General features: G+C 62.7%; 48 protein-coding genes and 5 pseudogenes (2 of these 53 only partly in view). 39 read left to right on the top strand and 14 right to left on the bottom strand.

Features of this window, described 5'->3' with window-relative positions; all coding sequences use genetic code 11:
• The 10 genes from KRR38_RS34600 to KRR38_RS34555 all read left to right on the top strand — a co-directional run.
• Positions 1 to 407 carry the 3' portion of an efflux RND transporter periplasmic adaptor subunit gene (locus tag KRR38_RS34600; RefSeq protein ID WP_217408277.1) on the top strand. Its footprint begins 616 nt before the window's first position, so 407 of the gene's 1,023 nt are visible here — the last part of the coding sequence; its start codon lies beyond the left edge, outside the window; its stop codon occupies positions 405 to 407.
• Positions 407 to 3,475, top strand: a complete 3,069-nt coding sequence (locus KRR38_RS34595) for an efflux RND transporter permease subunit (RefSeq protein WP_217408276.1) — start codon at positions 407 to 409, stop codon at positions 3,473 to 3,475. Before KRR38_RS34600 ends, KRR38_RS34595 begins: the two co-directional genes overlap by 1 nt.
• A 26-nt stretch (positions 3,476 to 3,501) precedes the next feature.
• The gene (locus KRR38_RS34590) at positions 3,502 to 4,026 is read left to right on the top strand and encodes a sigma-70 family RNA polymerase sigma factor (protein ID WP_309141259.1); all 525 of its coding nucleotides are present in this window, start codon (positions 3,502 to 3,504) and stop codon (positions 4,024 to 4,026) included.
• Between the two features lie 43 nt (positions 4,027 to 4,069).
• On the top strand, positions 4,070 to 5,041 hold the full coding sequence (locus KRR38_RS34585; RefSeq protein WP_217408274.1) for a FecR domain-containing protein: 972 nt from the start codon (positions 4,070 to 4,072) through the stop codon (positions 5,039 to 5,041).
• Positions 5,042 to 5,363: 322 nt separating this feature from the next.
• The gene (locus tag KRR38_RS34580) at positions 5,364 to 7,355 is read left to right on the top strand and encodes a TonB-dependent receptor domain-containing protein (RefSeq protein WP_217408273.1); all 1,992 of its coding nucleotides are present in this window, start codon (positions 5,364 to 5,366) and stop codon (positions 7,353 to 7,355) included.
• A gap of 122 nt (positions 7,356 to 7,477) precedes the next feature.
• A complete protein-coding gene (locus tag KRR38_RS34575; protein WP_254515916.1) occupies positions 7,478 to 8,287 on the top strand; it encodes a polysaccharide deacetylase family protein in 810 nt (269 codons plus the stop codon).
• A complete protein-coding gene (locus KRR38_RS34570) occupies positions 8,275 to 9,456 on the top strand; it encodes a glycosyltransferase (protein WP_217408272.1) in 1,182 nt (393 codons plus the stop codon). The genes KRR38_RS34575 and KRR38_RS34570 overlap by 13 nt, the downstream gene beginning before the upstream one ends.
• The gene (locus tag KRR38_RS34565) at positions 9,453 to 10,376 is read left to right on the top strand and encodes a hypothetical protein (RefSeq protein WP_217408271.1); all 924 of its coding nucleotides are present in this window, start codon (positions 9,453 to 9,455) and stop codon (positions 10,374 to 10,376) included. Before KRR38_RS34570 ends, KRR38_RS34565 begins: the two co-directional genes overlap by 4 nt.
• Entirely contained in the window at positions 10,373 to 10,882 is a 510-nt protein-coding gene (locus KRR38_RS34560) for a DUF2141 domain-containing protein (RefSeq protein WP_217408270.1), read from the top strand. The genes KRR38_RS34565 and KRR38_RS34560 overlap by 4 nt, the downstream gene beginning before the upstream one ends.
• Positions 10,883 to 10,886: 4 nt before the next feature.
• Entirely contained in the window at positions 10,887 to 12,062 is a 1,176-nt protein-coding gene (locus KRR38_RS34555; RefSeq protein ID WP_217408269.1) for a glycosyltransferase, read from the top strand.
• Between the two features lie 6 nt (positions 12,063 to 12,068).
• Here the strand turns inward: KRR38_RS34555 and KRR38_RS34550 are convergent, their stop codons facing one another.
• Complete coding sequence (locus KRR38_RS34550) at positions 12,069 to 12,977, bottom strand: hypothetical protein (RefSeq protein ID WP_217408268.1); 909 nt, start codon at positions 12,975 to 12,977, stop codon at positions 12,069 to 12,071.
• Between the two features lie 195 nt (positions 12,978 to 13,172).
• Between KRR38_RS34550 and KRR38_RS34545 the strand changes: the two genes are divergently transcribed.
• From KRR38_RS34545 to KRR38_RS34505, 9 genes and pseudogenes are all read left to right on the top strand, one after another.
• Positions 13,173 to 14,000, top strand: coding sequence for a VacJ family lipoprotein (locus KRR38_RS34545; RefSeq protein WP_254515915.1), 828 nt, complete (start codon positions 13,173 to 13,175; stop codon positions 13,998 to 14,000).
• 924 nt (positions 14,001 to 14,924) lie between these two features.
• On the top strand, positions 14,925 to 15,317 hold the full coding sequence (locus tag KRR38_RS34540) for a transposase (RefSeq protein WP_309141266.1): 393 nt from the start codon (positions 14,925 to 14,927) through the stop codon (positions 15,315 to 15,317).
• Positions 15,314 to 15,661, top strand: coding sequence for an IS66 family insertion sequence element accessory protein TnpB (gene tnpB, locus KRR38_RS34535; RefSeq protein ID WP_217408267.1), 348 nt, complete (start codon positions 15,314 to 15,316; stop codon positions 15,659 to 15,661). The genes KRR38_RS34540 and tnpB (KRR38_RS34535) overlap by 4 nt, the downstream gene beginning before the upstream one ends.
• A gap of 51 nt (positions 15,662 to 15,712) precedes the next feature.
• Positions 15,713 to 17,161 (top strand): IS66 family transposase, encoded by a 1,449-nt coding sequence (locus KRR38_RS34530; protein ID WP_309141265.1) that lies wholly within the window; start codon positions 15,713 to 15,715, stop codon positions 17,159 to 17,161.
• 38 nt (positions 17,162 to 17,199) lie between these two features.
• On the top strand, positions 17,200 to 17,592 hold the full coding sequence (locus KRR38_RS34525) for a transposase (protein ID WP_217408266.1): 393 nt from the start codon (positions 17,200 to 17,202) through the stop codon (positions 17,590 to 17,592).
• Entirely contained in the window at positions 17,589 to 17,948 is a 360-nt protein-coding gene (gene tnpB, locus KRR38_RS34520) for an IS66 family insertion sequence element accessory protein TnpB (protein WP_375293506.1), read from the top strand. Before KRR38_RS34525 ends, tnpB (KRR38_RS34520) begins: the two co-directional genes overlap by 4 nt.
• Before the next feature lie 131 nt (positions 17,949 to 18,079).
• On the top strand, positions 18,080 to 19,606 hold the full coding sequence (locus KRR38_RS34515; RefSeq protein ID WP_217408265.1) for an IS66 family transposase: 1,527 nt from the start codon (positions 18,080 to 18,082) through the stop codon (positions 19,604 to 19,606).
• On the top strand, positions 19,603 to 20,196 hold the full coding sequence (locus tag KRR38_RS34510; protein ID WP_254515913.1) for a plasmid pRiA4b ORF-3 family protein: 594 nt from the start codon (positions 19,603 to 19,605) through the stop codon (positions 20,194 to 20,196). The genes KRR38_RS34515 and KRR38_RS34510 overlap by 4 nt, the downstream gene beginning before the upstream one ends.
• Positions 20,197 to 20,226: 30 nt before the next feature.
• Positions 20,227 to 20,391 (top strand): annotated as a pseudogene (locus KRR38_RS34505) (transposase domain-containing protein); the annotation flags it as partial.
• Positions 20,392 to 20,547: 156 nt separating this feature from the next.
• On the opposite strand, the gene KRR38_RS34500 reads toward KRR38_RS34505, so the two are convergent.
• The 3 genes from KRR38_RS34500 to KRR38_RS34490 form a co-directional block, all read right to left on the bottom strand.
• Entirely contained in the window at positions 20,548 to 21,381 is an 834-nt protein-coding gene (locus KRR38_RS34500; protein ID WP_217408264.1) for a protein-L-isoaspartate(D-aspartate) O-methyltransferase, read from the bottom strand.
• Positions 21,382 to 22,288: 907 nt separating this feature from the next.
• The gene (locus tag KRR38_RS34495; protein ID WP_217408263.1) at positions 22,289 to 22,561 is read right to left on the bottom strand and encodes a hypothetical protein; all 273 of its coding nucleotides are present in this window, start codon (positions 22,559 to 22,561) and stop codon (positions 22,289 to 22,291) included.
• 323 nt (positions 22,562 to 22,884) lie between these two features.
• A complete protein-coding gene (locus KRR38_RS34490) occupies positions 22,885 to 23,751 on the bottom strand; it encodes an MBL fold metallo-hydrolase (protein WP_254515912.1) in 867 nt (288 codons plus the stop codon).
• Positions 23,752 to 23,815: 64 nt separating this feature from the next.
• On the opposite strand from KRR38_RS34490, the gene KRR38_RS34485 reads away from it, so the two are divergent.
• The 10 genes from KRR38_RS34485 to KRR38_RS34445 all read left to right on the top strand — a co-directional run bounded on the left by KRR38_RS34485 (position 23,816) and on the right by KRR38_RS34445 (position 34,769).
• Positions 23,816 to 24,148, top strand: a complete 333-nt coding sequence (locus KRR38_RS34485; RefSeq protein WP_217408261.1) for a helix-turn-helix transcriptional regulator — start codon at positions 23,816 to 23,818, stop codon at positions 24,146 to 24,148.
• Positions 24,145 to 24,678 (top strand): rhodanese family protein, encoded by a 534-nt coding sequence (locus KRR38_RS34480; RefSeq protein ID WP_217408260.1) that lies wholly within the window; start codon positions 24,145 to 24,147, stop codon positions 24,676 to 24,678. Before KRR38_RS34485 ends, KRR38_RS34480 begins: the two co-directional genes overlap by 4 nt.
• A 32-nt stretch (positions 24,679 to 24,710) precedes the next feature.
• A complete protein-coding gene (locus KRR38_RS34475; protein WP_254515911.1) occupies positions 24,711 to 25,448 on the top strand; it encodes a sulfite exporter TauE/SafE family protein in 738 nt (245 codons plus the stop codon).
• A gap of 128 nt (positions 25,449 to 25,576) precedes the next feature.
• Entirely contained in the window at positions 25,577 to 26,257 is a 681-nt protein-coding gene (locus KRR38_RS34470; protein WP_217408259.1) for a response regulator transcription factor, read from the top strand.
• A complete protein-coding gene (locus tag KRR38_RS36860; RefSeq protein WP_254515910.1) occupies positions 26,247 to 26,879 on the top strand; it encodes a hypothetical protein in 633 nt (210 codons plus the stop codon). Before KRR38_RS34470 ends, KRR38_RS36860 begins: the two co-directional genes overlap by 11 nt.
• On the top strand, positions 26,815 to 27,603 hold the full coding sequence (locus KRR38_RS36855; protein ID WP_309141258.1) for a HAMP domain-containing sensor histidine kinase: 789 nt from the start codon (positions 26,815 to 26,817) through the stop codon (positions 27,601 to 27,603). Before KRR38_RS36860 ends, KRR38_RS36855 begins: the two co-directional genes overlap by 65 nt.
• 132 nt (positions 27,604 to 27,735) lie before the next feature.
• Complete coding sequence (locus KRR38_RS34460; RefSeq protein WP_217408258.1) at positions 27,736 to 30,963, top strand: efflux RND transporter permease subunit; 3,228 nt, start codon at positions 27,736 to 27,738, stop codon at positions 30,961 to 30,963.
• Positions 30,953 to 32,122, top strand: coding sequence for an efflux RND transporter periplasmic adaptor subunit (locus KRR38_RS34455; RefSeq protein WP_217408257.1), 1,170 nt, complete (start codon positions 30,953 to 30,955; stop codon positions 32,120 to 32,122). The genes KRR38_RS34460 and KRR38_RS34455 overlap by 11 nt, the downstream gene beginning before the upstream one ends.
• Positions 32,115 to 33,572 carry an efflux transporter outer membrane subunit gene (locus KRR38_RS34450; RefSeq protein ID WP_217408256.1) on the top strand — a complete coding sequence of 486 codons (1,458 nt, stop codon included), beginning with the start codon at positions 32,115 to 32,117 and terminating at the stop codon, positions 33,570 to 33,572. Before KRR38_RS34455 ends, KRR38_RS34450 begins: the two co-directional genes overlap by 8 nt.
• Before the next feature lie 48 nt (positions 33,573 to 33,620).
• Positions 33,621 to 34,769 (top strand): aspartyl protease family protein, encoded by a 1,149-nt coding sequence (locus KRR38_RS34445; RefSeq protein WP_217408255.1) that lies wholly within the window; start codon positions 33,621 to 33,623, stop codon positions 34,767 to 34,769.
• Positions 34,770 to 35,116: 347 nt separating this feature from the next.
• On the opposite strand, the gene KRR38_RS34440 is transcribed toward KRR38_RS34445, so the two are convergent.
• Genes KRR38_RS34440 through KRR38_RS34430 form a run of 3 tightly spaced genes read right to left on the bottom strand, consistent with a single transcriptional unit; the run spans position 35,117 to position 37,480 of the window.
• Positions 35,117 to 35,746: a response regulator transcription factor gene (locus KRR38_RS34440; RefSeq protein ID WP_217408254.1), complete on the bottom strand. Its 630-nt coding sequence runs from the start codon at positions 35,744 to 35,746 to the stop codon at positions 35,117 to 35,119.
• Positions 35,743 to 36,411, bottom strand: coding sequence for a histidine kinase (locus tag KRR38_RS34435; RefSeq protein ID WP_217408253.1), 669 nt, complete (start codon positions 36,409 to 36,411; stop codon positions 35,743 to 35,745). Before KRR38_RS34435 ends, KRR38_RS34440 begins: the two co-directional genes overlap by 4 nt.
• A gap of 22 nt (positions 36,412 to 36,433) precedes the next feature.
• The gene (locus KRR38_RS34430; RefSeq protein WP_217408252.1) at positions 36,434 to 37,480 is read right to left on the bottom strand and encodes a hypothetical protein; all 1,047 of its coding nucleotides are present in this window, start codon (positions 37,478 to 37,480) and stop codon (positions 36,434 to 36,436) included.
• Positions 37,481 to 37,583: 103 nt separating this feature from the next.
• Between KRR38_RS34430 and KRR38_RS34425 the strand changes: the two genes are divergently transcribed.
• A complete protein-coding gene (locus tag KRR38_RS34425) occupies positions 37,584 to 39,980 on the top strand; it encodes a TonB-dependent receptor (protein ID WP_217408251.1) in 2,397 nt (798 codons plus the stop codon).
• Between the two features lie 441 nt (positions 39,981 to 40,421).
• Here the strand turns inward: KRR38_RS34425 and KRR38_RS34420 are convergent, their stop codons facing one another.
• Together KRR38_RS34420 and KRR38_RS38165 are read right to left on the bottom strand one after the other, a co-directional pair.
• Complete coding sequence (locus tag KRR38_RS34420; RefSeq protein WP_217408250.1) at positions 40,422 to 41,081, bottom strand: LysR substrate-binding domain-containing protein; 660 nt, start codon at positions 41,079 to 41,081, stop codon at positions 40,422 to 40,424.
• Positions 41,082 to 41,094: 13 nt separating this feature from the next.
• Positions 41,095 to 41,196: pseudogene (locus KRR38_RS38165) on the bottom strand (LysR family transcriptional regulator); the annotation flags it as partial.
• Positions 41,197 to 41,329: 133 nt separating this feature from the next.
• Between KRR38_RS38165 and KRR38_RS34410 the strand changes: the two are divergent.
• The 3 genes from KRR38_RS34410 to KRR38_RS34400 all read left to right on the top strand — a co-directional run bounded on the left by KRR38_RS34410 (position 41,330) and on the right by KRR38_RS34400 (position 43,928).
• Positions 41,330 to 41,869, top strand: coding sequence for a hypothetical protein (locus KRR38_RS34410; RefSeq protein WP_217408249.1), 540 nt, complete (start codon positions 41,330 to 41,332; stop codon positions 41,867 to 41,869).
• Entirely contained in the window at positions 41,866 to 42,543 is a 678-nt protein-coding gene (locus tag KRR38_RS34405) for an MFS transporter (protein ID WP_217408248.1), read from the top strand. The genes KRR38_RS34410 and KRR38_RS34405 overlap by 4 nt, the downstream gene beginning before the upstream one ends.
• A 1,058-nt stretch (positions 42,544 to 43,601) precedes the next feature.
• The gene (locus tag KRR38_RS34400) at positions 43,602 to 43,928 is read left to right on the top strand and encodes a hypothetical protein (RefSeq protein WP_217408247.1); all 327 of its coding nucleotides are present in this window, start codon (positions 43,602 to 43,604) and stop codon (positions 43,926 to 43,928) included.
• A 101-nt stretch (positions 43,929 to 44,029) separates the two neighbouring features.
• Here KRR38_RS34400 and KRR38_RS34395 read toward each other — a convergent pair whose 3' ends face one another.
• Positions 44,030 to 45,781: a chloride channel protein gene (locus KRR38_RS34395; RefSeq protein WP_217408246.1), complete on the bottom strand. Its 1,752-nt coding sequence runs from the start codon at positions 45,779 to 45,781 to the stop codon at positions 44,030 to 44,032.
• Between the two features lie 126 nt (positions 45,782 to 45,907).
• Here KRR38_RS34395 and lgt point away from each other — a divergent pair, with 126 nt between their 5' ends.
• The gene (gene lgt / locus KRR38_RS34390) at positions 45,908 to 46,759 is read left to right on the top strand and encodes a prolipoprotein diacylglyceryl transferase (RefSeq protein WP_217408245.1); all 852 of its coding nucleotides are present in this window, start codon (positions 45,908 to 45,910) and stop codon (positions 46,757 to 46,759) included.
• 82 nt (positions 46,760 to 46,841) lie between these two features.
• A pseudogene (locus KRR38_RS34385) lies at positions 46,842 to 48,564 on the top strand (peptidoglycan D,D-transpeptidase FtsI family protein).
• Positions 48,565 to 49,671: 1,107 nt separating this feature from the next.
• On the opposite strand, the gene KRR38_RS34380 reads toward KRR38_RS34385, so the two are convergent.
• The 4 genes and pseudogenes from KRR38_RS34380 to KRR38_RS34365 all read right to left on the bottom strand — a co-directional run bounded on the left by KRR38_RS34380 (position 49,672) and on the right by KRR38_RS34365 (position 52,754).
• Positions 49,672 to 50,328: a hypothetical protein gene (locus KRR38_RS34380; protein WP_217408244.1), complete on the bottom strand. Its 657-nt coding sequence runs from the start codon at positions 50,326 to 50,328 to the stop codon at positions 49,672 to 49,674.
• A gap of 191 nt (positions 50,329 to 50,519) precedes the next feature.
• A pseudogene (locus KRR38_RS34375) lies at positions 50,520 to 50,768 on the bottom strand (IS3 family transposase); the annotation flags it as partial.
• Positions 50,769 to 51,021: 253 nt separating this feature from the next.
• The gene (locus KRR38_RS34370) at positions 51,022 to 52,020 is read right to left on the bottom strand and encodes a sensor histidine kinase KdpD (RefSeq protein ID WP_217408243.1); all 999 of its coding nucleotides are present in this window, start codon (positions 52,018 to 52,020) and stop codon (positions 51,022 to 51,024) included.
• Between the two features lie 50 nt (positions 52,021 to 52,070).
• Complete coding sequence (locus tag KRR38_RS34365) at positions 52,071 to 52,754, bottom strand: response regulator transcription factor (RefSeq protein WP_217408242.1); 684 nt, start codon at positions 52,752 to 52,754, stop codon at positions 52,071 to 52,073.
• A 365-nt stretch (positions 52,755 to 53,119) separates the two neighbouring features.
• On the opposite strand from KRR38_RS34365, the gene KRR38_RS34360 reads away from it, so the two are divergent.
• The 4 genes and pseudogenes from KRR38_RS34360 to KRR38_RS36850 all read left to right on the top strand — a co-directional run.
• Complete coding sequence (locus KRR38_RS34360) at positions 53,120 to 54,334, top strand: TolC family protein (RefSeq protein ID WP_217408241.1); 1,215 nt, start codon at positions 53,120 to 53,122, stop codon at positions 54,332 to 54,334.
• Positions 54,331 to 55,374, top strand: a complete 1,044-nt coding sequence (locus KRR38_RS34355; protein WP_217408240.1) for a hypothetical protein — start codon at positions 54,331 to 54,333, stop codon at positions 55,372 to 55,374. The genes KRR38_RS34360 and KRR38_RS34355 overlap by 4 nt, the downstream gene beginning before the upstream one ends.
• Before the next feature lie 2 nt (positions 55,375 to 55,376).
• A pseudogene (locus KRR38_RS34350) lies at positions 55,377 to 56,903 on the top strand (efflux RND transporter permease subunit); the annotation flags it as partial.
• On the top strand, positions 56,893 to 57,671 hold the start of the coding sequence (locus tag KRR38_RS36850) for an efflux RND transporter permease subunit (RefSeq protein WP_309141264.1). Its footprint extends 829 nt past the window's final position; 779 of the gene's 1,608 nt are visible here — the first part of the coding sequence; the start codon lies at positions 56,893 to 56,895; its stop codon lies off the right edge, out of view. The pseudogene KRR38_RS34350 and the gene KRR38_RS36850, both read left to right, overlap by 11 nt.

Here is a 57,671-nt window from a genome sequence, read left to right as displayed (position 1 = left end):
GAGTCGTAGCGGGTCAGGCGGCCACCCTAAAACGGCTTTCAGGTGGAACCAAGCTGACCGGCAGGGTCATCCGCGTCGGCGGTGCGCTCAATGCCCAGACACGATTGGTGGACGTGGATATCGGTTTTCCCACCGGGGCGCTGCTTCCGGGCGAGGCAATGCAGGTGACGATCGAGACCCGGCAGGTCGCGGGATGGGTAGTCCCGCATAAGGCCGTCGTAACCGCCGGCGGACCCGCGAGGGTGTTTCAGATCCTGGCCGGCAAAGCCAAAGCCGTGCCGGTTCACATCGCTCTATCCTCCGACCAGGGGGATGTCGTCGAGGGCAATCTCGATCCGGCAAGGCCGCTGATCGTTGCCGGTGCCTACCAAGTGAACGACGGCGACGCCGTTCGCCGGGGTAACTGATGTTAGAGCGCCTGCTCCATACGCAATCGCGGGCTTTCGTGCTCGTCGCGCTGGCACTCGCGCTGGCCGGTATCGTTGCCGCCACCTCGCTGCCGATCGGCCTTTTCCCGCAGGTCTCCTTCCCGCGCGTAGTTGTCGATCTGGACTCCGGCAGCCGACCAGCCGACCAGACTGCGCTCACGGTAACGCGCCCCGTCGAAGAAGCGATCCGCGCCATTCCCGGCGTGCAGAACGTGCGCTCGGAAACCAGCCGGGGCTCGGCGCAGATCTCGATCGACTTCGGTTGGGGCCGCGACATGATCGCCAGCACGCTGCTGGTCGATACGGCGGTCGCGCGGATCGTCCCGTCGCTTCCCGCGGGCACCCAGTACAATGTCCGTCGCATGGACCCCACGGTCTTCCCGATCATCTCCTATGCGCTGGTTTCGGATGGCGATCCAATCGCATTGCAGGATTTCGCGCGCTACCAGATCACGCCGCTGCTTTCGTCGATTAGCGGGCTCGCGCGGGTGGGTGTTCAGGGCGGCGACAAGGCCGAAGTACAAGTGCTCGCCGATCCGCATCGCCTCGCCGACCGCGGGCTGTCGATGACCGACCTTGCAACAGCGATCCGGGCCGGCAATGTCCTGAGTGCCGTCGGCCAGGTCCAGGATCGCGGCCGCCTTTCGCTGGTCATTGCCGACCGCAGCGTGGTCAACGCGGCGCAGGTCGGCGATATCGTGGTCAAGGCCATGCCGGCCGGGGTCGTGCGCATCCGCGACGTCGCGACCGTTCAGGACGGCGCGCTGCCGGTCTGGCAACGGATCGTCGAGGACGGCAAGCCGGCAGTCCTGTTCAACATCTACGAGCAGCCCGACGGCAACGCGGTCCAGATCGCCCAGGAAGTCCAGCAGAAGCTGGCCACGCTGAAGCTTCCGCCGGGGGTCAAGCTGGTCAACTGGTACGACCAGAGCGAACTGGTGACGCAATCGGTCGCCAGCGTGCGCGATGCGGTGCTGATCGGCCTAATACTCGCCGCGCTAGTCCTCCTGTGGTTCCTGCGCAGCTGGCGCGTGACCTTGGTGGCAGTGATCATCGTGCCCGCGACCCTCGCCGCCACCGTCCTCGTACTCAGCATGTTGGGCATGAGCTTCAATATCATGACCCTGGGCGGCATCGCCGCTGCCGTTGGCCTCCTGATCGATGATGTCATCGTCATGGTCGAGCATATCGCCCGCCGCGCCGGGGCGATCGGCGAGGACGGCCAGCCCGCCGGCGGCGCGGCAGTAATTCCTGCGGCGCGGGAGTTCATGATACCCCTAACCGGATCGAGCCTGGCGACGCTGATTGTGTTCATTCCGCTCTCGTTCCTTACCGGCGTCACCGGTGCCTTCTCAAAGGCCCTGTCGGTGACGATGGCCGCGGCGCTTGCCATATCCTGGGCGATGACCGCTTTCGTCGTGCCCGTGCTCGTCCGCCGGCTGGTCGATTTCAGCAAGTGGCACGATCCCGGGGCGGCTGGCGAAGGACACATCGGCAGGCTTCACGATAGCGCTCTGGATCGCCTTTCCGCCCGCCCCTGGCTGCTCGCGGCAATCGCGGTGCCATTGCTCGTGATCGGCTATATCGGCTATTCGAACGTGCCCACCGGCTTCATGCCGAAGGTCGACGAAGGCGGCTTCGTCATGGACTATTATACCGCGCCGGGAACCTCGCTGGACGAATCCGGGCGCCAGGTCGGCCAGATCGATGCAATGCTGCGGGCCAATCCCGAAGTGCTCACGTTCTCGCGGCGCCTCGGTACCGGGCTCGGCGGCGATCTCGGGCAAAGCTATCACGGCGACTACTTCGTCCGCCTGAAACCGAGCCACAGCAAACCGACCGAACAAATCGCCGCGGACGTGGCCGACCAGGTCGCCCTCAAGGTCCCCGGCGTTCAGATCGAGGTCGCACAGTTAATCGAAGACCTGATCGGCGACCTCACCGCGGTCCCACAACCAATCGAGGTGAAGCTTTTCGCCGCCGATCCCTCGGTGCTCGAAAACGAGGCAAAGAAGGTTGCAGGCATCGTCGAGAGGGTGCCTGGAGTGGTCGAGGTCAAGGACGGCGTCCAGCTCGCAGGCGATGCGCTCAATATCCATGTCGACCCGGTCCGTGCCGGGATCGAGGGTGTTGCTCCGGCCGACGTCGAGATGCAGGTCTCGACCGCGCTCACCGGCTCTGTCGCGACCACGCTGGCGCAGCCCGACAAGGCCGTGGACGTTCGCGTACGCCTGCCCGATGCGACGACGCTCAGCGAAACGGGTCTCGCCCAGCTACCGATCCGCGCCACCGATGGGCATGTCTTTCCTCTTTCGCGCGTGGCGACGATCGAGACCGTAACCGGCCAGCCGCAGATCGGCCGCGAGAATCTCGAGCCGATGGTCGCGGTAACGGGCCGTATTCAGGGCCGCGGCATCGGCGCAGCGGTCAACGACGTTTCGACGGCGCTGAACAAGCCCGGCGCTCTAAGCCCCGGCGTTCGCTACGAGCTGGGCGGTCTCTACCAGCAGCAGCAGATCGCCTTCTCCGGTCTGATCAAGGTCTTCGGTATGGCGCTCATCGCCGAATTGGTCCTGCTGCTGGTGCTCTATCGTCGGTTCTGGCTGCCGGTCATCATCATCGCCTGCTCACTGCTCTCCACGACGGCCGTGTTCACGGCGCTGTGGCTGGCCGGCGTCGATCTCAACATCACCGCGTTGATGGGAATGACCATGATCATCGGCATCGGCACCGAGATGGCGATCTTCTACGTTTCGGAGTTCGAGGAGCTTTCGCACCAGATGCCGCCGGTCGAGGCGGCGCGTGAGGCCAGTCGCAATCGCCTGCGCCCGATCACCATGACGACGCTTGCCGCAATTCTGACGTTGCTGCCGCTCGCGCTGGCAATCGGCCAAGGATCGGGCATCCAGCAGCCGCTTGCAATCGCGATCATCGCGGGCTTGCTTCTGCAATATCCGCTGGTTCTGCTCGCCATGCCGGTGCTTGTGCGCATTACCCTGCCATCGGCCTCCCGCGATGGACCCGGCGATAAACAGGTTGTCGCATGATCGCGTGGAGCGCTATGGGACCGCCTGTGCAAGCAGACAGTTCACGCGGGCTCGAAGCGGTCTACCGCTTGTATCACGGCGAATTGCTTCGCTTCCTCACTGCGCGACTCGGCGATGTCGTCGAAGCGGAGGATATTCTTCAGGAACTCTGGATACGGTTGCAGAATGCGCCTGGCTCACCGGTAGCCAATGGCCGGGCCTATCTTTATCGCATGGCGCAGAATCTGATCGTCGACCGTATCCGCGAGAAGCAGCGGCGAATGCGGCGAGAGCGTCTCTGGCTGGAAGCGCGCGGGGAGGCGACGATATCCAGCGAACCCGCGGATCAAGCCCGGAATGCCGAGGAGGTACTGCTCGAACGCGAGGAAACAGCACGTCTCGCTGCAACGGTCGCAGAGTTGCCGGAAGGAGCGCGCAGGGTATTCGAACTGCACAAGCAACAGGGCCTCAGCCATGCCCAGGTCGCGATGCGACTGGGCATCTCGAAAAGCGGCGTCGAAAAGCATATGGCCGTCGCCATGAAATATTTTCGCCGTGCTTTGCTGGACTGAGGCGGACCGGCATGTTTGACGTCTTACGCGCAGCCATGACACTATGCGGACTTTCATCGACGTGACGGCAAGACCGGAAATCGACGAGCGATTGCTCGACGAAGCCGAGGCGTGGCACAGCGCGCTCGAGCTCGGCGATGCCGACTGGGATGGCTACACCGCGTGGCTGGAGGCGGATTCGCTCCACCGGGAAGCCTTCGACGCGGTCGTCCTCACGCACCGGATCGTCGACGAACGCGTTGGCAATCTCGGGATGCCCGCGCCAATCGAACAACCAGCCGCAATTGCGCCACCGGTTTCGCACAGGCGATGGGTCTATGGCGCGGTTGCAGCGACGGTGGCCTTGGGCGTCGGCATCTCGACCCTCTGGCTGCGCCCCGCCGATACGGTCTATTCCTCTTCGCAGCAGGAATACCGCCAGCTTGCCCTGGGATCCGGGATCGCCGTCGATCTCGCCCCCGCGAGCCGGCTTGTCGTGATCGGCGGCAATGCGACCACGCTCGAACTGGCGCAGGGCGAAGCGGTCTTCACCGTGGCCCACGATCCCGGTCGCGGGCTTGCGATCAAGGCTGGCGAATATGTCGTCGGCGATATCGGGACCACGTTCAGCGTGAATCTATCGGCCCATTCCGTGAAAGTCGGGGTTGCCGAGGGGCGACTTACGGTAGCTGCCGACGGCGGAGACGCGACGGCTGTATCGGCCGGCCAGCAGGTCATTGCGCCGCGATCTGGCGGTTCGGTGCATCTGAGCCAGATTGCCCCGCCTGATATCGGGAGCTGGCGTCAGGGCAGACTTGTCTATAGCGACACGCCGCTGGCGGTGGTCGCAGCCGATATTTCGCGATACTCGGGCAAGGCTATCGAAGTGGACCCTGCAATCGGCAGTCAATCGTTCTCGGGAGTGCTGACGATTGGTGACGGTTCGAAGCTATTGGCTAGTCTGGCGGATATTGCCGGCCTTACCTATGAAGAGACGGGCAATCATGCTCGCCTCGGCGCTGGTCCCGCTCGCTGAGATATTAGCCCTGCCGTCACCTGCGGCCGCTAGGGATGTGCAATATCGCTTCGATATACCGGCCGGCATCATGGCGGGGTCGCTGACCGCATTATCGCGGACTGCGAACGTCTCTATCGGCTGGCCCCAAGATCTACCCCAAACCCGCGTACCCGCGCTTCACGGCACGATGAGTACATCGCAAGCGCTCGATCGCCTTCTTACCGGGACCGGTTGGCGGGCTAGGCTGGTCAATCCCACCGCCTATCGGATTGAACGCGCACTCCAGAACATTCGTCCCCCGCGGCCCGCCCCCCTTCCGGCTCCACGACCAAAGATTTCTGTGCAGCCCCCCTTGCCGGCGCAGGACATAATCGTCACGGGGCAGAAGCGGCACCAGCGGCTCAGGGACCTTCCGCTGTCGATCAGCGTTGTGTCGCTGGACGGGATTGGACCGGTCGGACTCGCGTCGGGCAGCCGCGAATTGGCTTTGTCGGTCGACGGCCTGGCGCTGACCAATCTCGGTTCGGGGCGCAATCGGCAATTCATCCGCGGCGTTGCCGACAGCGCCTTCAACGGGCCCAGCCAGTCGACGGTCTCCGCCCAGCTCGACGAAGCACGCGTCACGTTCGACGCGCCCGATCCCGATCTACGCCTCGTCGATATGGAACGCGTGGAAGTGCTGAAGGGCCCGCAAGGGCCGCTCTACGGTTCGGGCGCGCTGGGCGGGATATATCACGTCGTCACGCGCAAACCGGACCTGACCGAGGCGAGCGGCAGCGCCCGCGTGATCGGCGAAGCGATCGAACATGGCGGCGTCGGCGCCGGCGGCGAGGCCACGGTCAATCTGCCGCTGACGACCGACAAGCTCGCCTTGCGCGGTGTTGGCTACGTTCTGCGCGAGGGCGGCTGGATCGACAACGCCGGCCGCAATCGCAACGCCAACCGCACCGTAACCGATGGCGGACGGTTGGCGCTGCGCTGGCAGCCGGATCGCGATTGGACCGTCGACCTCGCGGGCGTTCTGCAAGACATCGGCGTACGTGACAGCCAGTACGTGACGGTGTCGGACAAGACGCGGCTGCGTGAGGCGCGAATCCCCGAGCCCACCGACAACGATTTCAGGATGATTGCCGCTACCATACAAGGCAGGCTTGGCGGCCTGAAGCTTCTCGCCACCAGCAGCTACGTCGATCACAATGTCAGCTATACGCTCGATTCCACCGATGCGTCACCCCTGTTTGCCTTGTCCGGCCCGTCGCGGTTCGACAGTGATAGTCATTATACGATCGTCAATCACGAAGTGCGGCTTTCTCCAGTCGGATCGTCGCGGTGGATCGCCGGGATTTCCTACCTTCGTGCGCGTAGCCATACGATCGCTACGGTCAGCACGGTCCAGGACAGCCGCGGGGTCGAGGCGCTCGATCGCTACGTCACGGAACTGGCGATGTTCGGCGAAGCCAGTATCCCGCTGCTTGAGCAGTTGACGGTAACTGCCGGCGCGCGGGTATCTCGCTCCGTCGCTGAAGACGAGGCGCAGGAGCGTTCGGCGGGGTCGTCCGACCGGATAACCAAGACGATTCTCTCGCCCAGCCTTTCGCTGGCTTGGACGCCCAGCCAGCGCACGCTCGTCTATCTGCGGTATGCCCGCGCGGTTCGTCCCGGTGGACTGGCTCCTGCCGACATGCCTGGCGCCGGCCGCTTCGATTCCGACGATCTCGGCACGTTGGATCTCGGCATGCGTTATGCCTCGCCGGGAAACCGGTTCGCGGCGAGCGCGAGCATCTACTATACCGATTGGCGTCATATTCAGTCGGACTATCTGCTGGCCAACGGCCTGGTCGCTACCCGCAATGCCGGCCACGGTCGTATATTCGGCCTCGAGGCGAGCGTCGATTGGCTGCCCGCGGCCGGGCTGCGCCTGTCTGTCGGTGGAAGTTTCATAGACGCCGTATTGGTCAGCAGCGAGAACGGCCTGGCGCTGGACGATCGCCGCCTGCCGGTTGTGCCCGACTTTACCGGGCGGCTGACCCTCGAGTACGGTTTCGACCTTGGCGAATGGAAGGCAAGTCTGACAGGCCAGGCCAACTATGTCGGCAAAGCGCGCCTTGCGTTCGACCCCGCCCTCGACCGGCAAATGGGCGGGTACCTGCCCCTCGCCGCCACTGCAACTTTTGCACGGGACCGTGTGGTACTAAGCGCGCGGATCGACAATCTGATGGATATCAAGGGCGACAGCTTTGCCTTCGGCAACCAGTTTTCGATCCTGAACGCGCCGCAATACACGCCCTTGCGGCCGCGCACGTTCACTCTTTCCATCTCCCGATCCTGGTAACCGCGCAAAGCCAGCGCACCGAAAGGGCGGGCGGGCCGTACAGACACAATTTTTATTCCGCGTCGACTGCGGCTGGGCATTGCGGTGCCGTCTTGCGGGTGGTCGCAAGGCGGAGGTAGAGTTTGCGGAATACCAGCTCGCTGTCTCGTGGCGCGCAGTCTTCGAAAGAACCTACGCGCCGCCTCCTGCTTTCGATCCACGATGTCGGTCCTCGTTCGGAAGGCGCAGTCGACCGGCTTCGCGACCATCTCGGGCAGCACACGTCGCTCGACAGGGTGGCGCTGCTGGTCGTACCCAATCATGGGGGCGAAGCGCCGATCCAGCCCGGATCGCCTTTCGCCACGCGGCTGCGCGAATGGTCGGACCGAGGTGCCGAAGTCTTCGTCCATGGCTGGTTCCACCGGGACTCGACGCGGCACAGGACGCCCACTGCGCGCTTCAAAGCCCAGTACATGACTGCCGGCGAAGGCGAATTCCTGGGGCTCGACCGGGCCTGTGCCCGTGCTCTCATGCGTGACGGCAAGAAACTGATCGAAGACGTTACCGGCCGGGCCGTTGCCGGGTTCATTGCCCCCGCTTGGCTTTACGGCCCCGGCGCGCTCGATGCCTTGGCCGATTGCGGATTCATGATGGCAGAGGATCACTGGAAGGTCTGGTCTCCGGCCACCGGGCAGATCCTGGCCGAGAGCCCGGTGCTGACCTGGGCGAGCCGCAGCCGGGCACGGATCGCGTCCTCGCTGTTGGCCGCGCGCCTGCTGCCGACCCTGCTGCAGGCAATGCATGTCGCGCGTGTCGGCGTTCACCCCGGTGACACGACGGTCCCGGCGATCATGTCGAGTATCGATCATGCGGTCGCGCGGTTGAGCCGATCGCACCGCATCTCCCGCTACGCCGAACTTCCGGCGTCAGAGGCATTCGCATGCGCGTCCTGACTTTCGTGCACAGTTTCGATCTTGGCGGGGTGGAGCGCGTTGCCCTGCGCCTCGTTCGTCGCTGGCGTGAGCTTGGAACCGACGCTCCGCTGTTCGTCGGCCGGGTCGCCGGGGACATGCGCGCCGATGTCGGCGGCGACCTCGATTTCATCACGCCGTCTTCGCCCGGCATCGGCACTGGCAGCTGGGAAACGCTGTGGATGATCGTCACGCTTCCCCGCGTGGTACGCCGGCTCCGTCCCGACATCCTGTTCTGCGCCGGCAACAGCTACACGGTCGTCGCCGTCGCCCTGAAGCTGATCTTGGGCCGTGATTGTCCGCCGATCGTAGCGAAGATCAGCAACAGCCTCGATCGCCGCGATATACCGGGCTGGTGGCGCTGGGCCTATCGGCGCTGGCTGCGGATCCAGGGCCGCTTTCTCGACCACGTGGTCGGCATGGACGATGCGATGTCGGGCGAGATCCGAGACGCTTTGGGCCTGTCGGCCGACCAGCTCGCCATCATTCCCGATCCGGCCTTGTCCGAAGCGATGATCGCCCGGCTGAGAGCGCAGCCCCAAGCGGTCCGCTTGCCCCAGGCCGGAATCCGCTTCGTCGCCGTCGGGCGCCTCGCATCGCAGAAGAACTTCGCGTTGATGCTGCGCGCATTTCGGACCGGAGCGCGCGAACACGACCGTCTCGTAATCATCGGCAACGGACCCGCGCGCGACCGGCTGGTGGCCCTGGCCGCCGAACTCGGGCTGAGCGAACGGGTGGAGTTTCGGGGCTATGTTCCTGAGCCTTCCGCCCTGCTGTCGCAGTTCGACATATGCCTGCTCTCTTCCGACTACGAAGGCGTGCCCGCCGCTGTACTCGAGGCGCTTGCCGCCCGGTTGCCGGTCATCGCCACGGATTGCTCCTGCAGCATGGCCGGACTTCTGGCACACGGCGCGCTTGGCCGCCTGGTCGCAGTTGGTGACGAACAGGCACTCGTCGCTGCGATCGCAGGCGCGGAGACGCTTCACCCGAACGACGACCTGAGCCTGGCGCAAGCCCGGCGCTTTACCATCGAACTGGCGGGCGAGGCCTATCTCCGGGCCATGCGGCAGGTCCTGGCGCACGAGCGGTCTGACGAAACCGATGCGTTGCTACCTGCCCCACCGCATTCCATCGGAAAGATCTGCGCATGACCGCTCACGCAGCCTTCGAGGTTCCTGGGAACCGGATCATCGATCCTGAACCGCTGGTGCGAACCGGCCGAAGTTGGACCAAGTGGATAGGCCCGGTCATTTCGGTGCTGATCCTTGCCTCGGTGGTCTATCAGCTTCGCCAGATGGACGTTCGGCGATTGGCGGCGCTCATGCCGTCCAGTCCGGTCTTCTGGACCGTGATCGTTGCTTACTACTTTGCCGGCCCGATATCCGAGTGGATCATCTTTCGCCGGATATGGTCGTTGCCGGTCGGCGGATTTCCTGCCCTCCTGCGCAAGCTGGTCAGCAACGAAATCCTGCTCGGATATCTGGGCGAAGTCTATTTCTATGCCTGGGCGCGTCGCCACGCCCAGATCAGTGCGGCGCCGTTCGGAGCGATCAAGGACGTCACGATCCTCAGCGCGCTGACCGGCAATCTGTTCACGCTGCTGATGGTGGCGGTCGCAGCCCCGCTGTTCGGCGAACTTCACCTTGGCATGAACAGCCGCGCCTTCGTCGGCTCCACCGTTTTCGTGCTGCTGCTCTCGGCGGCCATGCTGCTGTTGCGCAAACGGCTGTTCACCCTGCCCAAGCGCGAACTCTGGTTCGTCACTTTCGTCCATTCGGCGCGGATCGTCGTGATGATGCTGTTGGCCGCCACCGCATGGCATTTGCTGCTGCCAAGCGTGGCATTGACCTGGTGGCTGCTGCTCGGAACTCTGCGCCAGCTTCTCTCGCGCCTGCCGTTTCTGCCCAACAAGGACGTCGTCTTCGCCGGACTCGCGACTTTCCTCGTGGGATCGGAACACGAGATCGCGTCGGCCATCGCGTTGTTCTCAACGTTGATCCTGGGCGGGCACCTCTTGGTGGGCGCCTGTGTCGGCCTTTCTGAACTGGCCAGGGAGGGTCATCAGGAATGATCGGCGCAATCATGTCGATTCTGCTCGCCGCCTCGCTTCGTTCCACCGCGGACCTCGGCACGACGGAGGGACAATGTCGCCGCGGCGAGGCAGGCCCTGCGCTACTCGTGGATGTCATAGGCCTCAAGGATCGGCGCGGACTGCTTAAGCTGGAACTCTACCCTGCCAACGATGCCGACTTCCTTCAGGACGACAATGTCCTGGTCTCCGCGGGCAAGGTCTTCCGGCGCGTCGAAATCGCCGTGCCGCAGGCCGGCATGGTTGAAATGTGCATTCGTGCTCCGGCTTCGGGGACTTATGCGCTGAGCCTACTCCACGACCGTGACGGCAATCATCGCTTCGGCCTGTCGATCGACGGCATAGCCTTCGGCGGCAATCCAAAGCTCGGCTGGTCGAAGCCTAAAGCTGCGGCGGCCAGCGTTCGCGTCGGGTCCACCCCCTCTCGCATACGCATCGTATTGAATTACCGCCGGGGGCTGATGTCCTTCGGCCCGACCGAGGACTGACCGCTTGCGTATCGTCGATATTTGCGCGTTCTATACGCCTCACGGCGGGGGCGTGAAAACCTATGTGGAGCGTAAGCTGCAGGCCGCTCGGCCAGGCCACGAACAGGTGATCGTGGTTGCGCCGGGGACCCGCGACACCATGGTCGACTATGCACCCGCGGGCCGCCTCATCACAGTATCGGGGCCCCAACTTCCGGTCGATCGCCGTTATCATTACTTCAAGGACGAGGCGGCGTTGCATGACCTGCTCGATCGTCTCGATCCCGATGTCGTCGAAGTGTCCTCTCCCTGGGCGAGCCCGGCCATGGTCGCGCGCTGGCGCGGCCGGGCATTACGCTCGTTGGTCATGCATGCCGACCCGCTTTCCGCCTATCCCTATCGCTGGTTCGGAAAGCTTGCCTCGCGCGACAACATCGATCGCGGCTTCGAATTCTTCTGGCGGCACCTGCGCCGGCTGGACCAGCAGTTCGACGTCGTCGTCAGCGCCGGAGCCAGCCTGACCGCGCGGCTCACCGATGGCGGGATGCGCAAGGTGCAGACCATTCCGATGGGCGTGACGCCGGGCCTGTTCGCCCCAGCGTTGCGCGACGAAGGACTACGCGCGCGCCTGCTTGCCCGCTGCGGCCTCGACTCCGATGCGACGCTGCTGATCGGCCTGGGGCGCCTCGCTCCGGAGAAGCGTTGGCCGATGGTGATCGAGGCCGTTACCGCCGCCGGCTATGACCATCCCATCGGGCTGGTGCTGTTCGGCAACGGGCGCGAACGCACGCGCGTCATTCGCGCCGCCGCGAACAACCCCCATGTCCAGTTGATTGCGCCGATTGCCGATAGGCGCGAGCTGGCAACGGTGTTGGCAAGCGCCGACGCTTTGGTTCATGGTTGCGAAGCGGAGACCTTCTGCATGGTCGCCGCCGAAGCGAAAGCCAGCGGCCTGCCGCTGATCGTTCCCGATGCGGGCGGGGCCAGCGACCAGTTCGTCAGCGGACAGGGCGAATTGTACGAGGCCTGCTCGTCCGCGCGCCTGGCAGACGCGGTTCGCCGCTTCATGACCTCGGCTCCGCTTATGCAACGCGGGCGTGCAACGGCAGCGGCACCGTTCGTCCAAAGCATGGACGAACATTTTCTGCGGCTGTTCGAAAGCTATGCGCAGCGAATGGACAAGCGGGTCAACGCCGCCTGACGGTAGCTACCCACGCCCTTCTGCCATCTCGGGACGATCTTCGAAGGCCGCCATCCAGGTCGACCTAGCCAAGTCTTCGACCACTCGAACTGGAAGGCCCAGTGTCCGGCTACGCTCGATCAGCGCGCGCGGTGCCGGCCCGCCGCTCACGATCACCCTCGCCAGCATCGGCAACCGGCGCCCACGCGCTTCAAGCACCCCCGTCAGCCCGGCGAGAAGCGTCGGTTCCAGAACGAGCGACGTGATCCGCATCTCGGCGATACTATCCACCATCCGCTCGAAATCGGGGCGATTGGGATTGGCCAGACCGATGCGTTTTGCGGGAGGCATCACATAGGTTCCGCCGGCCAGGATCGTCGCGTAGAATCCTGCAATCGCTTCCGAAAGCATCCAGGTCGGCTGAAGCGCTAGATGCCGATCAAAATGTCCCGGTTCCGATAAATCGACAAGTGAAGCGGCAATTTCGAATAGATACCGCAGAGGAACGCAGACCTGTTTATCTTTGCGAGAGCGAATGGAGCGAAAGGTGACCCGGCCAGTGCCAGCCGGCATGGGCGTCATGGGAATAGCATGGCGCAGGCGGACCATGTCGGTCGCGTTCAGATAGACTGCCTGAGCCCCGCTCCAAGCCATGGCGGTCGCGGCATCGCTAGCCGAGCATGCGCTCGATATGGTGAGCTGAGGAATTCCGGCGGCGATCAACGAAAGGTCGAGCAAGGCAAGCGCCAGGCCATGATCAAGCTGCACTGCCACGGGCCTTGCAGGATTGTATAAGCCGGCTAGGTCGCTAGCCAGAACCTTGACCAGTTCCGAGAGCAGACGATAGTCGATCGGGAAATCCACGATGGGGTCGATCGCCATTCGGTGAGCCGACTGTATGCCATGTCTGTGCAGGGTTTCGATCAGGCAATGCATGACGCTTTCATTCCTTCTGACGGTGCCGTCATGACGACACCGGAAGGGATTCCCGCAGTTCGAGCAGGCAAGATTACGACCTGACAGTCCTTCCGCACTGCAACTGCGGTACCTCGGCTGGCTGACGTCTCAGCCTTGGCTCCCGTGTATCAAGCCCGGAGGTCGGAGCAGATCATCGTCGAAAAGGACAATGCATTGAGTGCGATTTCTCTCGCGGCATTGGCGCTCATGGTCGGGGCGCCTGAAATTCCGAATGCCTCAGCACCGAAGCTGCCCGAAGCGCCGGCAATTGGTCGGCAGGTTGCCATGCTAGGCTCGCCAGCAGTGCCCGATACTGATGGGGGCCAGGACGCGATCGTAGTAGAGGCGGAGCGCCAAACCCCGGCCGGCGATCCCCTAGAACATGTCAACGAAACGTCCTTCGCCGCCACCCAGGCAGTGGACCAGGCGTTGGTCGGCCCGGTCGCGATTGGCTATAAACACATAATACCCGAGCCTGTCAGGAACGGCCTGCGCAACATCCTCAACAATCTGCACGAACCGGTCGTTATGCTGAATTTCCTCGTCCAAATGAAGCCGGGCAAGGCTTCCGAAACACTGGGCCGCTTCGCGATCAACTCGACTATTGGCGCCGCCGGGGTCTTCGATATGGCGAAGAGACGGACCTTTAACCTGCCGCGCCGGCCCAACGGCTTTGCCGACAGCCTCGGCTACTATGGCGTGAAACCAGGCCCGTACCTCTTTCTCCCTTTGGTCGGCCCGACAACATTGCGCGATCTCTTGGGTGGCGCAGCGGACCGCCTCGTGCTGCCGCTCGCTGTCGGAAAGCCCTTTTCCCAACCGGCCTATACGGTTCCCAGTGGGATCGTCGGCGCGCTCAATCGCCGTGTCGAAATTGACGAGAATCTGCACCAACTGCGCGAGCAGACTTCAGATCCCTATGCCGTCCTGCGCAAAACATACTTGCAGAATCGACAGGCTGAAATCGATCATCTGCATTCCCACGCGCGCGGCGAGAATTGACGGACTGTGTTCACAACGGTTTTGCAACTCTTCGGTAAGGTGTTCCGAATGTTAACGGTTATCGATGAGCACCGGCAGCAGTCCTGGCAATCCGCGTGCCACGTTTGCTCAGGAGCGATGATGTGCTAGCGGCGCTTACCGATCTGTTCAGCAGGCACGAGCCGTCGGCGAATATAAGATAGGACAATGGCGCGAATTTTACGGCACAATATTGTGCGAGACTGGCTAAACCGGTCGACGGAATGATTCTTCACATCGAGCCGATCTCGCCTTGGAAGGCCGGTTACAAAGAAAGCTTCAACTACAAGCTCAGTGACGAGCGGCTCAACGCGTGAGATCTTCCACACTATACGCGAAGCGGCGTCCCCCAATCGTTCGTTAGCGAGCCCCCTCAACACGTTCCGAGCACACTGCTCAGTGGGCTAGCGACCACCCAGCCCCCGAAGCCACTTGCTACGCCCTGCTGGCCACCCTACGCTGCGCTCCGGTCAGTCCGCCGGGGGACCATCCCTGCCGGAAACTAGCTTGGCCGGTGGGCCCCGTCAGTGGGGCAAGTCACCAATGGCGATAGGCTAGCGTTCCATCAGGTTGCGTACACAGGCGCCCTCCAGCGACGCATCAAAGTCGATGAAGTGTTGAAGTGTCTCCGAGACGCTCCCGCCCCATACGCGGCCTTTCGGCAATATTACTTGGAGGGTCAGGCGGAAATCGCAGCAAAGTGCGGGCGGCCGAAGACGCGATGATGTCGGCAGACAGGCGTTGCAGAATTACGCACAGAGTACGTTCGTCACAACCCCTAAGTAAGCGGGGCCTGAGGGCCGCCTTGCGCGGTGCCCATTCGCCGGGATGATTGCCGCTCTTTGAGCGAGGTGGCGGGTGTCGGACGAGATCGAGGATTCAGCAAGCGAACGGGCGAGTAGTCATATGAGTAATCGTATGAGTAGTCGGATCGAGGTCGTTAGCCGGGTGTCGGGCCGTCGGCGCTGGACGGTGGAACAGAAGCTGGCCGTATTGCGGGATGCATTTGGCCCAGATGGCTGCATTCGCACGGCCGTTGAGCGCCACGATGTTGGCAGCGGTTCGATCTACACATGGCGACGGCAGGCGATGTCTGGAGAGCTTGCCGGGGTTCGCAAGCTGGCCGAGCCAGCCTTTGTCGAGGTCCAGATCGGCGAGCCGCCCGCGTTGCCTGCTCCCATTGCACCGCTCGTCCCCGGCTTGATCGGGATCGAACTGCCTTCGGGCATCAGGGTGAGCGTGGATGCCACGGTCGATGCCGATGTCCTGTCGCGGGTGATCGGCGCGCTGACACGATGATCCCGCTGCCGCCATCGACGCGGATCTTCCTGGCCTGCGGTGCGACCGACATGCGTAAGGGCTTCGACGGTCTGGCGGTAATGACGCAGCAGGTTCTGGAGCAGAGCCCACATTCGGGTGCGCTGTTCGCTTTCCGGGGCAAGCGTGGCGATCTGGTGAAGCTGCTCTGGTATGACGGCCAAGGCATGTGCCTGTTTTCCAAGCGGATGGACCGGGGGCGCTTCGTATGGCCGTCCACCAAGACCGGGTCAGTGGTGATGACGGCGGCGCAGCTTTCGATGCTATTGGAAGGCATCGACTGGCGTCGGCCAGAGCGCATTTTTACCCCGTCACGGGCAGGGTAAAACGCCCATTTTCCGGCGCTTTCATTGGCATTGGGATCACCGTTCTGCTATATAATCGCGGTGTCAGACGCGGGCATTTCCTCCCCTGATAAAGATGCTCGGATCGCCGAGCTCGAAGCCGCATTGGCGGCTGCCCGCGCCGATATTTCCGCACGTGACATCCTCATCGACACGCTGCGCGTGCAGATCGCGCGCCTCAAGCGGATGCAGTTCGGCAAGTCGTCCGAGAAGCTCGATACCCAGATCGCCCAGCTTGAGCTGGCGCTCGAAGAACTGGAGGGCGAGGCCATTGTCGCCGCCGCCCGCCGGACCGATCCCATAGCCGTTGATCGGCCATCACCGGTTCGGGCGCTGCCCGCCCATCTGCCGCGCGAGGAACAGCGGATCGAGCCTGAGCAGGGCAACTGCACCTGTCCCGACTGCGGCGGTGCGCTGCGGCCCCTGGGACAGGACTGCGATGAGATGCTCGATGCCGTGCCGGTGCAGTGGCGCGTCGTTCGGACCATCCGTCCCAAGTATAGCTGCCGGACCTGCGAGAAGATCGTGCAGGCACCTGCGCCGGCAAAGGCGATAGCGAGGGGCAAGGCGACCTTCGGCACATTGGCCCATGTCGTCGTCTCCAAGTTCGACCATCATCTGCCGCTGTACCGTCAGGCCGAGATCATGGCTGCGCAGGGCATTGAGATCGACCGCTCGACGCTGGCAGGCTGGGTTGGGCAAGCATCTGTGCTGCTCGACCCGATCATCAGTCGCATCCGCGAGGTCGGGCTGACCGCCTCGAAGATCCATACCGACGATACGCCGGTCCCCATGCTTGATCCTGGACGTGGCAAGACGGCAACCGGCAGGCTCTGGGCCTATGCGGTCGATGATCGGGGATCCGGCGCCACGACCCCGCCGCTGGTCTGGTATGAGTTCACCACGGATAGAACTGGCGCACATCCCCAGCGGCAGCTGGCCAGCTTCACCGGCTATCTCCAGGCCGATGGCTATGCCGGTTACGACAAGCTCTACGATACCAACCGCGTCACCGAGGTCGCCTGCTGGGCGCATTTCCGGCGCAAGATCTTCGACATCCATGCGACCAAGCCGACACCGCTTACCACTGATCTGCTGGAGCGTATCGGTCAGCTCTATGAGATCGAAGCAGAGGTTCGCGGCCATCAGCCCGATATCCGGCGACGAAGCCGGCAGGACCGCACCAAACCATTGATCGACGATCTCCGCCAGGCGCTCGACGATGCAACGCGCCGTCTCTCGCCCAAGTCCGAGATGGCCAAAGCGATCGCCTATGGCCGCAAGCGCTGGATCGCGCTGACGCGCTTCCTCGACGATGGCCGCCTGGAGATAGATAACAACATAGCCGAGCGCGCCATGCGCTGCGTGGCCTTGGGTCGCAAAAACTGGTTGTTTGCAGGATCAAAGGCGGGCGGTGATCGGGCCGCCGCCATCTACTCCATCGTAAGCGCCGACGGAACTCGGCCTTGTGCGGTGTGGTGATGGCGTGAAATTTCGCGGGGCAGATGGAGGCCTTGCGAGTGGATATCGAGCAGTCAAACGAGCCTCGTATGGGCGCTTGCCGGGACGGCGGAGCGGTCGTTCGAGTGGAGCGTCGCCGTCGGTGGAGTGACGACGAGAAGCTGGCTATCCTTAAGGAAACGACACGGCCCGGCGCCATCATGGCGGTCGTCGCGCGCAAGCATGGGATCGGGACGGGCCAGCTCTACACCTGGCGCAGGCAATTGCTGCAGAGCGCGATGGCCGGGTTCGTGCCGGTGGAACTTACGAGTTCTGCTCCGCCGGCGAAGTCGGCCGAGAGCGGCCGGATTGAGATCAAAGGCCAAGGCGGCTTCACGGTGTCCGTCGACCGGCTGGTCGACCGGGCGGCGCTGAAGCTGGTTCTTGAGGTGGTCGGGGGGATGGATCGTTGAGCCTGACGCTGCCGCCGTCGGCGAAGATCTATCTGTCGCTGGCTCCCTGCGACATGCGCAAGGGTTTTGACGGACTGAGCGCGCAGGTCCGCAACATCCTTCGGCTCGATCCTTTCTCAGGCGCCGTATTTCTGTTCCGCGGAAAACGCGGTGACAGATTGAAGGCCCTGGTCTGGGATGGCTCGGGGCTTTGCCTTTATGCAAAACGTCTCGAACGCGGGAAGTTTGTCTGGCCCCGCACGCAGGATGGAGCCGCGGCACGGCTCTCGGCCGCACAGTTGGCGATGCTGATCGAGGGGCTGGATTGGAGGCAGGCGATCGTCCATGAGGAGGTGGTCACGCCGACCCTCGCATGAGCGATAAAGTGGCGGGAAACTGCGGTTTTCTATAGGCTTGCGTCGCCGCCGCCGCTATAGTTCTGGGCATGCGGTTCGACCTTGATCGCCTTCCCACAGACCCTGTTCTCCTGCAGAAAATTCTGCGGGAAATGGCTGAGGCCATGGAGCTGGAGCGGGCCGAACTGCAGGCGGCGAATGCGACCGTCAAAGCCCAGAACCTGAAGATCGAAAAGCTCGAGCATCGCCTGGCCCGGCTGCTGCGCGTCCAGTTCGGCCGCAGTTCCGAAAAGATGGATATCGCGCAGCTGCGCCTGATGTTCGACGAGGTCGATGCCCCTGAACCGGCCAACGATGACGCGCCGGCAGCGGCAGAGCCGCAGTCGGTGCGCAGGGCCGGCGTTCGTGCACCGATCCCCGCGCACATCCCGCGCTTGACGACACAGCATCGCCCGGAGCCGTGCGGCTGCGGTGGTGCCGAAACCGTCATCTGCGAAGACGTCACCGAAGTACTGGATTATGTGCCGGCCCGCTTCCGCGTCCTGCGCCATGTTCGCCCCCGTATCGCCTGCCGGTCCTGCGAGACGATCCGACAGGCTCCGGCGATCGACCTGCCGTTGCCCAAGGTGATGGCGAGCAGCGCGCTGCTCGCGCATCTCGTCGTCAGCCGCTTCGTCGATCATCAGCCCTGGCATCGCCAGTCGGTGATCCTGCGTCGCCAGGGCGTGGACATCGATCGCGACGTGATGGGGCGCTGGTCCCGCAAGCTTGCCTGGCTGATGGCGCCACTTGGCGAGCGCCTGCTCTCCTACGTGCTTGAGGCCCCGAAGATACATGGCGACGAGACACCGGTCACACTGCTGATGGGCGAGAACGGCAGTCACACCGCCTACTTCTGGGTCTATCTGCGCGACGGCCGTTCGAGCGGCGACATGAGCCCGCCCGCCGTTGCGTTCCGCTTCACGACCGGTCGTGGCGGCGAGCATCCCGCAGCCCATCTCGCCGGGTATGAGGGATACCTCCAGGCGGATGGCTATGCCGGCTATAACACGCTGTACCGCGACCCGAAGACGAAGGCCTCACGAGGCGTGACCGAGGTCGGCTGCTGGGCACACGCGCGACGCAAATTTACCGACATTCTGGAAAAGAACTCATCGCCGGTGGCGGCTGAAGCCGTGGTGAGGATCGGCGAGCTGTTCGCGATCGAGCGCGACATCAAGGGCGCACCACCCGATGTACGACGACGGGTCCGCCAGCAGTTGGCTACCCGGAAACTGGCTGCTCTACGGCCATGGCTCGAAGCACAGATGCGTGGGCTGTCCTCGGACAGCGTCTTGGCGAAGGCATGCCGCTATCCGCTCAATCGCTGGGCGGCGATGGTCCGCTATTGCGACGATGGCTTGCTCGAGATCAGCAACAACCTGGTCGAGAATGCCCTGCGCGGCGTTGCTCTAGGCCGGCGCAACTGGATGTTCGTTGGTTCGACCAAGGGCGGAGATGCCTCGGCTCTTTTTTACTCGCTCGTAGAGACATGCCGCCTGAACGGCGTGGAGCCCGAGGCCTGGTTTACCGACGTCGTCGCCCGTATCGGCAACAACCCAATCAACCGGATCGACGAACTGCTGCCGTGGAACTGGCGGGCGGCAAGAGAGGTCCAGAACCTGGAGCAAGCTGCTTGAGCAACGCCTTCGTCGCGCGGATGACGATCACGCTGGATGACGTGACACCGGCGGTGAGCCGCATGATCGAAGTGCCGCTGGGAATCCGGCTCGATCGCTTGCACACTGTCTTCCAGGCGGCGCTGGCGTGGACGGACAGCCACCTGTGGGAACTGACCTTCGGGCGCACGGGCTTTGGCATCCTCGACCCCTCATACGGCTTCGATGGCCCCCTTGATGCCAGCAAGGCGACCTTGGCCGAGGCTCTGGAGGGAATGCGGGGCAAGACCTTCCGGTACCTGTACGACTTCGGCGACGCCTGGGAGCACAGCGTCAGGATCCAGGGCATCGCTCCGGCCGACCCTCAAGGTAGCTATCCTCGACTGCTTGAAGCCACCGGCATGCGTCCGCCCGAGGACTCAGGCGGCCCTTGGGGCTATGCCGAGAAGCTCGAGGCACTCGCTGATCCGACGCATGAATACCATGAGGATGCACTGGACGCCTTGGGTGACGATCATGACCCCCACGCTCAGCCCGACATCGATCTGATCCGCACCCGCTTCGCGGCCCTGGCAAAGAAATGGGCACCGCGCCCGCGCAAGGCTAAATAGCCCCACGTCAACGCCGCCTTCCGTCGGCGCTTACACTCCATCATCGAGACTGCCAAGCTCAATGGCCTCGAACCGCAGGCCTACATCGCCGATGTCATCGCCAAGATCGCTGGCAACTGGCCTGCTGCCCGCTGGGATAAACTCATGCCGTGGAAATGGCAGCCAGATCAGCAACCGATCGCAGAAGCCGCCTGAGCCGCGGCCTCCAGACCCCGCTTACACCCCTAATGCGTTCCCGAAGAATTGGGGGCCTCGCGTAGGTCACCTGCTTTCCAAGCTCTTGGCCCGTCGCCGCCAATCGCCGGAATTTTCGTGTGAGGCACAGACCCGTCGTCATGCGCTCGACGCCAACTAATGTTTCGGTGGTGGCGACACCGTCCTAAAGAGCGGCGCAATCAAGCTTCTAGCGTAGCATGACGGCAACTTGGTATCGAAAGTACCAGCGGCGTTCGGCGCTCGCTCACCCCGCCCGGTCAGAGGCACGAACATGGTCCATCCGAGTGAACAACGCTTCAGCGCACCGTTCGGCTGCTTTTCAACTACGAGAAGCTGTTCTTGCGCCCATGTGGGGCCAATCGGCATGATCAGTCGACCCCTAGGCTTGAGCTGGTCTATCAGCGGCTGCGGCATCGTGGCGGCGCCGGCGGCGACGATGATCGCGTCGAACGGCGCTCGTTCGGGCCAACCGGCGAACCCGTCACCGCTCCTTACCGTGACGTTGCGGTAGCCGAGCTCGCGAAGGCGCGCCGTAGCTTGATCCGCCAACGGCTTTATGATTTCGATCGAGGAAACCTGCCGGCTCAGCGGCGACAGTACCGCCGCCTGATATCCAGACCCGGTGCCTACATCGAGAACGTTGGCATTCGGCGGCAGGTGCGCTGCTCCTGTCATAATCGCAACGACAGCAGAGTCGGAGATTGTTTGATCGTAACCAATCGGGAGTGACGTCGGGTCGTAGGCCTGCTGCCTAAGTGCGGCGGGTACGAAGCGCTCCCGATCAACGATGGCCACCGCAGACAACGCGATTTCGAAATAGGCATCGTCTGCTTCCGGCGCGTCACTCCGTAGCGTTTCGCGAATGCGAGTAACCATAATCGCGCGCGCCGCGGCAAAATCGGCGGCGGAGGTGCCCGCAATGAGCTGCGCCGACGCGGAGGAGGCACAAAAGAGTGCGAGCGCAGTCATCCAACGACGGAACGAGCGGTACCCAACCGACCCACCGCCCGACGAGGAGAAAACCGCAGGATAAAAACAAAAAGCGGGGCGCATGGCAACTTTCGGAGATGGAAAGCGAATTGGCTGTGTGCGGACCTAAGGAATTAGACCTCTTGCTCGTATTGACGTCGCCGCCTGCAACTCACCTCAGCGCGCAACACAAACTGCCCTAACCGCGATCGACGTGACGCCCACCCGTGGTCGGGGCGTTAGACGTTCGCCCGGGAATGCAGAGCGACAAGTACCACGCTCAGCTCTCCGATCGGCGCGACGACGTGCCCACTCGCACACTTCCCAAAATCCCAAATTACGACAGAAAGGTAATTCAGATGCAGATGGCAGTTGGTCTCGCAGAAACCAGCATCGCGGTTCGATGCTGGCAGCGCATACATGTTTGGTGGCAGCTCTGACACCGCGGATTGCGCTTCCAATACGTTTAGGGTTTCTGTAGAATTGAGAACCTGGCCCACTTGTGTCGAAGCGCAGCTGTTGCCCTGAGTTTGGTAACTCTGGGACTTTGCCAAGGGCGTTCGAGTCGTCCAGCGTATCGCATCCCCATTAAACTCACTTCTAATTCTGATATTCAAATCGTCCGAGCCGCAGCTTGCCCCGTGCTAGATGGCATTATTGTGGGTGGTGACGTGCGAAGACCAAAATGGCTACGCGGGGGTGGTACCCGGGCAACTTTTGGTAGTTGGTCGAGATATTTCCGGCAATGTCCTATCCACCACGGATGCAACTTGGGAAATTTCATGAACCGGCGATTCCGTCTCGCTTACTTTAAGGCCTGTTTGTGATGCAAACTGAAAGCGCCTCTAAATGGCAATGAATGGGTTTACCACCAGAAAAAGCCAAAGGCTCCCGAATAAACCAAGCCTCATTTTGAAGCGTTATCCGAAGCTATGACCCATAGAATTGGGATTTCAACGACCGATATCGCTATAGCCATACCGGCAAACTGACCTCCACCCAAGCCTGCAAAGATAGTCCCAATTATCAGTGCTAGAAGCAGCGCAGGTGCCCAATATGGATGGTGAAATAAATTCGCCATCTTCCATGCCATGACTGCCGCAAGCACTGCCGCCCCTATGCTTCCTATAACGAAAGCCAATACGTGTTCGAAGATCGTCAAGATGGACAGTGTGGTCATATTTGACCTTTCTGCAAAGCAGGCCTTTTAACGCGTTCCCCCAGTGCCTTAACGAGGACATTGTACACCGCTCGGGCAGATCAGTAAACTGCAAGACCGGGCGACGCGGTGACCTCGATCGCACTGCTCGCCAGAAATTGCTCTCTTGAAAATAGTGGATAGCGATCTGCTTCTCACATTTGCAAGTCGTTCGCGAAGCCGTTCAGGAGTACTGGTCGCGACCGAGGCCCATTCGCAAGATGAGACGCGCGATCGCATCGGCGGGCGCTGCGCTCGGCCCAGTATCGGTACCGGTGGATTGGTTCGCGGGCGTAACAGCTCAATTAGATCGCGTTGATCGGCAGCTTCAGGTAAATGTGACCACCTTTCGAGGCGGGTGGCATGGCTCCAGCACGGATATTCACCTGCAAGGACGGCAGGATGAGCAGCGGCGCTTCCAGCTTGGCGTCGCGTGCCTGTCGCAGGAAGACGAAGTCACCCTCGCTGACACCTTCCTGGATGTGAACGTTGCCGGCGTTCTGCTGCGCAACGCTGGTCTCCCAGCGATAATCTTGACGCCCCTCGGGAAGATAGTCGTGGCCTACGAACATGCGCGTTTCGTCCGGTAGGGCAAGGATCTTGCGGATCGAGCGGTATAGGTGTTCGGCGCTGCCCCCGGGAAAGTCGCTGCGCGCCGTGCCGTAATCTGGCATGAACAGCGTGTCGCCGACGAAGACGGCGTCGCCGATGACATAGCTGACACAGGCCGGTGTGTGGCCCGGAGTGTGCAGGACTAGGATATCGAGTTGCCCGAGCGAGAGGACGTTGCCTTCGTCGACGAGGCGATCGAACTGGCTGCCGTCGCGTGCGACATCGTCGGTCTCAAACAGCGCGGCGAACACCTCCTGCACTTTGACGATGCCGGCACCGATGACGATCGGCGCCCCCGTCTTCTCGCGCAGATAGTGCGACGCGGAAAGGTGATCGGCATGGGCGTGGGTCTCGAGGATCCAGGCAAGTTTGAGGCCCTTAGCCGCGACATAGTTCAGCAGCGTGTCGGCCGACCTCGTCGACGTGCGCGCATTGCGGGGACTGAAGTCGAGCACCGGATCGATGACCGCGGCACTGAGCGTGGCGGGATCGTGAACCACATAGCTGACGGTGAAGGTGGCTGCGTCGAAGAAGGCTTCGACGTGGGGCTGGTCCGACATGGGCATCTCCTTAGCCTTATATATCATATCTTGCTAATTTAGCATCAATGCATATAATGGGGACATGTTCGATTTAAACCGCTTCGACCTTGCTCTGTTCGAGGAGAGCGCCGGACGCGCCGCCGCACTCTTGCGCCTGCTCGGCAACGAGAAACGACTGATGGTCTTGTGTCAGCTTGCCAATGACGAGCTATCGGTGGGTGCCCTTCAGGCGCGTATCGGCCTGTCGCAGTCGGCGCTGTCGCAGCACCTCGCACTGCTCCGCGAACAAGGAATCGTCGCCACCCGCCGGGAAAGTCAGACCATCCATTACCGCATTGCCGATCCCGCAGCCTTGCGGGTGATCCAGACGTTGGCGGAGCTGTTTTGCCCGCCAGAAATGGGGAAACAACCATGACTACCGTGCTTCACAAGCTTTCGCCGCGGGAGGTGCAGGCACGCCTCGCAGCTGGCGGCGGCGTGCTCGTAGACATCCGCGAAGCGGACGAATTCGCTCGCGCCCATGTCCCAGGAGCGCAGTCGCGGCCGCTCTCCGCTCTGGAGCAGGCGCACCTCGCCGTGGATCCCGGCACCGACGTGATCTTCTCATGCCGCACGGGCATGCGCACCGCCGCGTCATGCGACCGACTCGCGGCGCTGGTCGTGGGCGATGCCTATGTGCTCGACGGCGGTCTCGATGCCTGGTCCAAGGCGGGCCTACCGGTCGAGGAGGACCGCAGGGCGCCGCTGGAGATCAACCGGCAGGTGCAGATCGCCGCTGGTCTTCTGATCCTTGCCGGCGTCATTCTCGGCTTCCTGGTCGCGCCGGGCTGGTTCGGTCTCTCCGCGTTAGTCGGAGCCGGCCTCACCTTCGCCGGCATCACTGGCACTTGCGCCATGGCGCGGCTCCTGATGCTTGCACCGTGGAACCGCATGGTGGCAGCCTGACCTTGGGTTGGGAAACTCTTCTGCTCGCGGCGTTGGGCGGCGCCATCGTCGGCCTCCTGCTGACCCTGTTTGGCGGCGGCGGGTCCGTCCTCGCGACGCCTTGGCTGGTCTATGTCGTCGGACTGACCGATACCCATGTCGCCATCGGTACCTCGGCTGCCGCCGTTGCGGTCAACGCCGCCACTGGGCTCGCGGCGCAGGCGCGCGCGGGCCAGGTCAAATGGCCCTGTGCCACCGTTTTCGCGCTGTCGGGCCTGACGGGCGCGCTTGTCGGTGCGCATATCGCGAAACAGGTCGATGGCCGCTCGCTGCTCTCGTGGTTTGCCGTCGCCATGATCGCGATCGCTTTATCGATGCTGCTTCCCCGGCGCACCGAGGGTGATCCTGGTGTTCACTTTAGGCCGAGGATGGTACTAAAGCTCGCGCCCGTCGGACTCGTTACCGGTCTTGCGGCGGGGTTCTTCGGGATTGGCGGCGGCTTCCTCATCGCACCGGGTCTAATGGCTTCGACCGGCATGACGCTCGCGAATGCCGGAGCGTCCTCGCTCGTATCGGTGGCCTTGTTTGGTTCCGCGACGAGCGCCTCCTATGCCGCATCCGGGCTGGTGTCCTGGCCGCTATTCGGTGCCCTGGTGCTCGGCGGCGCGAGCGGCACGCTATCGGCCATACCGCTCTCCCGACAGCTTGCGGAAAAGCCGCGTATGGCCCGTTCCATATTTGCCTTCATTGTCATCAGCGTCGCGGCGTACATATTATTTAACCCATCCTGACAACTGCCATACGTTCATGTGCTGGAAATCGGTCGTCGGCCTAGGCATGTCTGAGCAAGTCTCGATGGTGCTCACGCAGCAGGCGTGAAGCTGTACCATCGCACAGCGTTGAGGCATCTGCAGGCGGCATGGCCAGAATTCTGATCGTTGAGGATGACGCGGCGACAGCCGGGGAGATCGCGACCGAGCTCGCCAGTCACGGTCACAGCGTGCGAATCGCCGAAGATGGGCGCCTCGGGTTGCAGCTTGCGACCCAGGAGCGCTTCGACATCGTCACGCTGGACCGTATGTTGCCAGGATTAGACGGGCTGGCAGTGGTCGAGCGATTGCGATCGGCTGGCATCGAGATTCCGGTGCTGATGATCAGCGCGCTCGGCGACGTGGACGAGCGTATCGCCGGACTTCGCGCTGGCGGCGATGACTACCTCATAAAGCCTTTCGCATCCGATGAGATGGCAATGCGGGTGGAAGTACTGCTGAGGCGCAGCAGTCTGCATTCGACCGAGCCGGCCTTTCTCAGGCTCGGCGCGCTCGAGATCGATCTTATCCAGCGCCGGGTCCTGCTGGAGAACGTGCCGATACGCCTCCTGCACATGGAATTTCGTCTGCTGGAATTTCTGGCAAGAAATGCCGGCGAGGTCGTCAGCCGCCGCATCATCTTTGAGCAGGTCTGGGGTTACTACTTCGACCCGGGGGCCAACCTGATCAACGTCCACGTTGCGCGTCTACGCAAGAAGCTCGATCGCCCCGGCAAGGCGTCGATCATCACGACCGTAAAAGGTGAGGGGTATCGGTTCGATGCCTTCTGAGGCCTTGCGATGGCACGACGTGCGCAAGACGAGCGGTTTTCGCCTGACCCTGCTGCTCGGTTCGATCGCGACGGCTGGGCTGCTGCTGCTCCTGCTGCTCATCTTCATCCTCATCGCGCGAGATCTGACCCATCGAAGCGATCGCGTCCTGCGGTCCGAAGCAGCGCGACTGGAGGCGGTGTCACCCGACCAGCTTTCCGCGGAAGTCACGCGCTATATCCTGAGCAGCGCGAGCGGGCTCAACTATGTAGGACTCGTGCGACCCGACGGTCGCGCGGTGTCGGGCAACCTCCGCCTAGCCGGGTCCTATCCTCTGGAGACACCGTTCGAAGTCGATTCCCTGAAGGGGATCTCGCATCCCCTGCGCGTGCTGGCCCACCGGACTGCGACGGGCCGGCTCCTCCTGATCGGAAGGGACATCGCGCCCCTTGCCGACCTTCGAAGGCAGATCGGACGTATCCTGATCCTGAGCGCACTGCTGGTCTTGCCCCTGCTCCTGGCGGCCGGCGTGATAGTGAGCATCGGCCCCCCTGCGACGCGTCAACGCTCTCCAGCGCGTGGCGCGGACGATCGCCGCGGGGGAACTCGATGCCCGCATGCCGATCAAGGGCAGGGGCGATGAACTCGACCTTTTCGCCACCACCGTCAATCAGATGGTCGAAGCGGTTGAACAGACACTTGGACAGGTCAAGTCGGTAACCGACGCCGTCGCACATGACCTCAGAACGCCTCTGACCCACGTGCGCAACCAGCTCTACCGGCTCACGCGCAATCAAACATTGCCCATCGAACATCTGGGCAAAGTCCGCCAGTCGATCGAGGACATCGATTTCGTCGTCGATCGTTTCGCTGCTCTGATGAGAATATCCGAGCTGGAATCGGCGCGGCGGACTTCGGGCTTCTCGACCTGCAGATTGCGCCCACTGGCCGAGACCGTCATCGAACTCTACGAGCCGCTCGCCGAGGACAAAGGCATTTGCCTGAGTCTCGATGCGCCGGCCGATCTGAGCCTCCGAGGCGATGAGAAGCTGCTGTTCGAGGCCATCAGCAATCTGGTCGACAATGCCATCAAGTTCACGCCGCCGGCCGGCCGGGTGACGATCCTGGCCTATGCCCGGCAGGCGGAGGTGGTCCTGGAGGTGCAAGACAACGGGCAGGGCGTGCCGGAAGCGCTGCACGAGGCCATCTTGCTACGCTTCGATCGCGGCGCTGCGTCGCCGCATCTGCCGGGCGCGGGTCTCGGCCTCAGCATCGTCGCCGCAATCGTCCACATGCACCGGTTCTCGCTCGAGATCGCGTCAGCCAATCCCGGATTTGTCGCCCGCATCGTTGCGCCCGAGGCATAGCTCCGCGCTGATTCAAGGTGAAATTCATTTCACTTTTCGCCTCTTCGCATGGGGCCCATTGGAGCGGCCACCGATGCTGCACCGCAAAACCGACGGTGCCGGCGCAGACGGACTTCAGAGCCGGACATTGCAATGCTTCAACTCGTCAAGCTTGCGCTCAGCAAGCCCTATACCTTTGTCGTCCTCGCCATCCTGATCCTCTTGTCGGGATCCATCGCCTGGCTGCGGACACCGACGGACATCTTCCCCGACATCCGCATTCCCGTAATAGCGGCCGTATGGACCTATCGCGGGCTGCCGCCCCAGGACATGTCAGGGCGTGTCGTCTACTACTACGAACGCCAGCTCTCGACCACGGTCAACGATATCGATCACATTGAGAGCCAGTCCTTGAACGGGATCGGCATCGTCAAGGTCTTTTTCCGGCCGGGCGTAGACATCCGAACGGCGACTGCGCAAGTAACCTCCGTATCGCAGACTGTCCTCAAGCAGATGCCGCCGGGGATCACGCCGCCTCTGATCCTGAACTACAACGCATCGACCGTTCCCATCCTGCAGATGGCGCTCTCGGCCAGGACATTGTCCGAGCAGAAAATATTCGATCTCGGCCAGAACTTCATCCGGCCCGCGCTCGCCTCCGTTCAAGGCGCTGCCATTCCTTCGCCCTACGGGGGACGGGAGCGGCAGATCCAGATCGATCTCGATCCTGCTGCTCTTCAGGCCCACACGCTGTCGGCGACGGACGTTGGTCTTGCGCTGGCCGCCGAGAACCAGATCGTGCCCGCGGGTACGACAAAAATCGGGCAATTCGAGTACAACGTCCGGCTCAACAACAGCCCCGAGGCGATCGAGCAGCTCAATAGCTTGCCGATCCGCACGATCGGCGGCGCCACCGTCCTGATGCGCGACGTGGCATTTGTACACGACGGCTCGCCGCCCCAGCGCAACGAGGTGCGGGTCGATGGCCGCCGGGCGGTGCTGATGACGGTCCTGAAGTCCGGTTCGGCCTCGACGATCGCGATCGTCGACCAGGTCAAGGCACTGTTGCCGAAGCTGCAGGCGACGCTTCCTTCAGGCCTCGGCGTGCAATTGCTCTCGGACCAGTCCCTGTTCGTCAAGGCGGCCGTGTCCGGCGTCGTGCGAGAAGGGGTGCTGGCGGCTGTGCTCACCTCGCTGATGATCCTTCTGTTCCTGGGCTCGTGGCGCTCGACCGTCATAATCGCCGCCTCGATCCCGCTGGCGATCCTCGCCGCCGTGGCCGCGCTCTCCGCCGCGGGCGAGACACTCAACATCATGACCCTGGGCGGGCTGGCCCTCGCGGTGGGCATCCTGGTCGACGATGCGACCGTGACGATCGAGAACATCAACTGGCATCTCGAGCAGGGAAAATCGGTGCGCCAGGCGATCATGGATGGCGCCGAGCAGATTGTTGGCCCTGCCTTCGTTTCGCTTCTGTGCATCTGCATCGCTTTCGTGCCGATGTTCTTCCTGCCGGGCATCGCCGGCTTCCTTTTTGCCCCGATGGCCGAGGCGGTGGTTTTCGCGATGATCGCGAGCTTCGTGCTCTCGCGGACGCTCGTTCCGACGTTGAGCAACTATCTCCTGCGTGACCACGCGACACAGCACACGCCGCACATCATGGTCAGTCACGACGCAATGGCCGGACGACCCGCCGGGCGGCATCCGTTCCGGCGTCTGCAGCAGGGTTTCGAGCGGCGCTTCGAGGCAGCGCGTGACTATTACGTGTCCGTACTGGCCTATGCGCTCGCGAGACGGCGCGTTTTCGTCCCAGCCTTCCTTGGCTTCATGCTCCTGTCGCTCGCTCTGGTGCCCTTCCTGGGCCGCAACTTCTTTCCGACGCTCGACGGCGGGCAGATCAGCCTGCACGTCCGCGCTCCGGTGGGCACCAGGCTGGAGGAGACGGCCGCGCTCTTTGATGCTGTCGAGGCGCGCATCCGCGAGACCATCCCCGCCGGCGAACTCGTCTCCATCGTCGACAACATCGGCTTGCCCGTGTCAGGCATAAATCGCGCCTATTCGAACACGGGCGGGATCGGACCGCAGGACGGCGACATCCTCATCACGCTGGCGAAGGACCATCATCCGACCGAGGGCACCATTCGCCAACTGCGCGAACGTCTGCCTGTCTCGTTCCCCGGTTCGACTTTCTCGTTCCTCCCGGCGGACATCATCAGCCAGATCCTGAACTTCGGTTCGCCGGCTCCCCTGGACGTGATGGTGACCGGAACCGACGTGCGGGCGAACGAGGCTTATGCCCGCGATCTTGCACGGCGAATGCGCCATGTGGCCGGCATCGCGGACGTGAGGCTGCAGCAGGCCAGCGACTACCCGGAACTGCGCTTCGATGTTGATCGCGCGGCAGCGGACCGGGTCGGCATAACGGAAAACGACGTAACCAGAAGCCTGTCGGTCAGCTTGGCCGGCAGCTTCCAGGTCGCACCTGCGTTCTGGCTCAATCCACGAAACGGGGTCTCTTACCCCATCGTCATCCAGACGCCGCAATATCGCACCGACAGCATCGCCGATCTCGACAACTTGCCGGTATCCGGCGCCAAGCCCCAGAACTACCAGTTGCTCGGTGCCTTGGGGACGATGCATCGCGAGCCTTCGGCGGCCGTCATCTCGCACTACGCGGTACAGCCCGCCTTCGATGTCTATGCGACGCCGCAAGGCCGTGACCTTGGTGCCGTAGCGGCAGACGTACAGAAGATCATCGATGCCACCCGTTCGCAGCTCCCGGCCGGCGCCAGTGTCGTGCTGCGGGGACAAGTCGAGACGATGAACACCGCCTTTACCGGGCTGATCCTGGGGCTGATAGGTGCCATCGCGCTCATCTATCTGCTCATCGTGGTGAACTTCCAGAGCTGGACGGACCCCACGGTCATCATTTCCGCCCTGCCTGCTGCGCTCGCCGGCATCAACTGGATGCTGTTCGCGACCCATACGCCGCTTTCCGTCCCGGCCTTGACCGGTGCGATCATGTGCATGGGCGTGGCGACGGCGAACTCGGTCCTCGTCATCAGCTTTGCGCGAGACCGCCTGGCAGTCCTGGGCGATGCGGCCCGTGCGGCGGCGGAGGCGGGGGCGACCCGGTTCCGCCCGGTCCTGATGACTGCCCTGGCCATGATCATCGGCATGGCACCGATGGCGCTCGGTCTCGGCGAAGGCGGCGAGCAGAACGCGCCGCTCGGGCGCGCGGTGATCGGCGGGCTCATCTTCGCGACGGTCGCCACTCTCGTCTTCGTCCCGGTGGTCTTCTCCATCGCCCATCGCCGGCATCGCCCGGCGCCCGGTGCGCGGCCTCATGCTCCCGAAGGAAATCCCGTTCATGCACAATGACACGTCCGATCCGGTCCCACCTCCAACTGTGCCGAAAGGGCTAAAGCGGGCAGGGCTGGTCGCCGGCATCGCTGCCACGATCGTCGTCATCGCCGGGCTGACCCTGCGCTCTAGCGAAACCGTCCGGGCCAGCGAATGGTCACAGGCGCGGGCAGTGCCGAACGTGTCGCTGGTCTCCGTGCGGTCGTCGGATGGCAGTCAATCCCTGACCTTGCCCGGCACCATGGCCGCATGGAATGCCGCGCGCCTCTTCGCCCGGGTGAACGGCTATGTGCGCTCCTGGTCGAAGGACATCGGCGCCCTGGTGTCGGCCGGAACGCCCCTCGGGCTCATCGACACGCCCGAGCTCGACCAGCAGATCGAGCAGGCGCAGGCGGCCCTGACCCGTGCCCGGGCAAGCGCTTCGCTCGCCCGAAGCACGGCCCGCCGCTGGAACGACCTGCTGGGCGACCATTCGGTCTCGCAGCAGGAGGCCGACGAGAAGAACGGCGATCTTGCCGTCAAGCTCGCGGCGGTGAAAGGGGCCGAGGCGGATCTGCGCCGTCTGCTCGCGATGAAAGGATATGCGACGATCCGCGCGCCATTTGCGGGCGTCGTGACGGCGCGCAACGCGGACATCGGCGATCTCGTGGGACCGGGGGCGAGCGGTCAGCAGCCGCTGTTCTCCCTGGCCGACGCCAGCCGCATCCGTCTCTATGTCTCGGTGCCGCAAGCCTATGGGGCGGCGATGACGCCGGGATTGACGGCCAAGGTCGGGGTTCCCGACTACCCGCAACAGCAGTTCGATGCGCGGGTGGTCGGCACTTCGGACGCAATCAATCCGCAGACGGGCACGCTCGAGGTCCAGCTGGTGGCCGACAATCCCGGCGCCTTGCTCAAGCCCGGCGGCTATGCGCAGGTCAACTTCGCGATACCCCGCCAGCGCGGCGCGCTCACTGTCCCGTCGAGCGCGCTCATCTTCCGCGCGGCAGGCATGCAGGTGGCGACGGTCGGCCCGGACTCGCGGATCCATCTGCACAAGGTGACGATCGGGCGCGACAGCGGCGGAACGGTCGAAATCGTCGCCGGCCTTTCGCCGGGCACGAGCCTAGTCGACAACCCAACGGACTCGATCGCCGAAGGCGAGCAGGTCCGGGTGAGCGGGAGGCAGCATGCCTAGCCGGGCCCCCCTGTCCGTTGTCCTGTGCCTGACTGCGCTCGGCGGCTGTTCCATGGCGCCCGCCTACCAGCCACCGAAGATCGCGATGCCCGCCGCCTACAAGGAAAGCGGTACGTGGCTTGTGGTCCCCGCGGGCGAAGCGATGCCCGCTTCGGGAGAGTGGTGGACCGCGTTCCGGGATGCTCAACTCGATGATCTCGAAGCGAGAGTGCAGAAGGACAGCCCGACGCTAGAAGCCGCCCTTGGTCGCTACGATCAAGCCCAGGCCGATCTGTTGCAGGCGCGGTCCGGCCTCTTTCCGCAGTTGGGGGCAGGCGTCGACTTCACGCGCAACCGCCAATCCGACAATCGTCCGCTGCGCGGAGCCAACCAGCCTGATCTCTACGGTGCGGCCGATGTCGGGGGTGAAGTATCCTACGACATCGACCTGTGGGGACGCATTCGCAACACCGTCGTCGCCAGCCGCGCGATGGCCCGGGCGAGCGGTGATGATCTCGCGGCGATCCGCCTCAGCCTCGAAGCCCGGCTCGCGGCTAGCTACATTGCCTTGCGCGGATACGACAACGAGATCGACCTCCTGAACTCGGCCGTGCTCGCCTATGCCGAAGCCGATCGCATGACCCGGCACAGGTTCGTCGGCGGAATCGCCAATGCGATGGAAACGGGGCAGTCGGGCACGCAGCTGGCCGAGGCCGAGGCGCAACTGGCCGATCTGCAGAATGCCCGTGCGCTTACCGAGCACGCCATCGCTAGCCTTGTCGGCGCTTCCGCCTCGACATTCGCGATCACGCCGCGATCCGGGCTCATTGCCTTGCCGGCGGTGCCGGCGGATATTCCCTCCACGCTCCTGCAACGAAGGCCCGACATCGCGGCGGCGCAGCAGCGCATGATCGCTGCGAACGCCCGGATCGGAGCCGCGAAAGCCGCATTCTTTCCGGCGCTTTCACTCGGCGGCAGCGGCGGCTTCCAGAGTACGGCGATTGCCGGTCTCCTGACCGCGCCGAACCTGTTCTGGTCGATCGGCCCCGGTGCGCTCGTCTCGTTGTTCGACGGCGGCCGAAACCGGGCGCGGCTCGGCGTTGCCAAGGCGCAGTGGACGCAGGCGACGGCCGATTATCGTGGCGGGGTGCTTGCCGACATCGAGCAGGTGGAAGACGGCCTTTCCGCTACGCATCACCTCGCAGACGAGAGCGAAGCCGAATCTAGAGCCGAACGCCAGGCAGCCCAGGTCGAACGGCTGGCGCTCGACAGGTACCAGAAGGGCGCAGTCAGCTACCTGGACGTCATTGCGGCGCAGACGACCGCGCTGCGAACGCGCCGCCAGTCTATCCAGCTCGCGACGCGGCGCCTCCTGGCTAGCGTGGCGCTCTTCAAAGCCCTGGGCGGTGGCTGGAGCGGGCAGGCCGAAGCCGATGCGCTGAGCGCAAAGTCTCATCACACCGCAGGCTAAATTGAAACAACGGAGAGCCTCATGCCACTCATCTCTCGGCGACAGACAATGCTGACCATCGCGCTTGCCTTGCCCGTGCTGGGAATTTCCGGCTCTCTCGGCGCATCGGCGCCGACACCGGAGCCCGGGTGGTATCCGCTGGACCTCGACCGCGATCGCTATCTTACCGTTCCTGTCTCCATAAACGGACGCACCCTGCGAGCGGTCGTCGATAGCGGCAGTCTGCGCAGTATCCTCCGGCACGACCTGGCTCTCGAAATGGGTTTGCCATACCTCGGGCAGACACTCGTGCAGACATTCACCGAACAGCTTCCCGGCGAACTCTACAAGTTGGACTCGTTCGAAATGTTCGGCGTCTCGGTGAAGCATCTGGCAATAGGCGGTTTCGATCTCGCGCAGATGGAGGCAGTCAACCGGCTAGATCTGCCATTCGTGGTCGGTCAGGACGTTCTGACGTCGATCGACCTTCAAGTTGATTTTGTCGGCAAACGGATGCGGGCGTTCAAGCCAGGACATACGCCCATTGGTCCTGATCACAAGCAGGTGAACCTCTACGGCGCAAACGAGGGATTTCCTGCGATCGCGCTCACAATCGAAGGGCACCATCACGGCGATGCCATCGTCGACCTGGGCAGCAACGTCACCATGATGATGTCGGCCGATTTCGTGCGCGAGACCGGTCTGCTGAACGGGCGCCGGACATCTACTGCTGTGACTGCCGGAATCGAAGGAACCTCACTCGGCGAGATCTTTTGCATCAATGACGTGAAGATGGGACCATTTCATTTGAAATCTCTGCCTGTCCATATCCTTGAAGACTGGGAAATGGCGCAGCCCATTTATGTCGGTTGGCCTTTCTTCCGCGCTTTCGACGTGTTCATGAGGCTGCGCAATGAGACATTTCATCTCATGGCAGATGCCGCCTTGCTCGCCGCGGACTTTCCGAAGGATCGTTCGGGTCTTGGCGGCCAGCGCGCACCGGACGGCATTCGTGTGGTTCATGTGGCGCGAAACAGTCCCGGCTGGAATGCGGGTTTGAGGGAGGGGGACGTAATCAAGTCGATCGATGGCAGGCAAATTACGACGACCTATCCCGCGCGGGGACAGCGTTTCGGATATGGTCCTGCCGGCAAGGCCATCCAGCTCGGACTGTTGGACGGAAGGGTGGTAAGCCTCACACTTTCTGACTATTTCTGAAAGTAGTGGAGACGATTTTTCGATCGCGTCCAGTCTCAGTGCAAATGGCTTGAAATTTCCTGGCCGACCGACCGCGCGACTCTCAGATTTTATCGGATCAACCACATTCGGATATAGACGAATAATCCGGCGTTAATGACCGTGAAATTTTTCGCGACCGTCGCATAATTAGACTCTGCGATCTATATTTACGATGCACTTCAAAGGTTTCCTGAAGCCTATTATGATTTGCAGATAAAATTTCCTAGATATGACTAAAGAGTGTTGCGATCCGAATTCTCGACTGAGCGCAATGGTGTTTGGCTGAGCTGTCCGGCGGCTTCTAGATAGAATTTTGAAGCGGGCATCTATTTCGACATCGTGACGCGAAGTACGAGTTGGGCGAGTTCGGTTCGGTTGCTCACGCCGAGCCGGTCGTACACCCGGTGCAAGAAGATCTTCACCGCACCTTCCGAAATGCCGAGTTCTTCCGCGATCTGTTTGTTGCGAAGGCCCGCTGCTGCCCGCTCGACTATGATGCGGTCGCGTGGCGACAGCGCGTCCAAAGCCCTCCGGACAGGGGGCTGGGATACCAGCTCGAAGGCGCGATCCATCAGGGCGATGTCGATGAAGCGCTTGCCGGCTACCACCGCTTCGATCGCCTGCTGCAGTGTTCCGGCGCTCTCGCCTTTCAGGACGATGCCGTCGACCTTGGCGTCGATGGCCGCCACCAGGCTACGATCGTCGACTTCGGCCGCCAGCAGAAGGATGGGACGGCGGTCGCCCTTTGCCCTCAGGCTCTGGAGCACTTCCACGCCGGTCCGACCTGGCATCCGGATGTCGAGGATGACGATCTCGGGATCGCTCTTCTCGATTGCGGTGAGAGCCGTATCGCCGTCCGGGACAGAGGCGGCCACGATGTGCCCCAGGCTGCCCAGCACGGCTTCCAGGCCGGCGCGCAGGAACTCGTGATCGTCGGCGATGAGGATGCGGCTCATGCCGCCCTCGCTATCGGGATGACGATGGTGATTCCAGTGTTTCCGGGCGAAGAAGCCAGGTGCATCGTGCCGCCGAGCAGCGATACCCGATCCGAAATCGACCGGGGCATGGCCTTGCCGTCAACGGGGAAGCCTCTCCCATCGTCGATGATCGTCAGGATCAACGTGCCTCGCTCCGATGTGGCAAAGCTGGCGTGAACTGTCCTGGCTCGGCCGTGGCGCACTGCATTGGCGACAGCCTCGCGGAGGATCTGCTGGATTTCGAACGTCAGGGCCGAGGACAGGATTATCGGCTCAGCCGGCTCTTCCGCACTGATCTCGATTTTCCATTGTGCGCCCAGCGGCTCGGTCAATGCCGCGATTTCCTGATAGAGGTTCCGTTCGCCGGGCAGAACCACGCCGCGCCGCAGCTTGTCGATCATCGTGCGGACATGGGTCTGCTCGGCCGCGATCGCGGCGTTGATCGTCGTTATCTCGGACCGCGCCGCGCCGGCTGCGGGATTTTCCTTCAGTGCTTCGAGCCGGAAACTCGCTCCGGCGAGGGTCTGAACGACGCTATCGTGAAGATCGGCAGCGATCTGCGATCGCAGGCGCGACATCGCCACTTCGCGTATGAGCGCTTCGGTCTCTTCGTCATCAATCGCGGAGGCGATCTCGCGCCCCACGGCTCGGGCCGGAAGTAGATCGTCAGAACATAGGCCATCGATGTGTGCGAGAATGAGCTGCCCCCCGGCCCGTGCGGCTGAAGATCGGAATGGAGAGACCCTCGTCGACCCCGATCGCATCCGCCATGTTGTCGGGCCGCACGGCGCGATCCCCTGACAGCCGGTCCTGGCTGTCCAAGGCCAGGCGCCGTCCGCGCTTCATGTCGAAGAGCAGAGGATTGTCGATGCTATCCAGATGGTCCAGCCTGCGAGGCGGTTCCTCCATATCGACTGCACCCGTGTGCACCAGCCGCGGATGCCGCTCGCCTTCGCCAAGCCAGGCGAGCGCTCCGCCGCCTGCGCCATAGGTCTGCACGGCGTAGGCAAGGCCTTTGCCCAGCGGATCGTCACAGTCCGTTGCAGATTTCCAGACAAAGCGCGGAGCCTGAGCTCGGGTTCGCGTGGCTGCAAACCAGATCAGCATTATCGATAGCATGACCAAATAGCCGAAGCGCCGCGCGAACTTCGGCAGGTCGATCTGAAGCCCGCGCCAATCGACCAGCATTCCGGCGAGGAGGAAACAGAGCGCGAGCAGACCAGCGACCGCTAGCGCCCGGTGCCTGTTCCACCGCACCGCAGAGCTGAGCGTCAGAAACACGAAAAAGGTCATGAAGGCGCTGAAAAAATCCAGCGCTACTGCTTCGGTGATGGCGAGGCCGGTAACGAAGGTGGCGACGTCGATGACGAAGGCCGGCAATGCCAGGCGATGCTCGAACCACCAGCTTTTGTAGGCAATCGCCAGTGTGCCGACCGCGAAGATCAGATACACCTCGAACAACGGTATTGTTGCGGGCACCTCATCGGCCGCTTCGCTTGGATTCAGCCATATCCACAAGCCGAACAGCAGCGCCATCGCCACGCGCGTGCCGGCCAGGAATCGGCCGGATCGGGACCGGGTCAAGCTTTGGTTCAAGTTCGCAGCCTTCGGAAACTTTAGATAGCGGCGCCTGAATGCCACTTGCAGCCGTGCAGTCAATCGCGCCTGCGCGGGCAGTGCGGCGAGTTTCCCGATACCGTCACCTGCCGTCACATAACTGTAGTCATTAAAAGATACTGGCGCCCGTAACGAAAGTTACTGACCTTGCTGGGCCCCGATTCCCGGATTGCCCTGCGCCTTCGGGGAGCTACGAATAATGAGGTATCAACGGGTTCTGGCCACGCTTCCGCTGGCCGCACTGGCGATTCTGGGTGGCGTGGCGCATGCCGACACGGGATCGGCGGATGCGGCCGCTGCCGACGCCAGCGGTCTCAACGACATCGTCGTCACAGCCACAAAGCGCGAAACCAATCTCCAGAAGACGCCGATCGCAATCAACGTCGTCGGCGCGGCGGACATTCAGAAGCAGCACGTCCAGAGCCTGATCGACTTTGCGCAGGGCTCGATCCCCTCGCTTCGCGTCGCGACCTTCGAGGCGCGCCAGTCGGCGCTGACTGTCGGCATCCGTGGCATCGTTCCCTTCGACCAGAACCAAACCGCGCGCGACACCGGCGTCGGCGTCTATATCGACGGTGTCTACCTTGGCCGCTCACAGGGTCTGAATGCCGCTCTGTTCGACGTCGAGCGCATCGAGGTTCTTAAGGGCCCCCAGGGCACGCTGTTCGGTCGTAACACCGAGGGTGGTGCCCTGAGCATCGTTACCAAGGCGCCCACCGGCGAGTTCGACGGCCGCGTCAAGGCCGGCGTCGGCAACTACGGGCAGTACGCCGGCGAAGCGCACCTCGACCTGCCGGAGTTCGCCAATATCGCGATCAAGATCGACGGCGTCATGCAGCACCAGGGCGCGACGACCAGGAACCCGCTCGTCGGCCAGCTCGGCTGGAACGCCTACAACCGCGTCGGGGGGCGTATCCAGGCCCTGTGGAAGCCGTTCGAAGGCCTGAGCCTCGACCTCTCCTTCGACAAGGCGAAAGACGAGAACACTCCTTTCTACAGCCAACTGGTCAACTACAACCCGCAGGGCCGCGTCGTCGGCGTTTATAACGGCGCGGGCGTCCTGACCTCGCCGACCACCGGCCTTGCCTGCTCGGCCTGTATTGCGCCACTGTCGCCGCTTGTCGTGGTCAGCGGGGACAATCGGCAGAAGACCGCCGAGATCGGTGTGCCGCAGCAGTACAGCGTCGATCGCACGCAGGGTTTCATGGGCACGCTGAAATACGACATCGCACCGAGCATCCAGCTGCGGTCGATCACCGCGTGGCGGAAGGTCAGCACGATCCAGTACGACAATTCGGGAGGGGCGCACCGCACGATCTTCGCGCCTAACACCAAGTTCAGTCGCTACAGCCTGTCCTACCTCGGCCAGAACCAATTTAGCCAAGAAGTCCAACTCGTCGGATCCATGCCGCAGATCGACTGGGTCGTCGGCGGCTACTACTACAACGAACATGCGACCGAGCGGGCTGCGACGCCGGCCTCCAACCAGTGGAACGCCAACGGCACCGCCTACACCATATTGCAAGGCGACGTTTCCGGCCCGATCACTTCGGCCAACCAGGGCTGGGATCCGGCAGACTGGTTCCGCCAGCGCGACAGCTCTGCCAAGGCGAAGAGCTATGCCCTGTTCGGCCAGGCTACCTTCACCCCGGCAGGCTTCGAGCAGCTTCATCTGACCGCAGGCGGCCGCTGGACCAAGGACAAGCGCGAGGGCACGCTGACTGTCGTCAACGGCTTGACCACGAACTTCCCCTTCGCCTTCTCGCAGAGCCGGTTTGACCCGATGGTGACGCTGGCCTGGGACGCGGCGCCCGACATCAACCTCTATATCAAATATGCGACCGGCTACCGCGCCGGCGGCGCCAACGACCGCTCGCAGACCTTCGCCGCCTTCGGGCCGGAATCGGTGCGATCCTATGAAGCGGGCGCGAAGATGCAGTTCTTCGATCGCAAGGTGCGCCTCAACCTCGCGGGCTACATTATGGACCGCAAGGGTACCCAGATCGACTTCGACAACGTCGATACCAATCCCGCCAGTCCGACCTTTAACCTGCATACGGAAGAGACGCGCAACGCGCCGGGGACGACCAAGATCCGCGGCCTGGAAGCCGACCTGACGATCCACCCCATCGACCAGGTGACGCTTGGCGCATCCTATGCCTACACCTATACCCGCGTGCCGGCGACGGTGAATCCGTTCCTCAGCTCAGCGACTACCACCGTGCTGGCGCCCGTGTTCATCGTCTATACGCCCAAGAACGCCGCTTCGGGCTTTGTCGACGTAGACGTGCCGGTGGGCGGCTCGGGCACGGCGGTCCGCTTCCATCTGGACGGCGCCTATGCCGATCCGCAGTACAGCTTCCAGTCCGAAACGGTGAAGACCGATAGCAGCCTCGTATTCAACGGAAGCATCGCGCTGGCCGAAATCCCGATGGGCCGTGCCGGCACCACCGCGACGCTGTCGGTGTGGAGCCGCAACCTGTTCAACGAGACCCACATCTATCGCCGGTCGGCCGCCAATGCAGCGATCCTCGGCGACTACGCCAACTTCAATCCGCCCCGGACTTTTGGGGTGGAGGGTACGATCAACTTCTGAACGACTTTTCCAGAACCGGGCGGTGCGAGTCCCGCCTCAAACTCAGCGGGCGGTGCTTGGCACCGCCCGCTTTTTATTTCTTGTATATTGACGTGACCAACATGACTTTCAGTATGGGAATCTAACGACTTCCGACGATGTGCCGCCCTTCCGGCTCTAGTCTCGCAAGTCGTTACAACCTGCCGATCAATAGAGTGCTTTACCTCGATCAGCCGCTTTCGAAACGATGCAAGCATCCTGAAGGCATCCTCGCAGCCAGCGGTGTCCGGAATCCGCATCCTGTCGCGGATGCCACATCAGCGAGATCGCTAGCGGCGGCATCTTTACTGGTAAGGCAAATGTGTGCAGCCCGGCCCTAACAGGCTGTTGAAAAAGTCGGAGCGACCGCATTGTCGAGCAACAATCGAAGCCAACTCGGCGCCATCTTGAATCGATCGTGCTTTAATGTGCTGATCCGAGATTCCATGTTGCTCGCCACCACTGCTCGAAACCCTTTTTCAACAGCCTGCTAAGGGGTTCGGTATGCCGCTCGGGTACCGAAGCGATGAGTTCAGATGATCGCACCAGCATCAACGCTGTCGCATATCCGTCCACCGAAGCGACGATTTCTCGCTTGAGACCGGCCTCCCTCAGGGTCTCATCCACGGGGCCGCTGCTCTTACCGTCGCGCGAGACCAAGATGTGCCGTCCATTTGAATAGGCCGCCCGTGTCGCCTTGCCGCTGGCCAAGGGATGATCCTGACGAACTACGCCGACGAACTGGTCCCGAAACAGAAGTTGCGTACGAACCTCGGGCCCCACATCGCCTCCGACGACACCTGTCTCGAGGTCGATGATGCCCTCGCGCAGCGCCGCTCTGTCTCTGTCGAGTTTGCGTACGAAGCGAAGGTGGACCCCAGGAGCGTCGCGGCCGATGAGCACGGGGCCGAAGCTCTCCGCAAATCCGTCGCTCGCCCGTATCGTGAAGGTTCGGGCCAACTTTTCGGGAACCAGCTGTTCGGCAGGGCGAAGCACGGCCTCCGCCTCCAGAACGAGCCGTTGCACTTCTCCACGCAGCGCGAACGAGGAGCGGATCGCCCACCGTCTCGCGAAGGCGCGCAAGTGCCCGGCTCATGGCAGACGGGCTTAACTGCATGCGCCGTGCTGCCTTCGCAACGCTCCCCTCGGTCAGGACGACGTCAAGCGTCACGAGCTGATTGAGATCGGGTCGGACCATCAGACTGCTATAACGCGATCCCGGGTTCCTGATACGGCGTTTGACGCATGTATTGAATGCAAACGATGCGTATTCCGCCATATATCGCGGCGGCCTATCCTTCTTTCATCGAAACGGAAAGCAGGAGACCACAATGACCAAGACTTCGCTGGAAGTGTGCGTCGCCGCGATCAGCCGCGATTGGAAATCTGTGGGTGCGCAGGTGATTGCCAATTGCTGTCGTCACATGGCGGTGCTTTCCGAAACCGATAGCACAGAAACCTGGCTCGCCGAGATTAACCGCGCCAATCCGGCTAGCCAGGAACTCTACCGCGATCCCGACAATGGCTTCGTGCTGCAGACCCACGTCGAACAGCAAGGCGTCTATCGGTCGCCGCACGATTACGGGCGGAGCTGGGTTATCTACGCAGTTCAGCACGGCGAGGTAGAGATGGGGACTTACGCTCGCATCGGCGGCCCAGGCCGCGGGTCGCAGCTTGTGAAGCGGAGTTCGACCGTCTTGCAGCCAAGCATGGCGCATATCTACCTGCCGGGCGACATTCACGATACGCTTTGCTTGCAAGGCCCGGCCGTGCTGTTCCGGTTCACGGAGCGTGACCTCAAGGACGAAGCGAGCGCGGGTCTCATGACGCGCTATGCGCTGCGGAACGGCATGTGGATGGCCGCAGCATGACCAAGCTGTCGATCGCCGTACCTATGCGACCGGCAGCAAACCGCATCGCTGTCGCCACGGTGCTGGGCTCGACCGTGCTCGTCGTCTTCGGCACGGCCGCGGTCAGTATGGCGCTTCCGACGCTCGGCAATGAACTCGATGCATCTCCTGCTGTCACCATGCGAATTGTAACGGCATATCAGGCGGCGCTTCTCATGGCTTTGCTTCCTAGCGTGACGATCGGAGCGCGCTTCGGACTCCGTTCGGTTTTCGCCACAGGGGTAGCGCTGTTCACGGCAGCCTCGGTCGCGTGCGCGGCGGCGAGGTCCCTGGAAATGCTTGTCATCGCGCGCGCGATTCAGGGACTTGGCGCTGCAGCCATACTTTCGCTGGCCGTGGCCTTGCTGCGCCAGTTCCTCCCACCGGATCGCTTCGCTTCCGCCATCGCCTGGAACGCCATGGCAGTCGCACTTGCGACCCGCGGCAGCGCCGACGTTGGGCGCGCTCATCATCTCGGTCGGCGGCTGGCGCTGGTTATTCTTGGCGAACCTTCCCGTCGGTGCGGCAGTATTGACGGCGACGAGATCGTTGCCGCGGGCGGAACGCTCTGGAGGGGAACTCGATCTCATCAGCATGGGTTTGATCGCATTCTCGTTCGGGAGCGTCATCGTCGGTGTCGAAGCAATGCGGCATAGGCCGGCGGCGAGCGCTGTCCTGGTGCTAGCCGCTATTCTTGCTCTGGCCGTCGTGATCAGGCGCGAGCTGCCGAAAATGACGCCGCTTCTGCCCATCGATCTCTTGCGCCTTCAGTGCTTCCGGACTTCCGTTCTAGTATCTGTATGCTGTTTCGCGGGCCAGACCACGGGCCTTCTCGCGTTGCCCTTTCATCTCCAACATGGTTTCGGGCAACCGATCTCGATGGTCGGGATTTGCATGACATCGTGGCCGCTTGCGAACGCACTTGCGGCGCCGGTCAGCAGCCGACTGGTCGACCGCCTTTCGAGCGCCCGATTGTGCGGTGTCGGCGGAGCGAGCCTGGCCGCCGGGCTGGCGATCGATGCCCTCTCACCCCTTTCTCTGCTCGTATACTGCCGTTGATCGCGGCGGGTATCGTCTGCGGTCTCGGATCGAGCCTGTTCCAGGTCGCGAACAATAGCAGCATGTTTCTTGCCGCTCCGCTTGAGCGCAGCGCTGCCGCAGGCGGGCTTCTGGGAACCGCGCGTCTGCTGGGGCAGACTTTGGGTGCGTTGCTGCTCACGCAGGTTTTTACCAGGACAAACGTCGATGCAGCGCCTCGCCTTGGGTTGGTATTCGGCGCGCTACTGACGGCTGCAGCCGCTACTGTTTCGTGGCGATCAGCGAGGATCCGATCCTAGTGTCATCATACGCCGACGTAGATGGTGTATCGCGGCGGCTGCGATTTAGCGCAGAAGAAATTGCAGTCCTTCACTTAGGATGCCGTGGTTTGGGTCGAGCCTGGCCTCGGGTATCGAGGGAAGGAATGATGGCGATGGCGCATATTGCAGGTCTGGATGTCTCGGTGAAGGAGATGTCAGTGTGCGTGGTGGACGACGCAATGCACGGTTCTATGCGAGCGGAAGGTAGAAACCGAACTAGATGACATCGTCACCCTGCTGGCATCCGTCAGTAGCGACTAGATTCGCGTCGGGATCGAGGTAGGACCCTTGTCGCAATGGCGGGTGAGCGCCCTGACCGAGGCAGGCTCGCCCAGGGTATGCGTTGAGGCGCGGCATTGAAGGTGCTGCTGAAGGCCCAGCAGATCAGCAAGTCTGATCATAATGACACCCGCGACATCGCGCAGATGATGCGCGCAGGCCTCTTCAAGCCGGTGCACGTCATAGACGCTGGCGACTCAGAAGCAAAGGATGCTGCTGCCAAGCCGTGCCCTCGTTCAGCGCAAGTTGCTGGACATCGAGTGCGTTCTGCGGGGCACGCTGTGCAACTTCGGCTGAAGGTCGGGCCCGTCAGCCAGACCAGCTATGAAGTGCGTATCCGCGATCTGGCCGAAAAGTTCCGGCGCTTGCCGAACTTGTCAGCCTTTGCCCGCGCAGCGAGGTAATTGGCGGAACCCTTTTGGCTCAAGCGATGGATATCTATGACGAGACGATGCCGCAGGAAAGGGTATCGCATCGTCTACGCGCTGAATTGGAGGAGGTGCGATCAATTCTCGCCGTAAAGCTCTCGCTGCGCGCGATCAACTTCGTCGGCGTACCGCTTCCGTACATATTTTTCCGTCAGCATTCCAAGAATTCGGCCCTCCGCGTCGACAACAGCCAGATCGTCGGCAGCGCTTTCATCAAAGCGCTCCATCACCGCGCCAATGGCCAGATCCGGTGCCAAGGTGGACTCTTGCAGGATCGCAAGATCCGACACTGGTCGAGACCCATCACCGTCGCCGGCAAAAGCGGAAGCTGTGGGTACCAGGCCGGCGTAATGTCCTTCGCCATCCTCGAGCAGCACTCGGCTCGTCGACCCCAAGGGGAACTGCGACCTGAACTCGGCGATGGACAATGTCGGAAGGGTGGTAGCGGGTGCAGCTCGCATCATCCTTCGCGCGGTCAATGAGCGCATCCAGCCGATGTCACGTGCGCTCCGAACAATCTCGCCGCGCAGATGAAGGCGCCAGGTCGAGAAGGAATAGCCGAAGCGTTCGCGTACGAGTGCGCTGGAGCAGAGAGCGGCTGTCAGGACGATGGCGGTAATCTCGAAATCATGAGTCGCTTCGAGAACGAGGAAGGACATAGTCATCGGTCCGCCGACGACCGCCACGGCAAGAGCTGCCATGCCAACGAGGGCAGCGTCCACCGGCGACACGGGCACGACGCCCGGAATGAGCGACCATATCGCAGCGCAGATCTGACCGAGCAACGCGCCCAGAAAAAGCGAAGCAAAGAAAAGTCCGCCCCGGAAACCGAAGCCTAGCGAAACGATCGACGCCAGACATTTGAGGAGAAATACAAGAACCAGGGCTTGGAGTGCCAACTGCCCGCCGATCGTCAGATGAAGCGCGCCATGCCCGGCCGAAAGCGCCTGGGGAGATATCATTGCTATGGGGATGAGAAGAGCCCCCCCCATCGCCATACGCAGCCACTCGGGCAACGGACTGCGCCGCACGCCTGCTTCGGCGAGCGATACGAGGCGCATGAGCGCAATTCCCACCAAAGCTGCGATAAGGCCCAGCACGGCATAGAGCAGATAATCGATGGTCGCCAAGTGTTGGCTGCTGACGGCAGCGATGAGATAAGGTGTCTCGCCCAAGGTCCGCGCTGTGACGACGGCGGCAATCGTTGCTGCGACGACCGGGGCAATGCTCGCCGGCGTGTAGGCTCCGATCACAATTTCAAACGCGTAGAAGGCACCGGTTAGCGGGGCACCGAAGGCGGCGCCAATTGCAGCACCCGAACCGGCCCCGACCAGAACACGCGCATCGTTTCGCCGCAGATTGAGCCATCTTCCAACGAGCGAGGCAACGCCGCCACCCGCCTGTGCGTATGCGGCTTCCAATCCCACCGACGCACCGCACCCGTTCGAAATTAACGTCTGGCTGGAAACCAGAACCGTATCTCGCAAGGGAATGCGACCTCCGTGGAGCGCGTTCGCTTCGACGACATCGACCGCCGTGCGCTGGCGATTGCGGATCATCAAAAGAATCGCCCCCAGCAGTAAGCCACCGGCTGGCAAAGCTAGAAGCCGCACTGGCTCAATACTCGCCAACCCGCTCAGCCGGTCTTCGGCGTTTAGACCGTAGAGCGCTGACTGCATGAGGCGTGCGAGCTTGCCGAGCATCGCGGCTAGCAATCCCGCGGCGATCCCAACTCCCACAGCAAGAAGAATGAAACTGGCTTCACTCGATCGAAAAAGCCGCCTGGCAGCCGCGACGACCCCCGCGGTTCGGAGCAATCGGTCAATCATGGCCAGCTGGCTGCACGTTGCGGATCCAGCTCCGGGGAATAGTTGAATGCATGAAAGGGAATACCGTTTGAGGGCGAATCCAAAAGGTGCCAAGGAGCGCTTCCGCCTTTAGAACGGACGCTTGCCATGAGTCTCGCGGCATCTGCTTATACCGCGATCCAGTTCTCCTCCCTTCACCTTAGCCCGGTGTTCCTTCAGATCGGGCCTTTCGCACTGCGCTGGTACAGCCTCTCCTATCTGGCCGGCATCATGCTCGGGTGGTCCTATCTCGTGCGGCTGCTTGCCGAACCCGGCGCGCCGATGTCGCGTGACGACGCAGACAATCTTATCGTATGGCTTACGCTCGGCATTATTGCCGGAGGTCGCATAGCCTATGTGTTGTTCTATGATCTGCAGGCATATATTTCCCACCCCCTTAACATATTCAAGCTGTGGCAAGGCGGCATGTCGTTCCATGGCGGCGCATTCGGCGTCGCCCTGGCAATCCTGCTCTACGCCCGCCGCAACAAGCTCAACTGGCTGAGAATTATCGACTATGTCGCGATGTGCGCACCCATCGGGCTGTTCCTCGGCCGTCTCGCCAACTTCGTCAACGGCGAGCTATGGGGTCGGCCCACTTCCCTTCCCTGGGGCATCGTCTTTCCCGGCGCTGGCCCCCTGCCCCGCCACCCCAGCCAGATCTACGAAGCGGGTCTCGAGGGGCCCTTGCTGTTCGCATTGCTCTGGTGCCTGTTCCGCTTCACCGGCGCGCGCTATCGACCTGGTACGTTATCGGGGTCGTTTATCCTGGGTTACGGTGCCTTTCGTTTCCTCGTTGAGTTCGTCCGGGAGCCGGATAGTCAGCTAGCCGAATTCGCCAGCAGGACAGGACTGCACATGGGGCAATGGCTGTGTGTTCCGATGATCATCGTCGGCGTTGCCCTCATCGTGCGGGCTTCGCATCAGAAAGTCGAATATCCGTCTGCCAACCGAGGGTGACTTCCGACTAGCTTGAACAGACCCGAGATCGTGCAGGCTGCGGAACGCGATGGCCGGCCCGGACTGCGGGAGGGAAACGCGAATGACTTCGTCGCACAGCTTGCCAATCCCAGTCTCCGCCCGTGCCGAATTGCACGAAACGCGCCAGCGCCTGCTGGTTATCGCAAAGCGGCGGGCACTGATCTTGATGTGTCTTTTTGCGCTTATCGCTATCACTTCCCTGTTCCGCATTGCCGTTGTCGGCCTGTCCGAACCAGCGCGGAGGAATCGCTCGCTGGCAGAGGCGCTGCTACCCAAACGCGGGACAATCGTAGATCGCAACGGCGTTCCGCTTGCCCTTGCATTTCCGGCTTATGCTTTGTGGTACAATCCTAAAGCGATTACCGAAAAGGGACCGCCGCTGGTCAAGTCGCCTGCAGCAGTTGCGGCCGAGTTGGTGAAAATTTTCCCGGATGAGAACGCCGCCGAGCTGACGGGCGAGCTCGCATCGGGCAAGCCGGGATATCTTCGTCGCAGAATCCTTCCCGAAGATGCCAACAGAATTCATGCTCTGGGCGAACCCGCGCTTGAATTCCCCCCGGGAGAACGTGCGCTTCTACCCACAGGGCTCGATGGCCGCGAACGTGCTGGGTTTTGTCGACGCCGATGGCCGCGGGCACGTGGGCATGGAAAAGGTCTATAACAAACGCCTGACGGATCGTAACACGCGCGGTATCCCTGCGGTGTTGTCGATCGATGCTCGCGTTCAAGGGGCGCTCGAGGACGAACTCGGCCGCGAGATGGCCGAATGCGAGGCAAAAGGCGCAGCCGGTATTATTCTTGACGTAAATACCGGCGAGGTCCTCGCCCTCGCTTCATTGCCTTCCTTCAATCCGAACCTGATCGATGAGGCGAGCACCGGCAACATATTCAATCGGGTCACCAACCAGGTGTACGAGCTGGGTTCGGTGCTCAAGCCGATCACCATAGCTTCCGCACTCGACGCGGGCGTCGTAACGGACCTCGCACAGCGCTACCCATCAAGTGCTCCCTTGAAGATTGACGGATTCCAGATTCACGACAGTCACAACTTTGGGCCTTCGCTGAATGTCCCCGAAGCGCTGATCCACTCCTCGAATATCGTCACCGCACAGGTGGGCGATGAGCTCGGGGGGCCACGGCTAAGTGCCACACTCCGTGCGCTGGGCTTCGACAAGCGGCCCCAGATAGAGCTGCCAGCGCGAGGCCTGCCTCTCTGGCCGAAAGGCACCTGGGCCCGCCTTACTACAATGACCGTGTCGTTCGGTCATGGCATTGCAGTCACCCCTCTGCACCTGGCGACAGCCTATGCGGCGCTGGTCAATGGCGGCATCTGGCATCCCGCAACGCTCATCAGATTGGAGCCAGGGCAAGTATCGAAAGGTCGACGAGTGTTCACGGCCACGACCAGCGCTCGAATGCGTGAGCTGTTGCGTATGATCGTGGTGGACGGCACCGGCAAGAAAGCTGATGTCGACGGCTATCGTGTGGGCGGCAAGACCGGCTCGGCCGAGAAGCCGGGCGCTGGCGGCTATCGGCATAGCTCGCTCATCACCACATTTGCGGCTGTGTTTCCGATGGACCGCCCCCGATACGTCGTGATCGCGATGTTTGACGAGCCTCAAGGGACCCTCGCCACCTCGGGTCAGCGGACCGCTGCCTGGAACGCGGCGCCCGCGGTGGGACGAATCATCCCGCGGATTGGGCCCTTCCTGGGTGTCATGCCCGATGAAAACCGGGACATCGATATGTCGGACCTATCGCCTTTGGTAAGCGACAAAGGATAGCTTAAACGAATCTCGGCCAAGACGGGCAACTGCTTGTTTACGGTATCGATCTGCCAACGGCGCCGGCAATTTCCAAAGATGCGGACGAGGACTGCGCGCCGCCCGTGCGGTTAGTAGTCTCGTAAAGCGCACGCCGCGAGCAACGCGATCCCGATCAGCCAGGCCGTAAGTGTCAACATCATCGCCTCCCGCACTGCTGGACAAAACCGGCTGCCCTTCGAAGCAGCTTACCGATCGTCAACGGTCTGCGGTGGTTTGGGGCGGCGGCGTTCCGCCAGAAAAATTCGGACGCAGAATGATCAATGCCACTCCACGATAGGTTCATCATTTCCGGGTGCCTGAAATAGACATTTCGAACTGGACGGAGCATGCATCGTGGACGAACTGACGGTGCCTCTTGCTGGCAATGTATGGGCTAGCCATCGACGTACGCCGCAAGTCACCCCCGCGACTCCAGCACATATCGGTCTGCGGAAGGCGCTCGATCGTCATTCAGTTTCTGCGTGGATACATAGGGACGGTCGCCCCGCCGCAGCATCCGGGAGCTTGTCGGAGAAAAAACTGCGCTAGCGCGACTGATTGCACGTCCTGCGGAGACGAGTCATCCGCTTTTTGATCGGGGCAGCTTTCGGCGCTGGTCCAGGGCCGCCTTATCCAGCCGCCCTCGACCGCATCGATACGGCCCCACGGACTATATCGGCATGATAAGCTACTGCGTATCAGAAGCCCTCGTGACGCTGATTGCTGCAAGGTCGGCTGGGTTTTCGATTTTCAGGAATGCCCGAAAATAGGCAAGGCGAAATCGTCGAGTTTTGAACTCACCCCATGGCGCTTCCGCCGAAGCTATAATCTGGCCATTCCGGTCCCTACCTTCAACATGGAGGTGGCCAGGCACTACGCCCGCATGGAAGTTGGGTCTCCTGACATCGCCGCCAATGAGAACGCCATTCTGTTTCAGTCTCGCGGAAGCCCGGACAACGACGAGCTGGTCATCCGACGCGAGCGCAATTTTGCCCGTAAACGGTGAGGCTGAAGCACAACCGACGAGCATCAGTCCCACTCCGAAAACAGCTAATATCCGGCTTGGCCGTGACGTGAAGCGTCCGGCTATGCGGAGCATGACGTCGATCCATTCGATGTGTGATTGCTGCCTTGATCGTGGATCACGTGCGCAATCGATACGCTATCGATATTTGCGACGGGGACGTCGATCGAGGCAGAGAAGTGCCACTGACCACGCGAGTGGAATCGATATCTTCTCCAGTTGCTTTCCTGACATGCAACCTGCTGACCATCCTTGACGAAGGTGACATGCAAGTCACCTCGTCTGTTGGCGAACCATTTCTTATTGCTGACGGATCCCGCAACAATCGTGCGTCCGCCATCAGCTTTTACCGTGACCCATTGAATGTAGACCCAGGAATTGGGCTGAATCTGTACGGGAATATCGACGCGGATCGGACGCGCGTAAGCTGGTGCGGAAATGAGCACGGCAGACGCAAAGGAGCCAAGAAGCAATAGTCGCATATGATGGGAATCCTGAAAACGAAAGAATAAACCCGAGAAACGTCGTGTGTGAAGCTGAGAAAACACAATCTCCAGGCTACGCGCGAGTGCTCCTGCGACCCCCATCAACCGCGGCGCCAGGGCAGCTTCCTGCTGTCGCCTAGCCACGCCGGTCAGAACAGCATCATCGAGCGCCACCAATGCCGGAGGAATCGGGCCTCTCCCAAGTCGCGCAAGCGCAAGTTCGATGTCAGTCACGACGCCATTCTCCTCGTGGCAATCTACTATATACGCAGTTGCCCCGCGAACCCCTCGGCAAAAATAGCCGCTCGATTGAGGGGGCGCGTATTGCCCCTTGAACGCACTTCATGGAGGTTCCTCATGCGCACCAGCCGCTTCACCCTGAACTCTCCGCTCTGGTTGCCTTTGCCAGCCCGCAGCTTGCCACCGCGCATAGCCTCATCAATGATCGTCAGGATGCGGAACTTGCGGCCATCATGTGTGCGACCCTCGACGAAGTCGTATGCCCAGACATGCCCCGGATAATCAGGCCGCAGCCGGATGCACGAGCCATCGTTCAACCATAGCCGGCCCCGCTTGGGCTGCTTTTGCGGCACCTTCAGACTCTCGCGCCGCCAGATACGTTCGACGCGCTTGCGGTTGACCATCCATCCTGCATCACGCAACAGCGCCGTCATCGCTGGATCGAGTTAAGCTTAGTTAGGCACCGGGAATCCGGCTTTCCGCAGCGCCTGGAGGGCGCAAAGCGTGCCCGCAGCGATCCCATATCGGGCAATCGCGCGGTAGCGAGTTCGACCGTGAGAACGGAGGCGAGCTCGGCCTCGCAATCACGGTCATGGGCGAGGCTCAGGCTGTCGACCATCAGCCGGCATCGCCGATCGAACGCATTGCCCTCCTCTCGGACGCGCTCCCCAGCTTCGTCGCCATGCGTTAGGCTTGGATCGGTTTGTTGGCCATCGCCATCTCCACTCTAATCCGGCACGGTCTCCCCGGCTCGAAAGCGACATTCCCATCGTGGCCGCGAGCGACCTCCCGGACAATCGCGAGGCCGAGGCCATGGCCGATGCTATCGGGACTGCCCTTGCGGAAACGGTCAAACACGGTGTCGCCAAGCGCCTCTGGCACGCCCGCCCCCTCGTCGCTCACCGAGATGTAGGCCAGTCGCTCATTGCCGGCACCAATCTCAACGCCCGCGACCAGTCGGATTTTGCCGCGTCCATGGACCAGCGCGTTGTCCAGAAGGTTGCGGATCATGTCGTACAAATCCTCCGAACAGCCCCTTACAGCCAGATTGTCGGGCAACTCCACGTCAAGCTTTCGGCCTGCTCCGTCCGCCAGCGGGAAGACTGCCGCGGCCGCCTCGCGTGCGACGCGCGAGAGATTGACGATCGGCCGAGCGCTCGCGACCTCCGTCTGGCGGGCGTGTTCCTTGCGAGCAAGATCGAGCAATTGGCCGACGAGTTTGTTCAGCTGTTGGACGTCATGGTCGATCGTGCCCCAATCGAGCGTGCCTCCCAGCTTCGCGCGCTGAAGATGAAGGCTGAGCACAGCGAGTGGGGTGCGCAGTTCGTGCGCGGCATCGGCGACAAAGCGCTGTTCGGCCTGATATGCCTCGGTCAGCCGATCAAGTGCGCCGTTGATCGCCCCCACCAGTGGGCGAACCTCTTCAGGAAGGCGTGTCGTCGAGATGCGGGCGCCCGGGTTGCCCGGTCCAACAACCGCCGCTTCGCGCGAGGCCGAGGCAAGGTGTCGAAGGCTCCAACCGCTCACGAGCCAGATCAGCAGGATCGCGCCCGCGCTGTACACCGACAGGATCAGGATGTCCTGATAAGGGTCCTGGAAGAGGAAATAGTCTGTGCCGGCGATTGCCTGCGCCTGGCGATCCAGCGGATCCAGCCCAAAGGCTCCACCAAGTCCAAGCGAAAACATGAGGAGCATCCCGGCAACGAGCCGTCCGCGGAGGCTTCCGAGCGATCGTCTCAAAGCCCCACCCCCGGCTGCAAGCGATAGCCGATTCCACGCGCCGCCTCGATACGCACATCGGATCGAGCAGTCAGAAGCTTGCGCCGCAGGCGCGAGACCGAAGCCTCCAGAGCGTTGGAACCGACTTCATCATCGAAGCCATACACGCGCTCCTCAAGCGCATCCTTCACGACGATTCGGCCCCCGGCGCGAATCAACTCCTCTAGGACCGAAGCCTCGCGGCGGGTCAGATCCAATGCAGTGTTCACGACCGCAGCGGATCGCGAGGCGGGATCGAACGAGAGATCGCCGTAATGATAGATAACGTCGCGCCGCGTGCCTGGCCGTCGAAGGACGGCGCGCAACCGCGCTTCGAGTTCAGTGAGGTCGAATGGCTTGAGGATATAATCGTCTGCCCCGGCATCAAGGCCGCCGACCCGGTCCGCGATCCCGTCGCGTGCGGTCAGGATGAGGGCCGGCGTGTGTGTGCCGCGAGAGTTCCGTAGTTCCCGCAGGACGTCCACGCCGTCCATGTCAGGCAATCCGAGATCGAGGATGATCGCGTCATAGGCCGCGACCGCAGCGGCTGCCAACGCCTCTTCGCCCCGACCGACCGGGTCGACCGCAAATCCGCAAACCCTCAGATGCTCGGTGATCGTCTCGCGCATCGCGCGATTGTCCTCAACGAGCAGCACTCTCATGATCCGACTCCGCGTACGCCACCCGCCACTTATACCACACAGCTGACGCGAGGCTGACGGCGGGCGCATCTGACCTATGGCTTGCCTATTGAGCGCCGACAATCTGACATGCCGTCAGCCTCGCGTCAGCTTGGGCTCCGATAGCTCCCCTCCAGCGATCGGGGAATGCGGACACAATGCAGGCGGCCATGCACCGGGGGAGCGGTAGACACAGGGCGGCAATTTTACTGACCGTCCTGTTGACCGGCTGTGCATCCGTACCTTCGAGGCCTCTCGCTCCAGAGATCAGCGCGGCCACGCTGGACGCCCGCTCGCTGAACGATCCAAGGCTCGAGGCATTCCTCGCCGCGTCCGGCGGAGCCGCAGTGCCAACGGCTCCCTGGGATCTGCACCGCCTCACGCTCGCGGCGGTCTTTTTTCATCCCGACATCGAAGTTGCCGATGCGCGGCTTGCCGTGGCGGAGGGAGCCATCCGAACGGCGGCGCAGCGGCCCAACCCGTCATTCAACCTGACCCCGCAGTTCAACGCGACCAACGCGATTCCGACCGCCTGGACGATCGGGACGGCGGTCAACCTGCTGCTTGAGCTGTTCGGCGAGCGTGAGGCACGAACCGGCGAGGCGAAGGCGCTGGCCGAGGCGGCGCGGTTCGACGTCGATAGCGCGAGCTGGCAGTTACGCGGCCGGGTACGCTCGGCGATGGTGGCGCTGTGGAGCGCCGAACGGCGCGCCACGCTGGTCGCGCAACGCCGCGACCTGCAAATTGCCTTGACCGGCTTCGTCGAGCGCCGCCTAGCCGTGGGTGAGGCATCCTCGCTCGACATGGGCCGCGAGCGCGCCAGCCGGGACGCGGCGGTCCTGGCGGTCTCGGATGCGGCGCGCGATGTCGCCGACACCCGGGTGTCCTTGGCCACCGCGATCGGCGTTCCGGTGCGGGCTCTCGATGGTATCCGGCTGGATTATGCCGCCATCACGGATGCTCCGCCGCCGACAGATTTCGCCACCTTGCGCCGGACCGCGCTGACCACGCGAAGCGACATCCGGGCGAGCCTCGCCCGGTACGCCGCCAGTGAAGCGGCGCTGAAGCTCCAGGCCGCCAACCGCTTTCCCAACCTCGCGATCGGCCCGGGCTATCAATATGACCAAGGCGACAACAAGTTCGCGTTGAGCATCCAGGCCGACCTGCCGATCTTCAATGCCAATGGCGGCCCGATCGCAGAAGCCGCAGCGCGCCGCCGCGAAGCAGCAGCCAATTTTACGGCGCTCCAGACACAGGTCATCGGTGACATCGACCGTGCGATCGCTGCCTATCGAACCGCCAGCGCCAGCCTTGCCGCAGCGAATGCGCTCGCCGCGCAACAGGCCGACCGCAAGGCGCGCAACGCCCGCGTCTTTCGCGCGGGCGCGATCGACCGTGTCACGCTGCTGACAGGCGAGATCGAATATGCGGCGGGCGAGGATGCCCGGCTGCAAGCCCTTACCGCCCAACGGACTGCGCTGGGCCAGCTCGAAGACGCGTTGCGCGTCCCCATCTTCTCGGTGGCGTTGCCGCCGGCCACCAGCAGCAGGACAGCGCCATGACGATCACCTCACGGCTTCGGATGATCTTCGCTGTTGTGATCGGCATCGGACTGGTCGCGGCCGCGATCTGGGCGATCGGTGCAGCACGCACGGAAGCGGGCGCCGAGGCCGATCGCGAGCGGCCGGTCGCGACACCTCAGCGCGTCTTCACCGATGATGGCCAGACGGTCCTTCGGATCGATGCCGCGACATTGGCCCGCAGCGGAATCGTTACCGCGCCGCTTGCAGCAAGCGAGGCGGCGGCGACGGTGCCTGTGTTCGCAACCGTCGTCGACACGGCCCGTTTGACCGACCTTGCCAACGCCTGGGCGGTGGGCGCTGCTCAGGTTTCCGCTGCACAAGCGCGCGCGAGCGCCTCCAAAGCAAGCCTTGCCCGCACCCGCCTCTTGTACGCGGATGCGCAGAACGCTTCCCTAGCGCAGCTTCAGGCGGCGCAGGCGACCTATGCTGCGGACCAGGCTGGCGCCAATGCGGCGCATGTCCAGGCCGAAACTGCGCTTGCCAGCGCGCGCCAGGAATTCGGACCGGCACTGAGGCCAGGCTCCGCGCTGGTGGATGCGATCGTCAGCCGCCGGTCCCTACTGCTGCAGGTGGCGTTGCCGCCTGACGCCGGAACGCCACCACCGACGTTGATCGTCGAAGGAGACGGCGGCGTTCGCGTTCCCGCACGGCTGGTTGGTGCCGCCGCACGCGCCGATCCGCGCGTGCCGGGTCGGGGAGCGTATTATGTCGTTCCCGGGACAAGCGGTCTGGTGCCTGGGATGAGCGTCACTGCTCAACTCGCAACCGGCGCCAATAGTCAGGGAACGACCATAGCCGCGGCAGCAGTCGTGAACTGGCAGGGCAAGACCTGGATCTATCGTCGCCGCCCGGATGGCGCATTTGTTCGGGTGCCGGTCTCCACCGAGCAACGCGACGCGGCGGGCAACTATATCGTCCACGATCTGCCCCCCGGGACGCGGGCTGCAATCCAGGGCGCGCAACTTCTTCTTTCCGAGGAGCTACGCAGCCAGGCGCCGACCGAGAGCGACGGGGATTGAGCGTGGAGCATTCAAAAGGACCGCAAGCCGCCCTGATCGGCTTTGCCGTACGTTTCCGCGGCATCGTGGTCGCGCTCGCTTGCCTGCTCGTAGCTTATGGCGTGCTGAGCTTGCAGCGCGCCGAATATGGCGTCTATCCCGAGTTCGCGCCGCCCCAGGTCGGTATCCAGACCGAGGCTCCCGGCCTTTCCCCTGAACAGGTCGAGCTGCTCGTCACACGGCCAATAGAATCAGTCGTGGCAGGCCTGCCGGGCGTCCAATCTGTCCGCTCGAACTCGATCCAGGGACTGTCGGCGATTACCCTGATGTTCGCTCCCGGCAGTGACATCTATCTCGATCGGCAGCTCGCCTCTGAACGGCTCGCATCGGTGGCCCAGTCGCTGCCACAGGGAGTCGCCGCACCAGTGCTGACGCCACTGACGACATCGACCAGCACGGTTCTCATCTTCGGATTGACCTCGGATCGTCAGTCGCTGATGGCGCTTCACACCACGGCGGAATGGACGATCCGTCGCAGCCTGCTCGCGGTGCCCGGCGTCGCCGACGCGGTGGTGTTCGGCGGTGAGACCCGCTCGATCCAGATACAGCTCCATCCCGACCGGCTACGGCGCTACGGCGTTGCGACCAACGACGTGCTCGCGGCCGCCCGGAACGCGACCGGACTGCGCGGCGCCGGCGTGATCGACACACGAAACCAGCGGATCGTTCTTGAGAGCAAGGGTCAGATCCTCGACCCGCGTGACCTCGCTGGGACGGTGATCTCTTCAGCGCCAACCGGACGCGTGACGCTCGGCGATGTGGCCGATGTGGTCGAAGCGCCCGAGCCGCCGATCGGTGCAGCCGCGATAATGGGCAAACCCGGCGTCATGATCACGGTGAGCCAACAATTTGGTGCTGACACGCTGACGGTTACGCGGGCGGTCGACGCTGCGCTGGCGGATCTGCGGCCGGCCCTGACGGAACAGGGTATTACCCTGCAGGACAATCTATTCCGCCCCGCCAACTTCATCGGTACGGCCCTTACGAACATCCAGCACTCGCTGGTGCTCGGTGGCATCCTCGTGGTCGTCGTCCTCTCCCTGTTCCTGTTCAACCTGCGCACAGCCGCGATCGCCTGCACCGCCATCCCTCTGTCGCTGCTGACAGCGACTTTGCTGCTGTCGCGCTTCGGCATCACCTTGAACACGATGACATTAGGCGGTCTCGCCATCGCGATCGGCGAGGTGGTTGATGACGCGGTCATCGGTGTCGAGAATATTGTTCGGCGGTTGCGCGAGAACCGGGCGCTGGATGCGCCCCGCCCAAGAGCGAGCGTCGTGATCGACGCTGTGTTCGAAGTGCGCAGCGCAGTTGTCTATGCGACGCTGGCGGTCATTCTCGTCTTCCTTCCGGTCATCGCGCTGTCGGGGCTTGCCGGACGGCTCTTCGCGCCGCTTGGAATCGCCTATATCCTCGCCGTGCTCGCCTCGTTGCTGGTCGCGCTCACCGTCACCCCTGCGCTCGGCATGATGTGGCTGTCTGGCCAGCATCACGAGATGGACGATCCCCCCCGTCGCCCGATTCAGCCGCAAGCGCTACGAAGCGCTGCTCGCACCAATCATCGCGCGCACGAAGCCTGTCATCATCGCGGCAACCGTCCTTATCCTTATCGGCTGTTCGGCGCTCCCGTTCTTCTCGACAAGCTTCATCCCGGAACTAAAGGAGGGGCATTTCATCCTCCACATGTCAGCGGCACCCGGTACGTCACTCGACCAGTCGCTCGAACTCGGCGCGCGCGTCACCAAAGCACTACGCCGCATTCCCGAAATCCGCTCGGTCGCGCAGCGTGTCGGCCGCGCACAGAAATCCGATGATATCTGGGGTCCGCATTATAGCGAGTTCGACATCGACCTCGTGCCGCTTGGCGGCGAGGAAAGCGAAGCTGTCCAGGCAAGGATCAACCGGACGCTCAGCGGTTTCGCTGGCGCCAATATGTCGCTGAAGACCTTCCTGACCGAACGTGTCGAGGAGACTCTGTCCGGCACGACCGCCCCGGTCGCGGTCAACGTCTTCGGCGATGATCTTGACGTCCTCGACGCGAAGGCTGCGCAGATCGCCGGCATCCTGAACGGCATTCCCCATGCCGGCAATGTCCAGTTGCTAACCCCGCCCGGGCTGCCACAGCTCGGGATCAAGCTGCGGCCTGCCGACCTTCAGCGCTGGGGGCTGAATCCGGTCGAGGTGCTGGACGCGATCCGGACCGCTTATCAAGGCGACATTGTCGGTCAGACCTATGAGGGCGACCGCGCGTTCAACGT

Source organism: Novosphingobium sp. G106 (genome assembly GCF_019075875.1).
GTDB lineage: Bacteria > Pseudomonadota > Alphaproteobacteria > Sphingomonadales > Sphingomonadaceae > Novosphingobium.
The sequence above is the reverse complement of the archived record's forward strand: the minus strand, read 5'-3'. Positions and strand labels throughout refer to the sequence as shown.

Bases quoted from the DNA above. Each gene is read 5' to 3' on its own strand.
- KRR38_RS34595 (WP_217408276.1), top strand. From the start codon at position 407: ATGTTAGAGCGCCTGCTCCATACGCAATCGCGGGCTTTCGTGCTCGTC.
- KRR38_RS34585 (WP_217408274.1), top strand. From the start codon at position 4,070: ATGCGGACTTTCATCGACGTGACGGCAAGACCGGAAATCGACGAGCGA.
- KRR38_RS34570 (WP_217408272.1), top strand. From the start codon at position 8,275: ATGCGCGTCCTGACTTTCGTGCACAGTTTCGATCTTGGCGGGGTGGAG.
- KRR38_RS34565 (WP_217408271.1), top strand. From the start codon at position 9,453: ATGACCGCTCACGCAGCCTTCGAGGTTCCTGGGAACCGGATCATCGAT.
- KRR38_RS34560 (WP_217408270.1), top strand. From the start codon at position 10,373: ATGATCGGCGCAATCATGTCGATTCTGCTCGCCGCCTCGCTTCGTTCC.
- KRR38_RS34550 (WP_217408268.1), bottom strand. From the start codon at position 12,977: ATGCATTGCCTGATCGAAACCCTGCACAGACATGGCATACAGTCGGCT.
- KRR38_RS34540 (WP_309141266.1), top strand. From the start codon at position 14,925: ATGAGTAATCGTATGAGTAGTCGGATCGAGGTCGTTAGCCGGGTGTCG.
- tnpB (WP_217408267.1), top strand. From the start codon at position 15,314: ATGATCCCGCTGCCGCCATCGACGCGGATCTTCCTGGCCTGCGGTGCG.
- KRR38_RS34515 (WP_217408265.1), top strand. From the start codon at position 18,080: ATGGCTGAGGCCATGGAGCTGGAGCGGGCCGAACTGCAGGCGGCGAAT.
- KRR38_RS34500 (WP_217408264.1), bottom strand. From the start codon at position 21,381: ATGACTGCGCTCGCACTCTTTTGTGCCTCCTCCGCGTCGGCGCAGCTC.
- KRR38_RS34495 (WP_217408263.1), bottom strand. From the start codon at position 22,561: ATGACCACACTGTCCATCTTGACGATCTTCGAACACGTATTGGCTTTC.
- KRR38_RS34490 (WP_254515912.1), bottom strand. From the start codon at position 23,751: ATGTCGGACCAGCCCCACGTCGAAGCCTTCTTCGACGCAGCCACCTTC.
- KRR38_RS34485 (WP_217408261.1), top strand. From the start codon at position 23,816: ATGTTCGATTTAAACCGCTTCGACCTTGCTCTGTTCGAGGAGAGCGCC.
- KRR38_RS34480 (WP_217408260.1), top strand. From the start codon at position 24,145: ATGACTACCGTGCTTCACAAGCTTTCGCCGCGGGAGGTGCAGGCACGC.
- KRR38_RS34470 (WP_217408259.1), top strand. From the start codon at position 25,577: ATGGCCAGAATTCTGATCGTTGAGGATGACGCGGCGACAGCCGGGGAG.
- KRR38_RS36860 (WP_254515910.1), top strand. From the start codon at position 26,247: ATGCCTTCTGAGGCCTTGCGATGGCACGACGTGCGCAAGACGAGCGGT.
- KRR38_RS34460 (WP_217408258.1), top strand. From the start codon at position 27,736: ATGCTTCAACTCGTCAAGCTTGCGCTCAGCAAGCCCTATACCTTTGTC.
- KRR38_RS34455 (WP_217408257.1), top strand. From the start codon at position 30,953: ATGCACAATGACACGTCCGATCCGGTCCCACCTCCAACTGTGCCGAAA.
- KRR38_RS34450 (WP_217408256.1), top strand. From the start codon at position 32,115: ATGCCTAGCCGGGCCCCCCTGTCCGTTGTCCTGTGCCTGACTGCGCTC.
- KRR38_RS34445 (WP_217408255.1), top strand. From the start codon at position 33,621: ATGCTGACCATCGCGCTTGCCTTGCCCGTGCTGGGAATTTCCGGCTCT.
- KRR38_RS34440 (WP_217408254.1), bottom strand. From the start codon at position 35,746: ATGAGCCGCATCCTCATCGCCGACGATCACGAGTTCCTGCGCGCCGGC.
- KRR38_RS34425 (WP_217408251.1), top strand. From the start codon at position 37,584: ATGAGGTATCAACGGGTTCTGGCCACGCTTCCGCTGGCCGCACTGGCG.
- KRR38_RS34410 (WP_217408249.1), top strand. From the start codon at position 41,330: ATGACCAAGACTTCGCTGGAAGTGTGCGTCGCCGCGATCAGCCGCGAT.
- KRR38_RS34405 (WP_217408248.1), top strand. From the start codon at position 41,866: ATGACCAAGCTGTCGATCGCCGTACCTATGCGACCGGCAGCAAACCGC.
- KRR38_RS34395 (WP_217408246.1), bottom strand. From the start codon at position 45,781: ATGATTGACCGATTGCTCCGAACCGCGGGGGTCGTCGCGGCTGCCAGG.
- lgt (WP_217408245.1), top strand. From the start codon at position 45,908: ATGAGTCTCGCGGCATCTGCTTATACCGCGATCCAGTTCTCCTCCCTT.
- KRR38_RS34370 (WP_217408243.1), bottom strand. From the start codon at position 52,020: ATGTTTTCGCTTGGACTTGGTGGAGCCTTTGGGCTGGATCCGCTGGAT.
- KRR38_RS34365 (WP_217408242.1), bottom strand. From the start codon at position 52,754: ATGAGAGTGCTGCTCGTTGAGGACAATCGCGCGATGCGCGAGACGATC.
- KRR38_RS34355 (WP_217408240.1), top strand. From the start codon at position 54,331: ATGACGATCACCTCACGGCTTCGGATGATCTTCGCTGTTGTGATCGGC.